51 protein-coding genes and 3 pseudogenes (1 of these 54 only partly in view) are annotated in these 55,947 nt (G+C 65.7%); 22 read left to right on the forward strand and 32 right to left on the reverse strand.

Going from position 1 to position 55,947, the window contains the following annotated elements; all coding sequences use genetic code 11:
* Positions 1-435: 435 nt before the first annotated feature.
* Together AC3FOF_RS29995 and AC3FOF_RS30000 are read left to right on the forward strand one after the other, a co-directional pair.
* Positions 436-1,182 carry an SDR family NAD(P)-dependent oxidoreductase gene (locus AC3FOF_RS29995; protein WP_488728672.1) on the forward strand — a complete coding sequence of 249 codons (747 nt, stop codon included), beginning with the start codon at positions 436-438 and terminating at the stop codon, positions 1,180-1,182.
* 20 nt (positions 1,183-1,202) lie between these two features.
* A pseudogene (locus AC3FOF_RS30000) lies at positions 1,203-1,340 on the forward strand (aldo/keto reductase); the annotation flags it as partial.
* Positions 1,341-1,368: 28 nt separating this feature from the next.
* On the opposite strand, the gene AC3FOF_RS30005 reads toward AC3FOF_RS30000, so the two are convergent.
* From AC3FOF_RS30005 to AC3FOF_RS30015, 3 genes are all read right to left on the reverse strand, one after another.
* A complete protein-coding gene (locus AC3FOF_RS30005) occupies positions 1,369-2,745 on the reverse strand; it encodes an MFS transporter (protein ID WP_488728717.1) in 1,377 nt (458 codons plus the stop codon).
* A 277-nt stretch (positions 2,746-3,022) separates the two neighbouring features.
* Entirely contained in the window at positions 3,023-3,376 is a 354-nt protein-coding gene (locus AC3FOF_RS30010; protein ID WP_017229482.1) for a VOC family protein, read from the reverse strand.
* A gap of 105 nt (positions 3,377-3,481) precedes the next feature.
* The gene (locus tag AC3FOF_RS30015) at positions 3,482-4,264 is read right to left on the reverse strand and encodes a DUF6597 domain-containing transcriptional factor (RefSeq protein WP_488728673.1); all 783 of its coding nucleotides are present in this window, start codon (positions 4,262-4,264) and stop codon (positions 3,482-3,484) included.
* Positions 4,265-5,191: 927 nt separating this feature from the next.
* Between AC3FOF_RS30015 and pcaD the strand changes: the two genes are divergently transcribed.
* The 3 genes from pcaD (at position 5,192) to catC (ending at position 7,914) form a co-directional block, all read left to right on the forward strand.
* Entirely contained in the window at positions 5,192-6,013 is an 822-nt protein-coding gene (gene pcaD / locus AC3FOF_RS30020) for a 3-oxoadipate enol-lactonase (protein ID WP_035815308.1), read from the forward strand.
* Positions 6,014-6,267: 254 nt separating this feature from the next.
* Positions 6,268-7,602: a short-chain fatty acid transporter gene (locus tag AC3FOF_RS30025; RefSeq protein ID WP_017229479.1), complete on the forward strand. Its 1,335-nt coding sequence runs from the start codon at positions 6,268-6,270 to the stop codon at positions 7,600-7,602.
* Positions 7,603-7,638: 36 nt separating this feature from the next.
* Entirely contained in the window at positions 7,639-7,914 is a 276-nt protein-coding gene (gene catC, locus AC3FOF_RS30030) for a muconolactone Delta-isomerase (RefSeq protein WP_017229478.1), read from the forward strand.
* A 147-nt stretch (positions 7,915-8,061) separates the two neighbouring features.
* Here catC and AC3FOF_RS30035 read toward each other — a convergent pair.
* Positions 8,062-8,393, reverse strand: a pseudogene (locus tag AC3FOF_RS30035) (IS6 family transposase); the annotation flags it as partial.
* A gap of 81 nt (positions 8,394-8,474) precedes the next feature.
* Positions 8,475-8,712: pseudogene (locus AC3FOF_RS30040) on the reverse strand (helix-turn-helix domain-containing protein); the annotation flags it as partial.
* A gap of 55 nt (positions 8,713-8,767) precedes the next feature.
* On the opposite strand from AC3FOF_RS30040, the gene AC3FOF_RS30045 reads away from it, so the two are divergent.
* Positions 8,768-8,971 (forward strand): hypothetical protein, encoded by a 204-nt coding sequence (locus tag AC3FOF_RS30045; protein WP_430869677.1) that lies wholly within the window; start codon positions 8,768-8,770, stop codon positions 8,969-8,971.
* 256 nt (positions 8,972-9,227) lie between these two features.
* On the opposite strand, the gene AC3FOF_RS30050 is transcribed toward AC3FOF_RS30045, so the two are convergent.
* The 5 genes from AC3FOF_RS30050 to AC3FOF_RS30070 form a co-directional block, all read right to left on the reverse strand.
* Positions 9,228-9,548, reverse strand: coding sequence for a high-potential iron-sulfur protein (locus tag AC3FOF_RS30050; RefSeq protein ID WP_035815305.1), 321 nt, complete (start codon positions 9,546-9,548; stop codon positions 9,228-9,230).
* Positions 9,549-9,917: 369 nt separating this feature from the next.
* Complete coding sequence (locus AC3FOF_RS30055; RefSeq protein WP_035815303.1) at positions 9,918-10,292, reverse strand: RcnB family protein; 375 nt, start codon at positions 10,290-10,292, stop codon at positions 9,918-9,920.
* Between the two features lie 430 nt (positions 10,293-10,722).
* Complete coding sequence (locus AC3FOF_RS30060; RefSeq protein WP_017229475.1) at positions 10,723-11,919, reverse strand: methyl-accepting chemotaxis protein; 1,197 nt, start codon at positions 11,917-11,919, stop codon at positions 10,723-10,725.
* 103 nt (positions 11,920-12,022) lie between these two features.
* Positions 12,023-12,754: a FadR/GntR family transcriptional regulator gene (locus tag AC3FOF_RS30065; RefSeq protein WP_276268073.1), complete on the reverse strand. Its 732-nt coding sequence runs from the start codon at positions 12,752-12,754 to the stop codon at positions 12,023-12,025.
* A 198-nt stretch (positions 12,755-12,952) separates the two neighbouring features.
* Positions 12,953-14,275: an MFS transporter gene (locus AC3FOF_RS30070; protein WP_488728718.1), complete on the reverse strand. Its 1,323-nt coding sequence runs from the start codon at positions 14,273-14,275 to the stop codon at positions 12,953-12,955.
* A 265-nt stretch (positions 14,276-14,540) separates the two neighbouring features.
* Between AC3FOF_RS30070 and AC3FOF_RS30075 the strand changes: the two genes are divergently transcribed.
* The 3 genes from AC3FOF_RS30075 (at position 14,541) to AC3FOF_RS30085 (ending at position 17,000) form a co-directional block, all read left to right on the forward strand.
* Positions 14,541-15,086, forward strand: a complete 546-nt coding sequence (locus tag AC3FOF_RS30075; RefSeq protein WP_488728674.1) for an ureidoglycolate lyase — start codon at positions 14,541-14,543, stop codon at positions 15,084-15,086.
* 179 nt (positions 15,087-15,265) lie between these two features.
* Complete coding sequence (gene ku / locus AC3FOF_RS30080) at positions 15,266-16,168, forward strand: non-homologous end joining protein Ku (protein ID WP_035815319.1); 903 nt, start codon at positions 15,266-15,268, stop codon at positions 16,166-16,168.
* A 7-nt stretch (positions 16,169-16,175) separates the two neighbouring features.
* Positions 16,176-17,000, forward strand: a complete 825-nt coding sequence (locus AC3FOF_RS30085) for a tetratricopeptide repeat protein (RefSeq protein WP_488728675.1) — start codon at positions 16,176-16,178, stop codon at positions 16,998-17,000.
* Between the two features lie 57 nt (positions 17,001-17,057).
* Here AC3FOF_RS30085 and AC3FOF_RS30090 read toward each other — a convergent pair whose 3' ends face one another.
* Positions 17,058-18,383 carry an MFS transporter gene (locus AC3FOF_RS30090; protein WP_035815317.1) on the reverse strand — a complete coding sequence of 442 codons (1,326 nt, stop codon included), beginning with the start codon at positions 18,381-18,383 and terminating at the stop codon, positions 17,058-17,060.
* A 165-nt stretch (positions 18,384-18,548) separates the two neighbouring features.
* Between AC3FOF_RS30090 and cyoA the strand changes: the two genes are divergently transcribed.
* Genes cyoA through AC3FOF_RS30115 form a run of 5 tightly spaced genes read left to right on the forward strand, consistent with a single transcriptional unit; the run spans position 18,549 to position 23,551 of the window.
* Complete coding sequence (gene cyoA, locus AC3FOF_RS30095) at positions 18,549-19,622, forward strand: ubiquinol oxidase subunit II (RefSeq protein ID WP_276265939.1); 1,074 nt, start codon at positions 18,549-18,551, stop codon at positions 19,620-19,622.
* Positions 19,623-19,679: 57 nt separating this feature from the next.
* Entirely contained in the window at positions 19,680-21,683 is a 2,004-nt protein-coding gene (cyoB, locus tag AC3FOF_RS30100) for a cytochrome o ubiquinol oxidase subunit I (RefSeq protein WP_488728676.1), read from the forward strand.
* Positions 21,676-22,347: a cytochrome o ubiquinol oxidase subunit III gene (gene cyoC, locus AC3FOF_RS30105; protein WP_017229466.1), complete on the forward strand. Its 672-nt coding sequence runs from the start codon at positions 21,676-21,678 to the stop codon at positions 22,345-22,347. Before cyoB ends, cyoC begins: the two co-directional genes overlap by 8 nt.
* Positions 22,344-22,748: a cytochrome o ubiquinol oxidase subunit IV gene (cyoD, locus tag AC3FOF_RS30110; protein WP_017229465.1), complete on the forward strand. Its 405-nt coding sequence runs from the start codon at positions 22,344-22,346 to the stop codon at positions 22,746-22,748. Before cyoC ends, cyoD begins: the two co-directional genes overlap by 4 nt.
* Complete coding sequence (locus AC3FOF_RS30115) at positions 22,745-23,551, forward strand: SURF1 family protein (RefSeq protein WP_488728677.1); 807 nt, start codon at positions 22,745-22,747, stop codon at positions 23,549-23,551. Before cyoD ends, AC3FOF_RS30115 begins: the two co-directional genes overlap by 4 nt.
* A gap of 42 nt (positions 23,552-23,593) precedes the next feature.
* Here the strand turns inward: AC3FOF_RS30115 and ligD are convergent, their stop codons facing one another.
* The 10 genes from ligD to AC3FOF_RS30165 all read right to left on the reverse strand — a co-directional run bounded on the left by ligD (position 23,594) and on the right by AC3FOF_RS30165 (position 33,714).
* A complete protein-coding gene (gene ligD / locus AC3FOF_RS30120; protein ID WP_488728678.1) occupies positions 23,594-26,158 on the reverse strand; it encodes a DNA ligase D in 2,565 nt (854 codons plus the stop codon).
* A 66-nt stretch (positions 26,159-26,224) separates the two neighbouring features.
* Positions 26,225-27,352, reverse strand: a complete 1,128-nt coding sequence (locus tag AC3FOF_RS30125) for an extracellular catalytic domain type 1 short-chain-length polyhydroxyalkanoate depolymerase (RefSeq protein ID WP_488728679.1) — start codon at positions 27,350-27,352, stop codon at positions 26,225-26,227.
* Between the two features lie 47 nt (positions 27,353-27,399).
* Positions 27,400-27,831: a CopG family transcriptional regulator gene (locus tag AC3FOF_RS30130; RefSeq protein ID WP_488728680.1), complete on the reverse strand. Its 432-nt coding sequence runs from the start codon at positions 27,829-27,831 to the stop codon at positions 27,400-27,402.
* 86 nt (positions 27,832-27,917) lie between these two features.
* Positions 27,918-28,379 (reverse strand): RidA family protein, encoded by a 462-nt coding sequence (locus AC3FOF_RS30135; protein ID WP_488728681.1) that lies wholly within the window; start codon positions 28,377-28,379, stop codon positions 27,918-27,920.
* Positions 28,380-28,456: 77 nt separating this feature from the next.
* Positions 28,457-29,122 carry a helix-turn-helix transcriptional regulator gene (locus AC3FOF_RS30140; protein WP_035815178.1) on the reverse strand — a complete coding sequence of 222 codons (666 nt, stop codon included), beginning with the start codon at positions 29,120-29,122 and terminating at the stop codon, positions 28,457-28,459.
* 157 nt (positions 29,123-29,279) lie between these two features.
* On the reverse strand, positions 29,280-30,035 hold the full coding sequence (locus AC3FOF_RS30145; protein WP_488728719.1) for an ABC transporter ATP-binding protein: 756 nt from the start codon (positions 30,033-30,035) through the stop codon (positions 29,280-29,282).
* Between the two features lie 86 nt (positions 30,036-30,121).
* The gene (locus AC3FOF_RS30150; protein ID WP_488728720.1) at positions 30,122-30,838 is read right to left on the reverse strand and encodes an ABC transporter permease; all 717 of its coding nucleotides are present in this window, start codon (positions 30,836-30,838) and stop codon (positions 30,122-30,124) included.
* Complete coding sequence (locus tag AC3FOF_RS30155; protein WP_017229398.1) at positions 30,835-31,521, reverse strand: ABC transporter permease; 687 nt, start codon at positions 31,519-31,521, stop codon at positions 30,835-30,837. The genes AC3FOF_RS30150 and AC3FOF_RS30155 overlap by 4 nt, the downstream gene beginning before the upstream one ends.
* Positions 31,522-31,587: 66 nt before the next feature.
* Positions 31,588-32,832 carry an NAD(P)/FAD-dependent oxidoreductase gene (locus tag AC3FOF_RS30160; protein ID WP_488728682.1) on the reverse strand — a complete coding sequence of 415 codons (1,245 nt, stop codon included), beginning with the start codon at positions 32,830-32,832 and terminating at the stop codon, positions 31,588-31,590.
* A 93-nt stretch (positions 32,833-32,925) separates the two neighbouring features.
* A complete protein-coding gene (locus tag AC3FOF_RS30165; protein WP_488728683.1) occupies positions 32,926-33,714 on the reverse strand; it encodes an ABC transporter substrate-binding protein in 789 nt (262 codons plus the stop codon).
* Between the two features lie 409 nt (positions 33,715-34,123).
* On the opposite strand from AC3FOF_RS30165, the gene AC3FOF_RS30170 reads away from it, so the two are divergent.
* The 5 genes from AC3FOF_RS30170 to alr all read left to right on the forward strand — a co-directional run bounded on the left by AC3FOF_RS30170 (position 34,124) and on the right by alr (position 40,074).
* On the forward strand, positions 34,124-35,086 hold the full coding sequence (locus AC3FOF_RS30170) for a helix-turn-helix domain-containing protein (protein ID WP_276265945.1): 963 nt from the start codon (positions 34,124-34,126) through the stop codon (positions 35,084-35,086).
* Positions 35,087-35,259: 173 nt separating this feature from the next.
* Positions 35,260-36,282, forward strand: a complete 1,023-nt coding sequence (locus tag AC3FOF_RS30175) for an arginine N-succinyltransferase (protein WP_017229402.1) — start codon at positions 35,260-35,262, stop codon at positions 36,280-36,282.
* 49 nt (positions 36,283-36,331) lie between these two features.
* On the forward strand, positions 36,332-37,372 hold the full coding sequence (gene astA / locus AC3FOF_RS30180) for an arginine N-succinyltransferase (protein WP_488728684.1): 1,041 nt from the start codon (positions 36,332-36,334) through the stop codon (positions 37,370-37,372).
* Entirely contained in the window at positions 37,365-38,786 is a 1,422-nt protein-coding gene (gene astB / locus AC3FOF_RS30185) for an N-succinylarginine dihydrolase (protein WP_488728685.1), read from the forward strand. The genes astA and astB overlap by 8 nt, the downstream gene beginning before the upstream one ends.
* 121 nt (positions 38,787-38,907) lie before the next feature.
* Positions 38,908-40,074, forward strand: a complete 1,167-nt coding sequence (gene alr, locus AC3FOF_RS30190; protein ID WP_017229405.1) for an alanine racemase — start codon at positions 38,908-38,910, stop codon at positions 40,072-40,074.
* Between the two features lie 196 nt (positions 40,075-40,270).
* On the opposite strand, the gene AC3FOF_RS30195 is transcribed toward alr, so the two are convergent.
* The 3 genes from AC3FOF_RS30195 to AC3FOF_RS30205 form a co-directional block, all read right to left on the reverse strand.
* On the reverse strand, positions 40,271-41,260 hold the full coding sequence (locus AC3FOF_RS30195; RefSeq protein ID WP_488728686.1) for a Bug family tripartite tricarboxylate transporter substrate binding protein: 990 nt from the start codon (positions 41,258-41,260) through the stop codon (positions 40,271-40,273).
* Between the two features lie 69 nt (positions 41,261-41,329).
* Entirely contained in the window at positions 41,330-42,619 is a 1,290-nt protein-coding gene (locus AC3FOF_RS30200) for a CaiB/BaiF CoA transferase family protein (protein WP_488728687.1), read from the reverse strand.
* A 9-nt stretch (positions 42,620-42,628) separates the two neighbouring features.
* Positions 42,629-43,612, reverse strand: a complete 984-nt coding sequence (locus AC3FOF_RS30205) for a hydroxymethylglutaryl-CoA lyase (RefSeq protein WP_488728688.1) — start codon at positions 43,610-43,612, stop codon at positions 42,629-42,631.
* A 321-nt stretch (positions 43,613-43,933) separates the two neighbouring features.
* Here AC3FOF_RS30205 and AC3FOF_RS30210 point away from each other — a divergent pair, with 321 nt between their 5' ends.
* Positions 43,934-44,836: a LysR family transcriptional regulator gene (locus tag AC3FOF_RS30210; RefSeq protein WP_017225887.1), complete on the forward strand. Its 903-nt coding sequence runs from the start codon at positions 43,934-43,936 to the stop codon at positions 44,834-44,836.
* Between the two features lie 61 nt (positions 44,837-44,897).
* Here AC3FOF_RS30210 and AC3FOF_RS30215 read toward each other — a convergent pair whose 3' ends face one another.
* The 8 genes from AC3FOF_RS30215 to AC3FOF_RS30250 all read right to left on the reverse strand — a co-directional run bounded on the left by AC3FOF_RS30215 (position 44,898) and on the right by AC3FOF_RS30250 (position 54,114).
* Positions 44,898-46,301: an amidase gene (locus tag AC3FOF_RS30215; RefSeq protein WP_276265952.1), complete on the reverse strand. Its 1,404-nt coding sequence runs from the start codon at positions 46,299-46,301 to the stop codon at positions 44,898-44,900.
* Between the two features lie 93 nt (positions 46,302-46,394).
* Positions 46,395-46,889 (reverse strand): MarR family winged helix-turn-helix transcriptional regulator, encoded by a 495-nt coding sequence (locus AC3FOF_RS30220; RefSeq protein WP_017228696.1) that lies wholly within the window; start codon positions 46,887-46,889, stop codon positions 46,395-46,397.
* Between the two features lie 144 nt (positions 46,890-47,033).
* Positions 47,034-47,612 carry a hypothetical protein gene (locus tag AC3FOF_RS30225; RefSeq protein WP_276265953.1) on the reverse strand — a complete coding sequence of 193 codons (579 nt, stop codon included), beginning with the start codon at positions 47,610-47,612 and terminating at the stop codon, positions 47,034-47,036.
* 253 nt (positions 47,613-47,865) lie between these two features.
* Positions 47,866-49,365, reverse strand: a complete 1,500-nt coding sequence (locus tag AC3FOF_RS30230) for an aldehyde dehydrogenase (protein ID WP_488728689.1) — start codon at positions 49,363-49,365, stop codon at positions 47,866-47,868.
* A 34-nt stretch (positions 49,366-49,399) separates the two neighbouring features.
* Positions 49,400-50,641, reverse strand: coding sequence for a Zn-dependent hydrolase (locus AC3FOF_RS30235; RefSeq protein WP_488728690.1), 1,242 nt, complete (start codon positions 50,639-50,641; stop codon positions 49,400-49,402).
* A 2-nt stretch (positions 50,642-50,643) separates the two neighbouring features.
* Positions 50,644-52,419 carry a thiamine pyrophosphate-binding protein gene (locus AC3FOF_RS30240; RefSeq protein WP_276265955.1) on the reverse strand — a complete coding sequence of 592 codons (1,776 nt, stop codon included), beginning with the start codon at positions 52,417-52,419 and terminating at the stop codon, positions 50,644-50,646.
* Positions 52,420-52,529: 110 nt separating this feature from the next.
* Positions 52,530-53,792: a 4-aminobutyrate--2-oxoglutarate transaminase gene (gene gabT, locus AC3FOF_RS30245; RefSeq protein ID WP_017228692.1), complete on the reverse strand. Its 1,263-nt coding sequence runs from the start codon at positions 53,790-53,792 to the stop codon at positions 52,530-52,532.
* Between the two features lie 175 nt (positions 53,793-53,967).
* Positions 53,968-54,114 (reverse strand): hypothetical protein, encoded by a 147-nt coding sequence (locus AC3FOF_RS30250; protein WP_276265957.1) that lies wholly within the window; start codon positions 54,112-54,114, stop codon positions 53,968-53,970.
* A 182-nt stretch (positions 54,115-54,296) separates the two neighbouring features.
* Between AC3FOF_RS30250 and AC3FOF_RS30255 the strand changes: the two genes are divergently transcribed.
* Together AC3FOF_RS30255 and AC3FOF_RS30260 are read left to right on the forward strand one after the other, a co-directional pair.
* The gene (locus AC3FOF_RS30255) at positions 54,297-55,034 is read left to right on the forward strand and encodes a FadR/GntR family transcriptional regulator (RefSeq protein WP_017228691.1); all 738 of its coding nucleotides are present in this window, start codon (positions 54,297-54,299) and stop codon (positions 55,032-55,034) included.
* 476 nt (positions 55,035-55,510) lie between these two features.
* On the forward strand, positions 55,511-55,947 hold the beginning of the coding sequence (locus AC3FOF_RS30260) for an MFS transporter (RefSeq protein ID WP_488728691.1). It continues 916 nt past the right edge of the window; the window shows 437 of its 1,353 coding nt (coding positions 1-437); its start codon is at positions 55,511-55,513; its stop codon lies beyond the right edge, outside the window.

Below are 55,947 nucleotides of genomic sequence, written 5' to 3' on the forward strand. Positions count from 1 at the left end.
CCGATCCTGATAAGCCAGCCCCCCTGCAAGGGGTCGCTTTCTTTTGGTTACTTTTCTTTACGAGTAAAGAAAAGTGACACCTCCATGTGCCCAAGAGCCTGACACCACTCCGCCTTTAGGCCCTGCAATCCTAAATAATTAAGCATAAAAAACCTATAACTACGCAAACTCAAATTCATGAATCTATATTTACCCGCTCGTAAATAAAATTAACCAAAATAAAGCGATCCTTGCTGGATTCGTCGTGGGCGCGGTGGCACCGGATTGGATGGTCTGGGTCTGCGCAATCGTTGCGGCCGTCGGCCTCATCTGCATCCAGCCGTGCGGGCGCGGGTTATTGTGATATTGGCTATCGCATTCTCTTTTTGAAATTAGTTTTCAGTCGGATTTATCAGGCAAGCATCGACCGATGAATACGCAGATCAGAGTTAAAAAATGGAAACGCATCAAACCGGTATAGGAATGGCAGGCAGGACCGCCGTCATCATCGGCGGTACCTCGGGCATCGGCCGCGCCGTGGTGGACCGTTTTGCCGCGGCGGGCGGTGCGGTGATCCTCGGCGGGCGCTCTCAAGAAACGCTCGACGCGGAACTGGCCCGGATCGCCGGAGCCGGCGGCACGGCCACGGGCCACGTGGTCGACATGGCCGCGCGGGAATCGATAGCCGCATTCTTCGCCAGGGTGCCCCACCTGGACTACCTGTTCGCGCCTGGCGCGGCCTATCAGGTCGCCTCCATCCACAGCGATGACCACGACGCGGTGGAAAGCCCCTTCCGCAGCAAGTTCTGGGGCCAGTACTACGCAGTGCACGAGGCCGCGCCAAAACTCTCGCCGGACGGCGCCGTCGTGCTGATGTCCGGCGCGGCGGGCGCACGGCCCGTCAAGGGCGCCTCGGCCTATGCCGCGTGCAACTCCGCCATCGAGGGCCTGGGCCGCTCGCTGGCGATCGACCTGGCACCGGTGCGCGTCAACACCGTTTCGCCCGGCACCATCGACAGCGACCTGTGGCGGCGCCGTCCCGCCAGGCAACGCTCGTCCGCCTTTGACAGCTACAGCCGCGCCACGGCCCTGGGCCGGGTCGGCACCGTGGCAGAAGTGGCCGACGCCGTGCTGTTCCTGTTCGGCAACGGGTACATGACGGGATCGACCTTGTTCGTCGATGGCGGGTACGTGCTGCCTTGACGGCGGCCCTGCAACCGTTTTTCCCGCGCATGCGCCCCGGCCCCAACGGCGCGGGCCTGTCCCGGCGCGCCATCCCGGCCGAGATCGACAACAGCCTGCGCCGGCTCGGCACCGGCCATGTGGACCTGTACCAGATCCACTGCCGGGATCCGCATACGTACCGCACCGGCCCGTCGGGTTTTGACCTCAGGCGGCCGGCCGGTCTCCGGCCGGTTGCAAGACGGCGGCGCCGGCATCGCGCGTGATCAGCCGCAAGCCGCTGGCGATACTGGCCACGCCCGCGAAGCCCGCGCCAAGCCCGAGCGCCAGCGTCGGCCCGTGCCGCCCCGCAATGCCGAAGCTGAGCGCGACCAGGGCCGCGCCGGTCGCCTGGCCGAGCAGGCGCGCGGTCGCGATCACGCCGCTGGCGCCGCCGCTGCGCTCGCGCGGCGCGCTCGACATCAAGGCCTTCAGGTTGGGCGACTGGAAGAAGCCGAAGCCCGCGCCGCAGATCGCCATGCGGATGCCGATATCGAGCGCGCTGGGATGCGCCGGCAGCAAGGCCAGCGACGCCATGCCCGCGCACATCACCGCCAGCCCGACGCCACCGAGCAAACCGGGCGGATAGCGGTCCGACAGCCGGCCGGCAAGCGGCGCCATCAGCGCCACCACCGCCGACCACGGCGTCATCAGGAAGCCAGTCTCGATCGGGCTGCGCCCGAGCACGCTTTCGAAATAAAACGGCAGCGAAACGAAGGCCAGCCCCTGCGCGGCAAACGAGCACACCGCGGTCATGGTCGACAGCGCGAACATGGGCCGCTTCATCAGGTCGATGGGCAGCATCGGCGCGGGATGGCCGCGCTCGCGGCGCAGCAGCAGGACGGCCGCCACCAGGAACACGGCCAGCGCCGCCAGCGACAGGCGCAGCGGCGCGCGCTGCGCGCCCTCCCCCAGCGCAAAGATCAGCGCGGCGAACATCACCACGTTCAAGCCCGCCGCGACGCGGTCGAAGCGGTGCGAGCCGCGTGCGGTCTGCGGCAGCGCAGACCAGGCAATGTAGAGGGCCAGCAGGCCGATCGGCAGGTTCACGGCAAACAGCCATGGCCAGGGTCCGAGCGACAGGATGATCGACGCCACCGTGGGCCCGACCGCGAACGACACGCCGACGATCAGCGCGTTCAGCCCGACGCCCCGCCCGAGCCGGTGCGGCGGATAGATGGCGCTGATCAGCGCCGCGTTCACGCTCATGATGGCGCTCGCGCCGACGCCCTGCAGCAGGCGCGCTGCAGCGAGCGTGGGCAGGGACCAGGATAGCGCGCAGACCAGCGACGCGCCGAGGAACAGCATCAGCCCGCCAAGATAAACGCGCCGGTGCCCGACGATGCCGCCGAGCGCCGCGAACGGCAGCAGCGTGGCCACCATGGCGAGCTGGTAGGCATTGATCACCCACACGGATGCCGCCGGCGTGGCGTGCAGGTCGGCGGCGATGGCCGGTAGGGCGGTATTGGCAATCGCCGTATCGAGCGTGGCGAGAGAGACCGCCAGCAGGATGGCGGCCATGCCGCGGCGTTGCTGCGACGTCAGGGGGGCGTCCGCCGCAAGGGGTGCAAGGTTGGAATCCGCTGTGTTCGACACTGTATCTACCAGTTCCCGCCGGCCGGGCGGCAGCCGGGAAGCGTTGCCGCCCATCCGCTCTTGCGCCCGCCGCTATTGCCCGATTATTGTTTGAGTTGTCTGATACATGAACCGTGGCGCACATCGAAAAAACGGATGCTGCGCACGGTAAGCCGACACAATAAGGGAAAACGCGAAGGTTTGCTGGCGACGGGTTCGAGGCTGGCGGGCGGATGCCGGAAACACCCTATGCCGCCGACCAGACCGCGAGCTCGTATCCGTCCGGATCCTGGAAGTGGAAGCGCCGGCCGCCCGGGAACGAGAACACCGCCCTGACCACCGTAGCGCCGGCTGCCTCCACGCGCCGCTGCGTTTCCGCCAGGTCGTCGGCGTACAGGATGACCAGCGGTCCGCCAGGCCGGACTTCTTCACCGGTCGTAAAGCCGCCGGTCAGCCGGCCATCGCTGAATTCGCAATAGGCGGGCCCATAGTCCGTGAAGGTCCAGCCGAAGACCGCGCCGTAGAATGCCTTGGCACGGGCGATGTCGCTGACGTTGAACTCGATATTGTCGATCTGCCGGTCCTGGCCCCTGGTTCCCATTACCACTCCTTGCTGGTTGACGTTGATTGACGCCGGTTGACGTTGTTTGACGATGGACACCATGTTCGCCCGGCGGCCAACGAAAATCTTGAATAAAACGGCCACTCAGGCGCGTACCTGGCCCAGCAGAACCTTCGCCGTCATGCCGGCGAGCGACTGGATCTCGCGGCTCAGGTGCGCCTGGTCGGCGTAGCCCGCGTCTGCCGCGATGGCGGCCAGGCCGGCTTCCGGCGACGCTCGCGCCAGCGACAGGACGCGCTGGAACCGCAGGATCCGTTCAAGCGTCTTCGCACCGTAGCCGAAATGCTCGTGACTGCGGCGCCTGAGCGTCCGCTCGCTGAGGCCAAGATGGCGCAGCACCAGCGGAATCGCCTCGCCCGCCGTGCCGACGCTGGCCTGCACCAGCGCGAAGATCGCCGCCGCTTCCTGGCTCGGGGGTGCGACGAGCGGAATCCGCTTCGCCAGTTCGCTCTGGAACACCGCCGCCTGCCGGCCGTTTGCCTCCGCCTCGGCCAGTTGCCCGGCCATCGCCTGTGCTCGCGGGCCCCACAGATCGGCCAGGTCGAGTTTCCTGCCGACGAGGTCCGACATCGGCACGCCCAGCCAGTGCAGCGCGGCACCCGGTTGAAACCGCGCGCCCAGCACCGCCGCGCCGGGCGCCAGCTGGGGCCTGGCCGCCGTGATATCCGGCCCGACCACGAGCAACCGGCCAGCGCTCCACAGCAGGTCCACGCAACCATCCGGCACCACGGCCACTTCCGGTACCGGGCCGGCCGGCAGCACGCTGGTCCACATGCACTGGAAATGCTCTCGCAGCTCCTGCCTTGGCCGGGTCTCGCTATACTGCCCGACGGCCCCGGCCAGGGCGGGGTACTCTCTTTCTTGCATGCGTGCCAGTTCAAGAACTGCGTAGTATGTTGCGGGAAGCCGGCCCTGCCGCCAGGGCCGGCGAAGCGGGAAAGGCACACAGGATAACGGAGCGCCCGGCAAACGCCATCGTCGACGCCTTGACGCCATCCCTTATCCGTTCAATTCGAACTGGGAGACACCCGGGCGTTCGCCTTGGGAAACGGCGAATATTGCGCGCGAAGCCTCCGGCCGCGCGATCCCTGCACCAGGCGTGCCCCTTCCTTCCTCCCTGCCGTTCTTGGGGCGCTGGCCAGCGGCCGGCCTTCTTTGCGCGGCGCGGTCGCCCGGCGAACGCGTAAAGGCCTATGCCCGCTCGGCCCCCCCTGCACCTCAACGACTCCGGATATTGGGCAAGCGAGGACTGCTGGAGTCGTCGTGCCGACCGCGTCCTGCCGTATTCCGTTCGTTCCCGCGCGAGTTGCGGGAGCGCGGACGACTACCCGCATGAACCTCGCCGGGAGCTGTGCGGGGGAGCCAGGAATGGGTATTCCTATCGCGATCGGGCACCTGATCTGACTGACCTGATCGTTGAGGGTGGGGTAAACCATTACCAAACGACGCTGGCACGCGCAAAGACATGGAACTAGAATCCGTATCGTTCTTGCAACGAACCATTGTTCGTCTATAGAACATTCCGGTGAATATGCGCTGCGCACCGGGATCGGGGTAATCCCCAGCCGAATCTGCCCAACAGGCATTCAGGGAGCGTCGGCATCCAAGGCTTGGCCGCGTCATTCGCGTCGGGCCCACCCGGTGCCCCAATCCGAACGGCGCACCACCACTCTGGGATACCCGCTGGACGCCCAGCGGCACCTTGCATCCCCAACGGCCTGCGCGCTTGCAACCTGAGCAAAAGCGCGGACCATGAGCCCGCTTCGTAAGCGAACGGGTTTGAGAAAAAGGATCATGTCCGGAAGCATCAAATTCATCGACACCCGCACCGGTTGTTTGCGTGTCGCACTCTCTGGCCCAACCGACGCGCCAGTACTTGTTTTCAGCAACTCTCTTGGCACCACATTGGAAATGTGGGACGTGCAGGCCGAAACGTTCTCGCGAGATTACAGGGTTGTGCGCTATGACACGCGCGGCCACGGCGGCAGCGTCGTGACGCCCGGTCCTTATTCGTTTGATCAACTGGGGGAAGACGTCATCGCACTGCTTGACGCACTAGATGTACCCCGCGCCAGCTTCTGCGGCATTTCGATGGGGGGGCACACGGGCTTGTGGCTCGGCATCAATGCGCCGGCACGCTTTGACGCCATCGCGGTTTGCAATAGCGCGGCAAAGATCGGTACCCGCGACGGGTGGACCAGCCGTGCGGCACAGGTGCGCGAAGGCGGCGGCGCTGCGATGTCGGATCTGGCTGCCTCGTCGCCCTCGCGATGGTTCACTGACGCTTTCGCTCGGCGCGCGCCCGAACTCGTAGCGCGCGCGCAGTCGTGGATTGCAGGGCTCAGCCCCGAAGGTTATGCCGCATGCTGCGAGGCTTTGGCGGTGTCGGATTTGTGGACGCAGATCGACCGTATTTCGGTTCCGACTCTACTGTTGGCAGGCGCGGCGGATCCGGTGACGACAGTGGCCGAAGCTGAGTCCATGCAACGAGCGATTGCGTTTTCGCGCATTGCCACCGTTCCGGCATCGCATTTGTCCAATCTTGAAGCACCCGAGCAGTTCAATGCAGCCATTATTTCATTCTTATCCGGATGTGGCGCGATACCACAGGAATAATCACGGAGCTACCAGACGATTCATCAAATCTGTCCCCGTTCATCGCGCCTGATTGTGCGGGCGCGTATTTATCATCTGCTGGCGAAATACCTGCGTTATGGGACATAGTCTATCTGACGACGAACTCAAAGCATTGGAAAACGAGACCACTGCACGATTTCCCGCAAGTGCGGTTGCTTCCATCCTCTAAACTCAATCCTCTAAACGCGGTCCGACTACGCGATTAATAATCACAGCGCCCAGAGACAAGGTTTATGACAAAGATCACAGGTTTTTTTACGGAACTGATGCGGCGCTATTTGCCTGATCCGTTCGTTTTTGCAATTTTGCTCACCATACTTACTATGGTGCTCGCCATTGCTACTGAAGGACGTATGCCTCTGGTGACAAACGTCGACTGGGGAAAAGGGTTTTGGAGCCTGCTGTCGTTCACGACGCAAATGGCAGTCATTCTTGCCATGGGCTATGTACTTGCCACCGCGCCGATCATGGACCGCCTGCTCGACAGGATCGTGTCTCGGGTCAATCAGCCGCGAACCGCCGTGGTTGTCGCCACGCTGGTCGGCTGTGTCGGTAGCTATCTGAATTGGGGCTTTGGCCTCGTGATCGGCGGTATTGTCGCGAAGAAGTTGGCGCGCAACGTCAAGGGGGTGCACTACCCGTTGATCATCGCCGCCGCCTACAGTGGATTCACGATGTACGGCTTGGGCCTGTCCGCGACGATCCCGGTACTGATCTCGACCAAGGGGCATGCTTTCGAGGGCAAGATGGGGATTGTGCCGTTGACCGAAACCATTTTCTCCGCGCCAATCCTACTGACCAGTCTTGCCGTGCTGATCCTGCTTCCGCTGCTCAATGCCGCGATGCACCCGAAGGCGGGGGAACCGGTTACGGAAATCGACGCACGATTGGACGATGCGGAACAAAAGCACACAGGCGCGGAAAATCTGCTTGGTGACAACACGATTGCATCGAAGCTTAACAATAGCCGCATCTTGAGCTATCTGATCGGTGGGCTGGGTATGTTGTATGTCGCGCAGCACTTCGTGCAAGGCGGAGCGCTCGACCTCAACATGATCAACTTCTTTATCCTATTTCTCGGTATCCTGTTGCTCGGCACGCCGATCAACTACGTCGAGAAGCTCAACGAGGGCGTCAAGACGATCGGCGGCATCATTCTTCAGTTCCCATTCTACGCCGGCATCATGGCAATCATGGCCTCGTCCGGTCTGGTCAAGACGATCGCACACGTTTTCATCGACATTTCCACCCCAATGACGTTGCCGTTTTGGGGGCTGATCAGCTCCTTTATCATCAACTTCTTTGCGCCGTCTGGAGGGGGGCATTGGGTAATCCAGGGGCCGTTCATGATAGATGCTGCGACTGCGATGGGCGCTTCAATGGCCCAAACCTCCATGTCGGTCATGTTGGGCAATGCCTGGAACGATCTTGTGCAACCGTTCTGGATCCTCCCCGCCTTGGCGCTCTCGCGGCTCAAACTGAAGGACATAATGGGCTATACGGTGTTATCAATGTTCCTGGTGGGCGCAATTTACATTACGGTCATTTCTGCATGGCCACATCTGTAATTCGCATGGTCTCATGCGTATATCGAGGAAAATGAAATGTTGTTCATGGTTGAAATGCTTGTCGATATTCCCAACTCGGTCCCTGCCGAGGAAGCGGCGCGGATCAAGGCCGACGAGAAGGCATACTCTCAGGCGCTGCAGCGCTCGGGAAAATGGCCGCACATCTGGCGCGTGGTGGGTCAGTACGCCAACGTGAGCATTTTCGACGTGGAAAGCAATGACGAACTGCATACGCTGTTAAGTCAGTTGCCGTTGTTCCCGTTCATGAAAATCTCGGTCACGCCGCTTGCACGCCATCCGTCTGCGATCTGATAGCGCGGGAAACGCCGCTGTGAAGCGCCCCGGGTGACGATGACGTCGGGCATGCCCGGATCTGTTGCCAGCCGGGGGCGTAGCCACACGAGCGGTCGGGATCGATGGCGAGGGCACGGTCAGCTTGCCAATAGCAAGACAAAGCAAAGGCAGGCGGAAGCCGCGCATGCGCCGCTCGCGCTCCCGCGTCGGCTGGTGGCTGTTCTCAGCACGGTTGTTGACGCGAGTGCCGGCTTTGACTAACACATGCTTGACGTTCGCCAGTTCCGGAATATCGGCTTTCGCGGCCGGATAGCTGCGTAGCTGATTTGTCGCACCAGAGACGGATCGTCTCGTAGCTCACGGCCACGCAGCGCTCGGACAGCAACTCCGCGATGCCGCGCAGGCTCAGGTAGAAGCGAAAATACCAGCGCACCGCGTGGCCAGATAACAGCCGCCGGAAACCGGTGGCCATGATAGAGCGATTTCGTTTTCGTCATCACGTCATCTCGCGCAACCGCCACGCCAGCGTGGTAGAGCCGCCTTCGCGCTCGCGGCGCCTCGTTCCCGCGCATCACGAACGGCTGATTTTCTATCACTCTGCCGGGATGGCGTGCGTACAGACCCGCCAGCCGCTCGGCCAGAAACCGGCGCGACCAACGCGCGATGAAGCGCGAATCGCAACCGAGCCGCTGCATGATCGCGTCGCGCGATTCCCCGTCTTCAAGCATCAGGATCAACCTGGCCCGACGCACATCCGCTGCGCGTGGCTGCCAACAATTGCTCTCGCTCGAGCTCGTCCAAGTTCATTTTTCCCATGCATCCATCATGGATGAATGGGGTGCCATTTCAACGATGCGATGGACTAGGTCAGGTGCTCGGGCCACTCCTGATCGGTGCACTCGTCGGCACGTTCGGCTGGTCGGCCGCGAGCGCGCTGATGCTGACCGCAGGCGTCGCGGGCGCGGCCCTCGGTCTGTCGCTGGCGCGAGATTCGTCGCGCCGGCAAGGTCGCCTCGGCTCTTCAGGAGATAACGTTTCCATTCGTCATGAATTTGCGCGCGCCATCGAGCCCTGAACCGCCCCGACAGCGCCAACCTCAACGCCTGAGCTTGCTGGGCCAGCGCCTCCATCGCCTGCTCGCGCGACCGCGTTCCTGAAGCGCATCAGATCGGCAAAGCGCACGCGCCGATGTTTGCCCGTCTTGCGATAAGGCAGGGCGTCCGTCTCCAGCAACTTGACGAGATGAGATGAGGACGCGAAACCTTCTTGCGGCAGGCGCGGCCAGTGTCCAGACCCCCACGCCCACCGTCTCCTTCACACCATCCGGACGATCAGGCCTTCTTCACCCATGCACTGCACCAGCCCTTGGACGCGACCTGCTTGCCGGCGAAGAGCGGACAGCCGCCGCTGGCATCGGTCGCCTTGCCCTGGAAGAGCTGGCAGTTGCCGCAGTGCTGGCTGGCGTCATGCTTCGGGTACTTGGCCTTATCGACCTTGGCCGAATCCGCCTTGTAGCCCAGGCCGACGGCCTGCGGATCCTTCTCATCCACCATCGGGCCGCTGCCCTGGGCTCGCGATGCCAGGGGAACGCCCAAGGCACCTGCCGCCGCAATGATCGGAATGCCCTTCAAGAAATTACGACGAGTTGACATCTTTAATCCTTTTTGTGGGGGGGGGGACAAGCTGGACGGGTACGCTTATGTTGCGCCGCACCATCCGTCAATCATCGGCGCGCCCATGGAAGCGCGCGCCTGGATACCGGCCCGGACCTTGCTCGCGCAACAGTGCGCAAACAGCGTGCAAGGAAAGGGCAGACACGCCGCCGGTCGATTGGCGCGGGTCCGGATCGAGTTTAGCCGACGGTGCACTCGCGCGGCATTGATATGGGCCAAAGAGGCACGAACGAAAGCCGTGCCTGTCGGCGCTGGCGCCGGCAGGCACGCTGCTGCGCGGGCTCATGCGACTTTACGTCGCACCCTCGTACAGGGAAAGGCGGCCTCGATTCATGGCGCAAGCCGGTGCTAGCGCCGTTCGCCTATCTCGACAATCGCGCCATTGGGTCCGACCAGGTAGAAGTCGGCTCCGATCCCCACCCAATGGCGGCCTCGCGCCGGCGGCGGCAAGCCATACCCACGCCAGTCATCCACCACGTACTGGCGATCGCGGTATTCCGGCGGAAGCCGGTCACCCCGGTTCCAATGGCCGGGCCCGCCCCGCGCGTTGTCGCGGTCGCCATGGTCGCCACGGTCATCCCGATGCTGGGCCCCGTATTGATAACCGCGGTCGGGACCTCGGTCGCGATCTCGGTCCGGCTGCGCGAAACTCGAAGCCGAGACCAGGAATCCGCCGGCAAGCAATGCGCCCAGCAGCAATCTGTTTCCTACGGTTCTTGTCATTGAGCACTCCTTTTGATTGGCCGCCACGGCCCTGGCACCTGAACGGTCGTTCCAACAAAGACAAAGCGCCACGCCGTCAGCAATCCACGCGAATGACTTGTCGCGACAAGCAGGCTCGCAACGTCGACGCCCGACTTAAGGATAGTGGCTGGGATAGCATCTGCGGGCGGCATGGAGTCGGAAAGCGCCGGATCGGGCGCCCGCCAGGATGTTGGCCTCGGCCGGTGAGGACAGAAAGAGACAGCAGGGAGCTGGCCGGCAGGGAAATCTCCGCCGGTCTTGTAAAAACTGGCGCGTCGGGACGGCAGTCAGGAGATGCCGCCGATATCACACCGGAAGCCGTGCTGCGCGATACGCCGATGCCATCGCCGGGCGCCGGCGGGAAACCGCCAAGCCCGCATCGCACGGCATGAGCGCTAGCGGATCGCTTTCAAGCGTGCGCGCCACGGAGCCCGCCGGCGAAGCGGGCCTGCGCCGGGGCATTGGCTGCGGGGACGGCATCCAGCTTGAATTCGCCGACCGCACCCTGCAGCTGGTTTGCCTGTTCCGCCAGGGCCGAAGAAGCGGCAGCAGCCTGCTCCACCAGCGCGGCATTCTGCTGCGTCACGGCATCCATCTGCATTACCGCCTGGTTCACCTGCTCGATCCCGCTGCCCTGCTGCGCCGATGCCACCGCGATCTCGCCCAGGATGGTCGTGACCTGCCGCGAGGCCGTGACGATCTCGCGCATGGTCTGGCCGGCCTGTTCCACCCGTACCGAGCCGTTGCGCACCTGATCCGCCGAGTCGCCGATCAGCCCACGGATTTCCTTGGCCGCCGCGGCGCTGCGTTGCGCCAGGGTACGCACCTCGCCCGCCACCACGGCAAAGCCGCGCCCCTGCTCGCCCGCGCGCGCCGCTTCCACGGCCGCATTCAGGGCCAGGATATTGGTCTGGAATGCAATGCCCTCGATCACATCGATGATATCGACGACCTTTTTCGAACTGGCGCTGATCGCCTGCATGGTCTCCTCGACCTCCCCCACCGCCGTACCGCCGCGCTGCGCGATATGCGAGGCGTTGGCCGCCAGCTCGTTCGCCGCGTGCGCGCGTTCGGTGTTCTGCCTGACCATGGCGGTCAGCTCGCCCATGCTCGAAGCGGTCTGCTGCAGCGCGGCGGCTTGTTCCTCGGTTCGCTGCGACAGGTCGGTATTGCCGGCGGCGATCTGTTTCGACGCATCCGTGATGGAGTCCGTCGATTCCTTGATCCGGCTCACCAGGTCGGTGAGCATGTCTTCCATCTCGCCCATGCCGCGCAGCAGCCGGCCGAACTCGCCCTGCCGCTCGGTTTCGAATTCCTGGCTGAGATCGCCGGATGCAACGGTTTCGGCAATATAGACCGCCTCGCCAAGTGGTTGCTCGACGCCGCGCGCAATGCCATAGGTAAAGGCGGCGCAGGCCAGCAGGGCTACCAGCCAGAGGGCAAACATCAGGGTTCGCGCGGAGTCCGCGGCTTGTTCCGCATTGCCACCCGCCGTGCCCGGCAACTGGCTGAGCCCGACGGCGATGGCTGCGGCCATCAAGAGCAGCACTACCGCGAAACCCGCGCCAAGGCGCGCACGAGTACTCAGGTTGGCAAGTAACGTCATTGCTGCATCTCCCCTTTTTTTGGACTCCGCCTGCTTCGTCATTCGGCTAACGGCAGGTCGCGGAAGAACTTTAGGGAGCTGCCGGATGCAGCCGTGCTTCGCTTCAGACCGATTGCGGATCCCGCGGCGCTGCGCCATCGCCAGCGCGGGCGCCGGCCGGAAAATGCACGCCCGCACGCTGCGCCGCGCGCACGATGTGATCGGACATGGCGCGCTGCGCAAGGCTGGCATCGCCGGCGGCAAGCGCATCGATGATGGCGCAATGCTCGGTATAGGTGGCGTGGCGGCTGCCGCGCTGGTAGAACGGCAGCCGCTGGCTTTCCTGCATCACGTCCGTGCTGTTGCGCAGGATATCGGCGATGGCGCGATTGCCGGCAATGGCGATGATGCGCATATGGAAATCGAAATCCAGCCGGGCCGCCTGCGTGAAGTCGGAGGCATCGATGCAGCCCCGCATCGCCTCGGCGTTCTCGCGCAAGGCCTCGATGTCTTCCGGCAACAGCGCCGCGGCGGCCAGCCCCACGGTGAATCCTTCCAGCGCAAAGCGCAGCTGGTAGATATCGGTCAGCGCATGGGAGGTGGAAAAGCGCCACTGCGGCGCCGCGCCGCTGGCAGCGTCGGCCGCCACGTACACGCCTTTGCCCGGCCGCGAGACAACCAGCCCGAGCCCCTGCAGCGTGGACAGGGCTTCGCGCAGCGAGGTGCGGCTGATGCCTAGCTGCTCCGCCAGGTCCCGTTGCGACGGCAGCAGCGACCCGGCCGGATACTTGCCGCCTTCGATCCACTCGCGGATCAGGGTGGCGGCGTTGGCGGAAATGGCGGTGGCTGTGACCATTGTCTGGCGATGTAGTCCTGCGGTGGGTAAGGCGGGGAAGACCGGAAAAGGCCCGGCTCCAACGGCCGCGAGCGGCAAATGGCAACAAGCGGCAATCCGGGCGCGCCATCGGGCGCAAGCGCTGCCGCAAAAGCAACGGCAAATTGTACTCGACCGCCTGCCGGCGGCGGGCGCGGCCGCCCGCCGCGCCCCCTCCCCTTATTTGTTCACCAGCCGTGCCGGCACCGTATAGGTCAACGCGGCGCCGCAGAGCAGCACACCCGCCAGCACGAACATGGCCATGTTCGTGCTTTGCGTCGCGTCCTTGATCAGGCCGATCATGTACGGGCTGACGAAGCCGGCCAGATTGGCGAACGAGTTGATCATGGCGATGCCGGCCGCGGCGCCGGCGCCGGACAGCAGCGCAGTGGGCAGGCTCCAGAACAGCGGCGAGGTGGCGAGGCTGCCGCCGGCCGCCAGCGCCAGTGCCGCGAGGGACAGCACCACGTTGTCGCTGAATATGGCGCTCAGCGCGAGCCCGGCGGCGCCACAGCAGAACGGCACGATCAGGTGCCAGCGGCGCTCGCGCATACGGTCGGAGCTGCGGCTGACCAGGATCATCGAACACACCGCGACGGAAAACGGAATCGCCGTCAGCAAGCCGATATTCAGCGCGCCGGTCACGCCGGCCTGGCGGATCAGCGAGGGCAGCCAGAACGTCAGCCCGTACTGCCCCATCACCGTGCAGAAGCAAATGCAGGCCATCTTGACGATGCGGCTGTCCGAGACCAGCTGGCGCAGGGACATGTGGCCGTCCTTGGCCGCGTTCTCGCTGGCGATGTTGCGCTCGAGCAGGTCTTTCTCGGCCTGCGTCAGCCAGCGCGCCGAGCGGATGTTGTTGTCGAGATAGGCCAGTACGGCAATGCCGACCAGCAGCGAAGGCAGCGCCTCGATCAGGAACATCCATTGCCAGCCCCGCAGGCCGGCGAGGCCCTGCATCGACTCCATGATGAAACCGGAGAGCGGCCCGCCGAAGATGCCGGAGACCGGGATCGCGCACATGAACAGCGCCACCATGCGGGCGCGGCGATGCGACGGAAACCAGTAGGTGAGATACAGGATCATGCCGGGATAGAAGCCGGCCTCGGCCGCGCCGAGCAGGAAGCGCAGCACATAGAACTGCGTGGTCGTCTGCACGAACACCATCGCCGCGGAGATCACGCTCCACATGATCATGATGCGCGAGATGGTCGCCTTGGCGCCGATCCGGTGCATCAGGACATTGCTCGGCACTTCGAAGAAGAAATACCCGATGAAGAACAGGCCCGCGCCCAGCCCGTAAGCGGACTCGCTGAATTGCAGGTCGGCCAGCATATGCAGCTTGGCGAAGCCCACGTTGACGCGGTCCAGATAGGCCACGACGTAACACAGCATCAGGAACGGCAGCAGCCGCCACGCTACCTTGCGGTAGACGGCGTTCTCCTGTGCCGCGGCGGCACTGGCGGCAGCGGGCTCGGGGGCCAGCGATGGGGCGGTGGTCAGGGACACTGCGGTTTCCTCCTCGGATGGTGTGGCGAGCCACTCTACTGGTATTACCAGTATGATTTGTTAGCGATGAAGGAGAATACGTCCACCAAGAATCTCAGGAAACCGGCGTAAACCCTGTATTTTTGCCGACTTGACGATGTCGGCACGAGACCCGATACTGACATTACTGGTACTACCAGTTGAAATATACAGATCTGCACCAGACCAATAGCCGCCCTTCCGGGCGCCCGTTGAATATCAGGAACCAAGAGGAAATAACGTGTCACCTCCCGACGAAACGGCGATCGATCGCCCAACGCCTTCCAGGCCGCCGGCGGCGCGCCTGCCGGTCGAGCCGCTGAGCGCAGCCGCCTTCGCGGCGTTTGGCGATGTCATCGAAAGCGAGGGGCGTGCGCCGATGGTCATCAATGGCGGCATGACGTTGCGCTACAACGACCTGGCCGGGATCGACGTCGGCGCGGGCGGCGGCCGCGCCTTGATCAGTTTCTTCGATGCGCAGCCCTACGCGCTGCCGCTCGTCATCGCGTCGATGGAAAGGCATCCGCTGGGCAGCCAGGCATTCGTGCCAATGGGAGAAGCGGTATTCCTGGTGGTCGTGGCGCCAGCGGGCGACCAGCTCGACGAGACCGCCATCCGGGCATTCGTCACCAATGGCAGGCAGGGCGTCAACTACGCGCGCGGCATCTGGCACCACTCGCTGATCGTGACTCAGGGCAACGCCCGTTTCGTGGTCGTGGACCGGGGTGGCGAAGGGCACAACTGCGACGTCACCGAACTGCGGGCCGGACTCGAGATTTCGCCATGACCGGCGGGCCGGGGTGAAACCTCCGTGGCCAGTTCCCCGGCGGCGCCTGCGCCTCTTTTTCGGGCCGGGTTTTTCCAGGCACGGACAGGAGTGCTCCCCACGTCATGGCAAGCGGGCTTTCCAAGCCCCGGGCACGGTATAAGCTGGTCAATATCGTTCGTGTTACCAAGGGGACTGCCATGGCCGCGCGCTCCATCGCCTCCCTCTCCCTGAGTTTTGGACTGGTCTCGATCCCGGTAAAGGTGTATTCCGCGACCGAAAGCAAAGCCGGGGTGAGCTTCAACCTGCTGCACAAGGGCTGCGGCTCGCGCCTGAAGCAGCAATACGTCTGCCTGCGCGAAGGCGTGGTTGTCGAGCGCGCCGACATGGTCAAGGGCTACGAGTTCGAGAAGGATCACTACGTAGTCTTCGAGCCGGACGAACTCGACGCGCTCGAAGCGTCGGCACAGCACACCGTCGACATCGTTTCCTTCATGCCCGCCAGCGCCATCGACCCGATCTACTATGAGAAGGCCTACTATCTCGGGCCCGACAAGCGGGGCGCCAAGCCGTACCGCCTGCTGGCCGAGGCGATGAAGCAGACCGGCACCTGCGCGCTGGCCAGGTGGGTATGGAAAGGCAAGCAGGCCATGGTGCAGGTCCGCACCGGCGAGGACGGCCTTGTCCTGCAGCAACTGCTGTACGCCGACGAGGTGCGGCCGATGGCCGAATTGCACGTCGAAAAGGCCGATCTGCAAGCTGCGGAACTGGCACTGGCCCGGCAGCTGATCGAACAGAACGCCGTGGCAGGCTACGACCCCACGGCCTACGCGGACGAAGAGAAGGAACGCATCCTCGCCGCCATCGACAAGAAGATCGCCGGCAAGAAGATCACCGTTACCGAAGAGCACCGGGCCGAAGGCGGCGGCGCCGAGGTCATCGACCTGATGGCAGCCCTTCGCGCGAGCGTGGGACAGAAAAAACGGGCGGCCGGCGCGGCCGCCACGTCGCATCTCGAACCCAAGGAGCGCAAAAGCGCGAAGCGCGCCACGCCGGCGACATCCGCACCGGCCCCCGCACGGCGCGCAGCGTCGAAGAAGTGACCAGCGGATGCCGACCTATACCTATACCCTGAGGGAAATCCAGGCGATGCTTGGCATCTCCCGGGGCATTGCCTCCCGGCTGATTGCGGCGGGGATCGTGACCCCGGCCAGGGGGCCGCGGCGCGAGTTCCTGTTCACGTTCCGCGATGTGGTCATGCTGCGCACGGCCCATTCCCTGCGCGCGGCAAACATACCGGGCCGGCGGATCCTTCGCGCATTGGCCCGGCTGAAAACATCGCAGGGCAGCGAACAGCCGCTGAGCGGAGTACGCATCGTCGCCGTTGGCAATGAGGTGGTGGTGAGAGAAGGCAACCGGCAATGGCACGTGGAATCGGGCCAGCAGCTGATGGATTTCAATGCCCAGGCTGGCAGCACAGCCAGCGCGACTGTGGCCCCGCTGCAACGGCAAGCCCAGACCGACAGCGCGGCAGGCTGGTTCCGTGCGGCCTGCGACCTGGAAAGCGCGTCTCCCGCCGAAGCCGAGGCGGTCTATCGCCAGGCCATCGCCGCCGATCCGGGCTATCTCGATGCCTACCTGAACCTGGGCTGCATGCTATGCGACGCTAAAAGGTACGCCGACGCAGTGGACCTGTACCGCAACGCGCTGGCGCGTTTGCCGGACGAAGTGCTGATCCATTTCAATCTGGCAGTGGCACAAGAGGACGACGGCCGCAGGCAGGAAGCACTGGCCAGCTATGAACGCTGCATTGCCCTGCAGCCTGACTTCGCGGATGCCCACTTCAATGCCGCGCGCCTGCACCAGGAACTGGGCGACACGCGGCGAGCGATCCGGCATTTCAACCGGTACCGCAAACTGCAGCCACGCGCGTGAGCCCGGTTGGCGCCGGTAGCGCCAACCCCATCACTCCATCCTGAATAAAACAGCCCCTCAGTCCCGCGACCCCAGCACCCGATTGATCCGCAGCGCCAACATAGTGCACGCAGTGCCCGAAAGCAGGTAAAGACTGACGGCGACAAGGCCAAACCTGGACGACAATCCAAGCGCCACCAGCGGCGCAAAAGCCGCACCAAAGAGCCACGCAAAATCGGAAGTCAGCGCCGCGCCGGTATAGCGGAAGCGCGTCTCGAAGTTCGACGTGACCGCACCCGCCGCCTGCCCGTACGACAAGCCCAGCAAGCCAAACCCGACCACGATGAAAATGCCTTGCCGGCCAAGGCCGCCGCCCATCAGGAACGGCGCGAACAGGCTGAAGATGCCGATCAGGACCGCCAGCACGCCGAGCGTGGTGCGCCGCCCGATACGATCCGCGATCCGCCCGGAGGCAATGGTGCCGAGGATGGCGACCGCGGCACCGACGATCTGGATCACCAGGATGCTGTTGACATCCTCATTGGTATTCAGCTCCACCCAGGACAGCGGAAACACCGTGACAAGGTGGAACAGCGCATAGCTCGCCAGCCCGGCGAACGCGCCCAGGAAGACGTTGTAACCCTGCCCGCGCACGATCGTCATGGTTTCGATCGGCTCCAGTTCGCCTTCGTCCAGCAAGCGGGTGTACTCTTCGGTCAGCACCAGCCTGAGGCGCGCGAACAAGGCCACCACATTGATGGCGAACGCGACGAAGAACGGATAACGCCAGCCCCAGTCGAGGAAGTCCCGGCCGTCCAGGTTGGTATGCAGGAACAGGAACAGGGCGCTGGCGACCAGGAAGCCGATCGGCGCGCCGAGTTGCCCAAGCGAGGCGAACCAGCCTCGCCGGTTGGGCGGTGCGTTGAGCGCAAGCAGCGAAGGCAGCCCGTCCCACGAGCCGCCGAAGGCGATGCCCTGCAGCACGCGGAAGAACGACAGCAGTACGATCGATGCGCCGCCGAGCGTGGCGTAGGTTGGCAGGAAGGCAATGCCGACGGTGGCGGTGCCAAGCAGGAACAACGCCGCCGTCAGCTTGACGCCGCGCCCCCACCGGCGCTGGATCGTCATGAACAGCGTGGTGCCGAACGGCCGGGCGATAAAGGCGAATGAGAAAATGGCGAAGGCATACAGCAGGCCTTCCAGGCGGTCCGCGAACGGAAAGTAGACGGACGGGAAGACCAGCACCGAGGCAATGCCGTAGACGAAGAAATCGAAGTACTCCGACGCCCGGCCTATGACGACACCGGCGGCGATCTCCGTCGGCGCCACGTGGGCGCGGTGCGAGGCGACTTCAGGCGCCGGGGGTACGGAAGGCGAGTGGTGCTGCTGTGTGACGCTTGGCATCATCGTCCCTGCTCGTGAGTCGTCGGGATCGTGCTTCGTATTGCAACCATAAGAATAGGCGAGAGCGATGCCGATGCGCCATAGGGAAAAGGTCCAATGCACGCAAAAAAATCGGCGGCGTAGAGTCAGCGGTCACCGTGACGGTCACGCTACCCCTTGCCGGCAATGCCCATTCTCCAAGCCAAGCGCGGACTGCTGTTACTTCCCGCCGTTGCACTGTTGACCGGCTGCAACGCCGTCCTCCTCTCCCCTTCCGGCGACCTCGCGGTTCGCCAACGTGATCTGATCATCATTTCAACCGGCCTGATGCTGTTGATCATCGTGCCGGTGATCGTGCTGACCCTGCTGTTCGCGTGGCGCTACCGCGCCTCCAACCAGCAAGCCGAATACGCTCCCGACTGGGATCACTCGACCCTGCTGGAACTGCTGATCTGGGCGGCGCCGCTGCTGATCATCATCGCGCTGGGCGCGCTCACCTGGGTCAGCACGCACAAGCTCGATCCCTACCGGCCACTGGCGCAGCTCGATGCCGAGCGCGAGCTGCCACCGGACAGCCAGCCGCTGACCGTGGAAGTCGTGGCGCTGGACTGGAAGTGGCTGTTCTTCTATCCGGAGCAGGGCATCGCCACCGTCAACGAGCTGGCGGCTCCCGTGGACCGGCCGATCCGTTTCAGGATCACCGCCTCCACCGTGATGAACTCCTTCTTCATCCCGGCCCTGGCGGGCCAGGTCTATGCCATGCCCGGCATGGAGACCAAGCTGCATGCGGTCATCAACCAGCCTGGCATCTACGACGGCTTCTCGGCCAACTACAGCGGCGCGGGCTTCTCCGGCATGCACTTCAAGTTCCACGGCATGAGCACCCGCGAGTTCGAGCAATGGGTGCAGCAGAACAAGGCCGGCGGCACCGCACTGACGCGCGACGCCTACCTGAAACTGGAGCAGCCCAGCGAGCGCGAGCCGGTGCGCCGCTACGCCAGCGTGGCGTCCGGCCTGTACGACGCGATCCTGAATCGCTGCGTGGAAGCCAACCGCATGTGCATGAAGGACATGATGGCCGTGGACGAGCGCAACGGCCGCGGCAGAGCCGGCGCCGACAGCTTCGCCGTGCCCGCGGCCGCCACGCGTACCAGCCTGGGCCTGTCGGACATGCCGGCGCGCACCTACGCCGGCCCCGTCTGCACTGCCAGCGACCCTGCCGGCACGGCCGGCGCGCCCGTCCCAGAGCGGGCGCAATGACGAACCGCAAGACGCCTCCCTGTTCTCCTTAAACGTGCCTAGCCGGTGCGGACCAATATGCCTGAGCGCCTAGACTTCACCAAGCTGATCTTCGGCCGCCTGACATGGGAGGCGATTCCGTTCCACGAACCGATCCTGCTGGCGACCTTCGCGGCCGTCGCGCTGGGCGGCCTGGCGCTGGTCGGCGCACTGACCTATTTCCGCGCCTGGGGCTACCTCTGGCGCGAGTGGTTCACCAGTATCGACCACAAGAAGATCGGCATCATGTACGTCATCCTCGGCATCGTGATGCTGCTGCGCGGCTTCTCCGATGCGATCATGATGCGCTTGCAGCAGGCCGTCTCCTTCGGCGACTCCATGGGCTACCTGCCGCCGCACCACTACGACCAGGTGTTCACCGCGCATGGCGTGATCATGATCTTCTTCGTGGCCATGCCGCTGGTCACCGGCATCATGAACTTCGTGATGCCGCTGCAGATCGGCGCGCGGGACGTGGCCTTTCCGTTTCTCAACAACTTCAGCTTCTGGATGACCGCCGGCGGCGCCGTGCTGGTGATGATGTCGCTGTTCGTCGGCGAGTTCGCCCGCACCGGCTGGCTGGCGTATCCACCGCTGTCCGGCCTGATGCAGAGTCCGGACGTGGGGGTCGACTACTACATCTGGTCGCTGCAGGTGGCGGGGATCGGGACCCTGCTCTCGGGCATCAACCTGCTGGTGACCATCGTGAAGATGCGCGCGCCGGGCATGACCATGATGAAGATGCCGGTGTTCACCTGGACCGCGCTGTGCACCAACGTGCTGATCATCGCGGCTTTCCCGGTCCTGACGGCGGTGCTGGCGCTGCTCTCGCTCGACCGCTACGTCGGCACCAATTTCTTCACCAACGATCTCGGCGGCAACGCCATGATGTATGTGAACCTGATCTGGATCTGGGGCCATCCCGAGGTGTATATCCTGGTGCTGCCCGTGTTCGGCATCTTCTCGGAAGTCGTCTCCACCTTCAGCGGCAAGCGCCTGTTCGGCTACACGTCCATGGTGTACGCGACGGTGGTGATCACGGTGCTGTCCTACCTCGTCTGGCTGCACCACTTCTTCACCATGGGTTCCGGGGCCAGCGTCAACTCCTTCTTCGGCATCACGACCATGATCATCTCGATACCGACCGGGGCCAAGATCTTCAACTGGCTGTTCACCATGTACAAGGGGCGCGTGCGCTTCGAGGTGCCGATGCTGTGGACCGTCGGCTTCATGATCACCTTCGTGATCGGCGGCATGACCGGCGTGCTGCTCGCCGTGCCGCCCGCCGACTTCTCGCTGCATAACAGCCTGTTCCTGATCGCGCACTTCCATAACGTGATCATCGGCGGCGTGCTGTTCGGCCTGATGGCCGGCATCACCTACTGGTTCCCCAAGGCCTTCGGCTACAAGCTCGACCCGTTCTGGGGCAAATGCTCGTTCTGGTTCTGGCTGGTCGGCTTCTATCTCGCCTTCATGCCGCTGTATGTGCTCGGCCTGATGGGCGTGACGCGCCGCCTGAGCCATTTCACGGACACGTCGCTGCAGATCTGGTTCCAGCTGGCGGCGGTCGGCGCCTTCCTGATCGCGCTGGGCATCGGCAGCTTCCTGATCCAGCTGGTGGTGAGCTACCGCCGGCGGGAATCGCTGCGCGACCTGAGCGGCGACCCGTGGGGAGGCCGCACGCTGGAGTGGTCGACCTCCTCGCCGCCGCCCCAGTACAACTTCGCCTTCACTCCGCTGATTCACGACAACGATGCATGGTGGCAGATGAAACAACGCGGATATGTCCGTCCCCGGGAGGGCTTCGTGCCCATCCACATGCCGAAGAACACCAGCGCCGGCATCATCCTGGCCGGTCTCAGCACGCTCTGCGGCTTTGCCCTGATCTGGCACATGTGGCTGCTCGCCGGCCTGTCGTTCTTCTCCGTCCTGGCCGTGGCCATCGGGCATACCTTCAATTACAAGCGGGAGTACTACATCCCGGCCGACGATGTGGTCCGCACCGAGGCAGAGCGCACGCGCCTGCTTGCCGGCCATGCATGACGCCATCGCGCCAGCCGGCCCAGGCGACTTCGACGCCGGCATCACCAGCACGCCGGGCAGCACCCGCCCCGAAGAACTGAGCTTCCACGTCGCCGGCGACTACCACCCGCCCAATGGCACCCTGCTCGGCTTCTGGCTCTACCTGATGAGCGACTGCCTGGTCTTCGCCTGCCTCTTCGCCACCTATGGCGTGGTGGGCCGCCGCTACGCGGCCGGCCCGTCGGGCGCCGACCTGTTCGACCTGCCGCTGGTCGCACTCAACACCACGTTCCTGCTGCTGTCCTCGATCACCTATGGCTTCGCCATGCTGGAGATGCAGAACAACCAGGTACGCAGGACCATGTCCTGGCTCACCGTTACCGGCCTGCTGGGCGCCGCCTTCATCGGCGTGGAACTCTTCGAGTTCGGGCACTTCATCCACGACGGAGCCGGGCCGCAGCGCAGCGCCTTCCTGTCCTCGTTCTTCGCCCTGGTGGGCACGCACGGGCTGCACGTGACCTTCGGCATTGTCTGGCTGATCACCCTGATGACCCAGCTTCGGCAGCACGGCCTGATCCCGGCGAACAAGCGCCGCCTGATGTGCCTGTCCATGTTCTGGCACTTTCTGGATGTGGTGTGGATCGGCGTGTTCACCTTCGTCTACCTGATGGGAGTGTTGCCATGAGCGCGCACGACAGTACCCTCCCGGCCCACGGCCAGGACGGACACCATGGCCACGAGGGCCATGACGACGGCGCCAGCCACAGCACCTTCAAGGGCTATATGACGGGCTTCGTGCTGTCGGTGATCCTGACGGCGATCCCCTTCACGCTGGTGATCGGCAAGGTGTTCGACAAATCCAGCACCACCGCCCTGATCCTGCTGAGCTGTGCCGCCGTGCAGATCGTGGTGCACATGATCTATTTCCTGCATATGAATTTCAGGTCGGAGGGCGGCTGGAACATGCTGGCGCTGATCTTTACGATCGTGCTGGTGGTCATCGCGCTTAGCGGCTCGCTCTGGGTGATGTTTCACCTGAATGAGAATATGATGCCGTCTTTGCACGACATGAAAAACCTGCCTTGACCACCCGACATCCGCACCAAGCACACGACGCCGCCAGTCCGGACCGCCCTTCCCGTTCCCGTGGCACCGCCACGCTGGTGGTGTTTGCACTGATCGCCGCCCTGGTTTTCGCCGGCTTCTTCGCGCTCGGCACCTGGCAAGTCCAGCGCCGGGCCTGGAAACTGGACCTGATCGCCCGCGTGGACCAGCGCATCCACGCGCCCGCCATCGCCGCGCCGGGCCGCGACCAATGGCCGCAGATCAACGCGGCCAACGATGAATACCGGCGCGTGCGCGCCACCGGCACCTTCCTGAACGATCGGGAAACCCTGATCCAGGCCAGCACCGAACTCGGCACCGGCTTCTGGGTGCTGACGCCGCTGCGCATGGCCGATGGCGCCGTTGTGCTGGTCAACCGGGGCTTCGTGCCGCCCGAGCAGCGCGACCGCGCGGCGCGCGGCGCGACCGAAGCCAGCGGCGAGACCACCGTCTCCGGCCTGCTGCGAATCAGCGAGCCCAGCATGGCCTTCCTGCGCAAGAACGATCCCGCCACCAACCTCTGGTACTCGCGCGATGTGCCGGCGATTGCCGCCGCCCGTGGCCTGACCAATGTCGCGCCCTATTTCATCGATGCCGATGGCCCCGGCTTCCAGCCGCCGGCCGAAGGCGCCCAGCGCGCCTGGCCGGTTGGCGGCCTGACGGTGGTCTCCTTCTACAACAACCATCTCGTCTACGCGATCACCTGGTATGCGCTGGCCATCATGGTGGCCTGGGCCGCCTGGTACGTGGGCAGGGATATGTGGCGGAACCGCCGGAAACCATAGGCGCAGTGAAGACAAGCCCGCTTGCCGCCGGACGAGCGGGACTCACGCCCCCAGCATTCTGATCGCTGCCGCCAGCCGCTGGCCGGCCCGGATGCGGGGATACCCGGCCCACGGATCCGCCCGGGAGAAGGCCTCGGCACGCGCCGGGGCGCTCAGGATGGTCCACTGGTTGCCCGCCTTCAACTCCCCCAGTTCGTCCCACGACACCGGCATCGAGACGCCCAGCCCGGGACGCGCCCGGGCTGAGAATGCGGACACCGTGGTGGCGCCGCGGCCATTGCGCAGGTAGTCCACAAAGATCTTGCCGACGCGATTGCGCGGGCCGCTCCTGGAAACGAAGCGTTGCGGGATCGTGCCCGCCATATGGATCACGACGCTGCGCGCAAACGCCTTCACGTCTTCCCAGGGCAGCCGGGGCGCGATCGGCACCACCACGTGCAGGCCCTTGCCCCCGCTCGTCTTGAGAAATCCCTGCAGCCCCAGTTCGTCCAGCATCGTTTTCGTCAGCGCGGCGGCGTCCAGCACGTGTTGCCATGGCACGCCCTCGCCGGGGTCGAGATCGAAGACGAGGCGATCGGGCTTGCCGATGCTGCGCCTGGTTGCGTTCCAGGTATGGAACTCCACCACATTGAGCTGGGCCGCGGCGGCGATCGCCGCTTCGCCGTCGATCTCGAGCAAGGCCGGATGCCCGGGCCACAACGCGGGGTCCAGCAGCCTGATGCCGGGAATCCTGAGGGTATCGGCATGCTTCTGGAAAAACAGTTCACCCTGGATGCCGGCCGGCGCGCGCACCAGCGACACGGGACGGCCGCGCAGGTGCGGCAACAGCCAGGGGGCGATGCCCTCGTAGAAACGTACCAGGTCGCCCTTGGTCAGGCCGGTGGCGGGATCGATCACGCGGTCCGCGTGGCTGACCACGGTCTTGCGGCGTGCCGGCCGGCTTTCCGGCACGACCGCGACGGCCTTCTCGACCGTCACGGATTGCGGCGGCTTGTCGCTGCGCAAGCCGTGGTAGACGGCCTGGCGCACCCGCCGCTCCCTGGTCCAGTCGGCGAAGGAAACCTCCGCCACCAGCCTGGGCTCGACCCAGTGCGCCTTGAGCGCGGGCGGCCGCCCGAACGGGCACGCATCGGTGCGCAGCTTGCCGAGGCGCGCGCCCAGGTCTGCCAGCGTTCGCTCGTCAAACCCGCTGCCCACATTGCCCGCATAGGCCAGCCGCCCCTGCTCGTCATGCACGCCCAGCAGCAGCGAACCGAACCCGTGCCGGCCCCCCTTGGGATCGGTGAAGCCGCCGATCACGAACGCCTGCCCTTGCGTGCATTTGAGCTTGATCCAGCTCTCGGTACGCGCCGACACATAGGGCGCATCGGCACGCTTGCCGATCACGCCCTCCAGCCCCAGCCTGCACGCGGCGTCCAGCAGCTCGCCGGGCTCCGCGTCGAAGCTCTCGCTGAAATGCAGGCTGCCTGCCTTTGTGCCGTCCAGCAGGCGGCGCAATACGTCGCGCCGTTCGGCCAACGGCACCGCCCGAAGATCATGCCCCTGGCAATACGGGATGTCGAAGAGGAAGTACTGGATCGCCTCCACGTGCGCGCTCTCGAAGGCGTTCTGCAGCGCCTGGAAATCGGTTGCGCCACGCGGGTCCAGCATCACGATCTCGCCGTCCAGCCAGGCGGAATCCAGCCCCAGGCCGGCGATCTGCGAGGCCAGCCCCTTCAGCCTGGATGTCCAGTCGTGGCCATTGCGCGTAAAGAGGCGCACCTGGGCGCCGTCGATGCGCGCCAGTATGCGGTAGCCGTCGAACTTGATCTCATAGCTCCACCGGCGCCCGCGCGGCGCGGCGGTGGCGAAGGTCGCTAGCTGGGGAGCGAGGGTCAGCGGCAAGGCCGCGGGGCTGGCCCCGCCTGGCAGGGACCGGCCGGCCCTCTCGCTTGACCCGGAGCGCCCGGCGGTGGCCGGCCGCGCCGTGCTACGGCCGGCGGCGGGCGCGGCCATCGCCCCCGACAGCACGCTGTCCGGCAAGGCCGCGGTAATGTCATATTCCGCCGCCGGCCGCGCGAATGCATCGCGCTCCTTGATCAGCAGCCACGGCGGCTGCCGCTCGTCCTGGCGGCCATGCATGCGCACCAGCGTCCAGTGGCCCTGCAGCTTGCGCCCGCGCAATTCGAACTTGAGCTTGCCATCGCGATAGCCGGCCACGGGATCGCCCAGCGGGATCCACAGGCCGCGGTCCCAGACGATGACCGTGCCGGCGCCATACTGCTTTTCCGGGATCACGCCCTCGAAGCCGGCGTACGCCAGCGGATGGTCCTCGACCTGCACGGCCATCCGCTTGTCCGCCGGATCCAGGCTCGGGCCCTTGGGCACGGCCCAGCTCTTGAGCGTGCCGTCCAGTTCCAGCCGGAAGTCGTAATGCAGGCGCCGCGCCGCGTGCCTTTGCACGACGAAGGACAGGGCCGGCGCCTCGGCTTCGCGCCCGCGCTGCCGGCCGCCGGGCTCCGCGCTGATGCCGAAGTCGCGCCTGGCCCGGTATGCATCGAGCGGATCGAGGGGATCCGGGGGATGCGCAGGCGGCTGCTCCGCCTTGCCCTGCTTCGTCTTCGCCATGTCGCCTCCGGCCGCCGGCGCGTGCCTTGCGCTATCCGCAAGGATAGCGGCAGCCCTTGCGCCGGGCTACTTCCGCATCGGGTGCGCGAGAAAGAAGCGCACCATCTCCGCACTGGCGTCGGGGCCGCTGGCATCGGTGTAAGACCCGCGCGCGCTGCCCCCCGCCCATGCGTGCGGCGCCCCGTGAATCAGCCAGTACTCCGCATCGATACCGTCGGGCGAAGTCAGGTGCCGCAAGGTAAAGGTGCGCCCGCCGCGGCTGCGTTGCGGCTTGCCGTCCAGGGAAACCCCGCCCTCGAACGCGAGCAGCAAGCGGCCGGCATTGGACACGTGCACCGTGGTGTCCGCATCGCCATGGAAGACGATAAGGGGCCGCCGCGGCCCGGCCTCCGCCGCTCCCGCACCGGCGCCCATCTTCCCGCCATGCATCGCGGCGAGCGCCGACGGCAGATCATGCGCGCTGCCGCAGGGCAGGCCGGAATGAACTCCCGCGGCGGCATACAGTTCGGGATAGGCCTGGATCATCACGGCGGCCATGGCGCCGCCGGCGGACAAGCCAGCCACGTACACGCGATCGGCATCGACCTGGTGGCTGGCCATCACCTCGCGGGTAATGCCCGCGATCAGCGCGGGCTCGCCAAGGGCGCGCTGCTGATCGGCCGGGTTGAACCAGTTCCAGCATCGGGATGGATTGGCCGTCATCGGCTGGACGGGATAGGCAACCAGGAAGCCATGCCGCTCGGCCAGCGCGTTCATGCGGGTGCCCACGGCAAAATCGTCGGCGTCCTGGGTGCATCCGTGCAGCATCACGACCAGCGGCATGGGCCGGCCCTTGTCGCCGCCGGGCACATAGAGCTTGTAGCCGCGCTGCCCGGCGTGGTTCGCATAGGTCCTGGCACTGAAATGACCCGCGCCGTGGCTGTCGCCATGCGGCGCGTGCTCCGCCTTGTCGGGCCGGACGTGCGTCTCCTCCCTTGCGGCGGGACGTTCTGCCCCGGCCGGGCGCGGCAGCAGCGCCTCGACCACCTGCGCCGGCTGCACCCTGGTCTCGGGCTGCGCCCGGGGCTGGGCACCGGCATCGATACCGCGCAGCGCGCGCTGGATAAACCCGGTGGCCTCCAGAGGACCCGCTGTACGCAGCAGTTCCATGGCTTCCCGCATCGAGGCCAGGAATTCTTCATTCATTTTCGTCATCGGGGTCCGCCGGTGGAGCTTCGGTTGCAGTCAGGTTGCAGTGCGGCTCAACGGATCCGCCCGGCCAGCGCGGCCTTGACGGCGGCGGGGGCATGAAAAGCGCCCAGCACCGCGACCGACTGGATCGTGGCAAGGGCAAGCTCGGGGGTCACGTCGGAGGCGATGCTGGCCAGGCCAAGCACGTGGATATCGAGACGCTGGCGGGCGGCCTGCGCGGCCTCCAGGTCCTGGCGGGAAAAGTGCTGCAGGCCGAGCACCAGCGCGCGGCGCGTCACGGTCTCGCTGACGGCCTGGGCATGCACGGCCAGCTGGTTGCGGATTGCCGTGCGGATCAGGTCCGTGCGGTTGGAGTAAAAGCCCTCCTCGACCAGCAGGTCGATCTGGCCGAGGTCGACGGGGCCGAGATTGATGGTGATCTTCTCGGTCTCGCCGCCTTTAGGCCTGGAAGCCGAAAAAAGCGCCTCTTGCTGCTCCAGCATGATCAGATTCCATCCAAATCCCATCCAGTGGGATGGTTATAGGATGGATGGGGCTGCGGGTCAAGCAGGATGGGGCTTTGTTCGGCCTAGGCCACTTCCACCACAAGCTCGATCTCCACGCATGCCCCCATCGGCAACTGCGCCACGCCAAAAGCGCTGCGCGCATGGCGGCCCTTGTCGCCAAAGACCTGCCTCAACAGCGCGGAGGCGCCGTTCGTGACGATATGCTGCTCGGTGTAGTCCGGCGCGGAATTCACCAGGCTCATCACCTTGACGATGCGCGCGACGCGGTTCAGATCGCCAAGCGCTGCGTGCAATGTACCGATCAGGTCGATGGCCGCCGCTCTTGCTGCCAGGCCGCCCTCTTCCGTGCCCATGTCCTGCCCGAGCTTGCCGACCCACGGGGCACCGTTCCTGCGCGCGATGTGGCCGGAGACAAAGACGGTCTTGCCCGTCTGGGCCGTCATTTCAAACAGGGCGCCCGGCGCCGATACCGGTTCCAGCGTGATTTCCAGCTCGGCCAGCTTGTCATATACCGATTCACTCATGTTTCTCTCCGTCAGGTGATTGCGTTGATAAAACTGATTCGTCTAACTTCCGTGCGAGCGGATCCACCGCAGCCGCGCTAGCCAATCGCATCCAGCGCCGCGTCGGCATCCTCGCGCATCCCCTTGAGGTGCTTGTAGACGGTAGCCCGCCCCATGCCCAGAATCGTCGCCACATAGTTCGCGGCGCTCTTGCCGTTGAACGCGCCCTCCGCGTACAGGGCCTCCACCAGTTCGCGCTTGTGGTCGCGGGTCAGCGTGTTCAGCGCCAGCTGGCGCTTCTGCAGCCATTCGTGCAGGAAGATATTGATGCGCTCCTGCCAGTCGTCCTTGAACAGGTCGACCGGACGGGACGCCACGCCAACCCCCTTTACAAACAGTTCCAGCGCGGCACCGATATCCTCGAACACGGCGATATTGAAATTCACGCACATGACGCCTGCCGGCTTGCCGTCTTCCCCATCGATCGTGACGCTGATCGACCGCATGCGCCGGCCGTCCCAGTTCAGCTTTTCATAGGGCCCGTAGATCTTCTTGCTGGCGTTGATATCCAGTTCATCGATCGACGAATCGTCGCCCACCTCGCGCCGCGACAGATTGTTTGCGATATGGATGACCTTACGGTCCGTCGTGTCGTGGATGACCACCTCGGCATATGGAAAAAACAGCGTGGAAATGCTGTCCGCAATGGGCGCATAGCGCTTCAGCAGCATCGCTCTCCTTGTCGTATCCCTGGCTTTCCTCATTGTCGTTCCCCGTTGGTATCTCTGGCCCGGCCCCGAGGGGCGCGCTGCGCGCCCCTCTCCATGTCCGCATCGTGCTGCATGGGTGCCAAAACCTCGAACGATACCTGATGATGGCGCCGCTGCCTGCCGAGCGGTAGCCCCCGGAGGAACGCCTGCGCTACTTGAGGTTGCTCGACAGGAATTGCTGCAGCCGCGGCGACTGCGGATTGGAGAACAGCGTCTCGCCGGCGCCCGTCTCCTCGACCTTGCCCTTGTGCAGGAACATCACCTGCGTCGACACCGAGCGCGCGAAGCCCATTTCATGGGTCACCACCACCATGGTGCGCCCTTCCGCGGCCAGTTGCTGCATCACCTTCAGCACTTCGCCCACCAGTTCCGGGTCCAGCGCGGAGGTCGGCTCGTCGAACAGCAGCACGTCGGGACGCATGGCCAGGGCGCGGGCAATGGCGACGCGCTGCTGCTGCCCGCCCGAGAGGTGCGCCGGGTAGGCGCTCATGGCCTGCTGGGTCAGGCCGACCTTGCTCAGGCAATGGGCCGCCCACTCCTGCGCTTCCTTCTTCTTCACCCCAAGCACGTGCTGCGGCGCTTCCGTGACGTTCTGCAGCACCGTCATATGGGACCAGAGATTGAAATGCTGGAAGACCATCGCCAGCCTGGTGCGAATCTGGCGCAACTGCCTGGCGTCCGTGACGCGGCGCTTGCCGTCCTTGCCAGTGTGCATCCGGACCTGCTCGCCATTCACCACGATCTGCCCGGCATCCGGCTGCTCGAGGAAGTTCATGCAGCGCAGGAAGGTGCTCTTGCCGGAGCCGCTCGAGCCGATGATGGAGATCACGTCGCCCGGCACGGCACGCAGCGAGACGCCGGTGAGCACCTGATGGCTGCCATAGCTCTTATGGATATCGCTTGCCATCAGCGCGGCGCGCGCCTGGGAATCCTGTGCGGCAGGCGCGTGGCGCGCCGATTCTTCCACCTTTGACTTCATGGCCAATGAGGGCATTATTTTTTCTCCACGGGCCGCAGGAAAGCGAGCCATTTGTGCTCCGCGCGGCGGAACAGGTGAACGATTGCGAGCGAGACGATCAGGTACAGCACGGCGGCAAAGCCAAAGGACTCGAACGAACAGTAAGTCGCGGCATTGGCGTCACGCGCCACCTTGAGCAGATCGGGAACGGTGGCGACGAAGGCAACCGTCGTGGCGTGCAGCATCAGGATGACCTCGTTGCCATAGTTGGGCAGCGAGCGGCGCAGCGCCGAGGGCAGGATCACGCGCAGGTAGAGCGTCAGGCGCGACATGCCGTAGGCCTTCGCCGCCTCCACCTCGCCATAGGCCGTGCTCGCAATCGCCCCCGCGAAGATCTCCGTCGTATAGGCGCAGGTATTCAGGCCGAATGCCAGCACCGTGCAATTGAAGCCGTTGCGGAAGAATTGGTTGAGCAGGTCCGCGTCCCTGACCACGGACAGCCCGTACACTCCCGAGTAGATCAGCAGCAGCTGCACGTACAGCGGCGTACCGCGAAAGAGGTAGGTATAGAGGCGGACCGGCATCGACAACGCACGGCACGACGAGGTACGCGCGACGGCCAGCGGCACGGCGGCCGCGAGGCCGATGGCGAGCGACAGGACCAGCAGCCACAGCGTCATGGCCAGGCCGGTCATCCTGGCGCCGTCCGAGTAGAGGTAAGCCTTCCAGTATTCGAGTAGCAGGTCCATCAGATTCTTGCCTCCCTTACGCCGAGCGAATAGCGCTTGCCCAGCCACACCAGCACCAGGTTGGAGACGGACGTCAGCGCCAGGTAAATGACCGCCGCGATCAGGATGAAGTTGAACATGCTGAACGTGCTCTTGCCGGCATCCAGCGCGACCTTCACCAGATCGGTCAGCCCGATCAGCGAGACCAGCGCCGTGGCCTTGACCAGCACCTGCCAGTTGTTCGCGATGCCCGGCAGGGCAAAGCGCATCATCTGCGGAAACAGGATGCGCCGGAACACCTGCAGCCCGCTCATGCCGGTGGACACACCGGCCTCGATCTGGCCCGCCGGCACCGACATGAACGCGCCGCGGAACGTCTCGGTGAAGTAGGCGCCGTAGATGAAGCCGATCGTCATCACACCGGCCACGAAGGGATCGATATCGACCTGGTCGATCTGCATATAGTCCGTCATCCGGTTCAGCCACATCTGGATGCTGTAGAACAGCAACAGCATCAGCACCAGGTCGGGCACGCCGCGTATCAGCGTCGTATAGACCGACGCAACCTTGTTCAGGGCGGCGACCCTGGACACCTTGGCGCTCGCGCCAAGCAAGCCCAGCACGACCGCCAGCAAGAGGGAAAGCAGCGCCAGCTTGACGGTCTGCCAAGTCCCTAGCGCTATCACCCAGCCATATCCATGCAGCATTGGTAACTCCTGTCATCCTGTGTCTGTGGCCGGCGCCCCGGCCAACACCCGGCTCTTCTGCTTCCGCTATGCAAAGCGCCCGGGGCTGTACGGCGCCGGGTCCGTAAAGGGCTTGCCGTCCGTCATCATTTCCGCCAGCAGCCGCCCCGTGACCGGACCCAGCGTCAGGCCGTGGTGGTTATGCCCGAACGCAAACCAAAGCCCCTTGTGCCGCCCTGCCGCGCCAATCACGGGCCGCATGTCCGGCGTGCAAGGCCGGCGCCCCATCCACGGCTGCGCGTCCAGCCGCTCGCCCAGCCTGAAGATCCCCTTCGCCTTGCGCTCCGCCCGCTCCAGCTGGACCGGGGTCGGTGGGCACGAATCCGACGAAAGCTCGACCCCGGTCGTCAGCCGCAGGCCTCTTTCCATTGGCGCGATCACATAGCCGACTTCGCAGTCGGCGATCGGGAACCGTTGGGCGGTACCGGCTTCGGATCGATAGTGCATGTGATACCCCCGCTTGCCCACAAGCGGAATGCGGTAGCCCAGTGGCGCGATCAGTTGGGTTGACCACGGCCCCTGCGCGATGACCACTTCGCTGGCCGCGATCTCCCCGCTGTCCGTATGCACACGCCAGGCGCCCCCGCTTTGCGCGAGCTGCGAGACAGCCGCCCGGACGATCGTCCCGCCCATGGACTGCAGCAGCGAGGCATAGCCCTTTGTCAGCTCGCCCGGGTCCGTCACACACTTCGGATCCACCCAGTGAATCGCACCGATGAAGCCAGGTGCGAGACCGGGCTCGGTCTGTTCCAGCGCCGCCTTGTCCAGCAGTTTCATGTCCAGCCGGTAGCGCAAGGCCAGCGGTTCGCAAACGGCCCGGCGCCGCGCAAAGGCTTCCGGGGTGCGGAACGCCTCGATCCATCCGCCGGATCTGACCAGGGGCTGCACGCCGGCAAGCGCGATCAGCTTGTCATGCTCGGAAACGCTGTGCGCTATCAGGGGCAGCATGTCATGGCTCGCACGCGCCAGCCGCTTTGGCGCGGACTGATGCCAATAGCGCGCCAGCCACGGCAGGAACGACGGCAACGCCCGCGCGTCGTAGCGCAGGGCAGTCTGCCGGTTGCCCGCGTAGCGGACCAGCGTCGCCAGGTCCCGCGGAAAACCGTAGGGAACCACCGACGCCCGCTCGATCAGCCCCGCGTTGCCAAAGCTGGTTTCTTCCCCGGGAGCCCGCTTGTCCACCAGGATCACCTTGCGGCCACGCTGCGCCAGGTGAACCGCAACACTGACGCCGACGATCCCGGCTCCGATAACAACGACATCTGCATCCACGCCAACACTCCGAAAATCAACGCCTTCCGCCGTACTCCGCCGCACCGGTCCCGAGCGGCGGCAATGCCCGGCCTGCAGCCGGGCCCGCCCCGCTTACTCTTTGACGATGATGTCGCGCTTGAAGTACTTGTTGGACAGCGCCGACAGCGTCCCGTCCTTTTTCAGCGCGGCGATGGCACCGAGCAGCCTCTCCCGCAACGCGTCGTCGCCCTTGCGAGTGCCAAGGCCGGTGCCCACGCCAAGCGTGGCGGGGTCGACCAGGGCCGGGCCGGCGAAGTCGAAATCGCGTCCCTCGGGCTTCCCCAGCAGGCCGTCCAGCGCGGTCTGGGACTCCTGGACCGCGCCATCGATACGCCCGGCGATCAGGTCGGCGAACACTTGTGCCTGGTCCTGGTACGAGACGACCTCGACGCCGGCCTTGGCCCAGTGCTTCTGCAGATAGGCTTCCTGGGTCGTGCCGCGCATCACGCCAACCGTCTTGCCCTTCATGCTCTCCACGGTCGGCTGGAGTTTCGCCGAGCGCCTTGCCACCAGCTGGATCGGCACGATATAGAGCGGCGGCGTGAAATCGATGATCTGCCTGCGCTTCTCGGTGATGTTCATGGCCGAGTTCACGACATCGAACTTGCGCGCCTGCAGCGCGGGAATCAGTCCGTCGAAGTCGTTCTCCACCCACACGCATTTGACGTTCAGCTTCTTGCAGATGGCGTTGCCCACATCGATGTCGAAACCCTGCAGATCGCCCGACGGCGACTTGCTCTCGAACGGCGGGTAGGTCGGGTTCAGGCCCATGCGCAGGACCTGGGGCGGCTGGGCACTGGCGGACGACAGCATCGCACCCGATACGATCAGTCCAAGGAAGAGCTTCATATTCCACTTCATAGCGTTTGCATCTCCGATGTCTTGCGAGCCTCGCGGCTCCCTGGAAGCACCTGACACCCAAGGGCGCCGCAGGCCTGTCAGGCTGTGGATCGACGTTCGCCGCGATTTCTCCTGGCGGATGGAATCGGCCGAACCCGGTATTGCGCGGCTTGGCGATATGCTGGCCTGACGCGGAAACGAAATATAGACACAATTTCCATTATGGACAATCGGGTATACGCTAGCATCCGGTACCGGCTCACGCCGTCGCCGGTCCCGCGCAAGGCGTGGCCTTATACCGGACCGGGAAATTGGCCCTTACCCGCGGCCGGGACTTTGATTAGGATGGATTGCGGGTGCGTCGCCGACATCGGCCCATGCATGGCCCGGGCACGCCCACCGGCACAAAGAAGCAAAGGAACAAGGAACCATGAGCGCGAGGATAGAAGCCGCTGTTGGCGGCCCCCCCTGGCGCAAGCTGCTCGGGGCAACCGGCATGGACGTGCTGCTTTACGGATGGAGCGCCCCCTTGCCCGCGGAGATCGCGTTCCTGCACCGCATCCTGCAGCTTGCCCAGGCACTCGGCAGCAATCACGGCATGCGTGTTTCCACGGCGATCGCTTCGGAAACCGGGGCTTGCCCGCCCTGCGATGTGCTCATCCTGTGGGAGCAGCCGCAGCCGTACAGCCCGGGCGCGCCCTCCGGCCGGCTCGACGAACTGATCGAGAAAGCCACCTACGTATGCGTGATCGGCAAGGCGGTGCTGTGGCTGCTGCAGACCCGCTGGTCAGCCGGCATGCGCGTCGCACTGCACTGGCATGACGCCATGGTGCTGGACGCGCCGGCGGACGATGCCATCCTGTCGCCGGCCATCATCGAGCACACGGGCAAATGGACAACCTGCTGCGGGGGCACGGCTGCCATCGACCTGGCCCTGGGTCTTGTGCGCGATACGCTCGGCACGCAACTGGCCAGCACCATCCAGGACATGCTGTGCATCGAGCGCATCCGCGAACCAGCCGAGCGCCAGCGTGTTGCGCTGCAGACGCAGTTCAGCGGCCTGACGCCCAAGCTGTCCGAGGCGGTCGCGCTGATGGAAGCCAATATCGAGGAGCCGCTGCAGGCGGAGGAAATCGCACGCCTGGTCGGCGTGTCGCGGCGCCAGCTGGAGCGGCTGTTCAAGCAGCACCTCAATGCCGTGCCGTCGCGCTATTACCTGGACATCCGCCTGGCCAGGGCGCGCCGGCTGCTGCGGGAATCCCGCCATTCCCTGCTGCAGATCGGCCTGATGTGCGGCTTCTCGTCGGGTCCGCACTTTTCCACGACCTACCGGACGGTCTTTGGGCTGACCCCGCGCGAGGAGAGGCAGCGGATTCTCCGCCCGGAGGCCTGAGCCGTTCGGCGAAGCCGGTTTCAGCCATGACGGCGCAGATCTGAAATGCGACGTCGCATCCGTGGATTGAGCGGCGTCCCGCAGCACGTACAGTTCGGGACGCTGCCAGGCCAGCCACACAGGCAGATTCACCGCGACCGATCGCGGCTCATCGTGACTTATGCAGGAACACCATGTGGATAGCCCGCCCCGCCGTTGAAAAGGATGCGTCCGCGCTGTTTGCACTTGCACAGCGCGCGACCCCGCACGTCCACACGCTGCCCCGCACGCGCGAGCGTATCGACGATGCCGTCTCGCGCTGCGCCGAAGCCCTGGCACGATCCGTCGACATGCCGGGAGACGAACGCTACCAGATGGTGCTGGAGCGCCCTGACGGCACGCTGGCCGGTGCCGCGTCCATCTCGGCCACCGCCGGCGCGGCGGGCGCCTATTTCTCCTACCGGAACGACGTCATCCACCATGTGTCGCGCGATCTTGGCATCAGCAACAACGTGCATGTGCTGACGCTGAGTTCGGATCTCACCGCGCATTCGCAACTGTCCGGCTTCCTGGTGGATGCGCCCGGGGAAGACGCCTGGGCGGGCCCCCTGCTGTCGCGCTCGCGCCTGATGCTGGCGGCGGCCGACCGGCGGCGCTTCGCCGACGAGTTCTTCGTCTGCCTGGCTGGCCAGACCCGCGCGGATCATTCATCGCCTTTCTGGGATGCGATCGGGCGAAAGTTCTTCAACATGGATTACCTGTCGGCCGAACGCGTGGTGCAGGGTGCCCGCAACGGCACGCTTTTCGTGGAACTGATGCCGCACTACCCCGTCTACGTTTCCCTCCTGCCCGACGAGGCCCGGGAGGTGATCGGCCAATTGCACCCGGCTGCCACCTATCCGTTCGACATCCTGAGCGCGGAAGGCTTCGAGGCGGAGCGCTATGTCGACATCTTCGACGGCGGCCCGGTGCTGGAAGCCCACGCATCCCGCCTGCAGACCCTCGCCACCGCCCGCACGCTGACCGCCGGGCTTGACGCCGGGAACCAGCCCGCCGAGACCTGCCTGGTGGCTTCCACCGGCCCGCTGGCCACGTTCCGCTGCACCATCGCCAGCGGCGTGGTCGAGCTGGACCGGGGCAGGATCTCCCTTGCCGCCCGAACGCTGGAATCATTGCGCGTTTCGCCCGGCGATGCCGTCATCGTGGCGGCCGCATGACCCGGCCAGACACAGCGCGACACACTGTGATGCCCCCCCAGGAGCCCGCATGATCGTTCTACGCGCAATCCATGCCACCCACCTTCCCGCCCTGCTCTCGCTGGCGCAGAAGGTTGGCCCCGGCATGACCACCCTCAAGGCGGATGCCGCCGTACTGGGCAAGCGCATCGCCACCGCCGAGGCGTCGTTCAGCGGCGAACTGCCGCCCGAGCAATGCGACTATGTCTTCGTCCTCGAAGACACGGCAACCCGCCAGGTCTGCGGCGTCAGCGCCCTGAAGGCCGCGGTGGGCCTGGAAGATGCGTTCTACAGCTTCCGCCTCGGCCAACTGGTGCATTCCTGCCGCGAGATCGGCGTCTACTCCAACAAGAAGACGCTCTTCCTGTCGAACGACCTCACCGGCTGCGCCGAGCTTTGCACCCTGTTCCTCGACCCCGCCTACCGCAGCGGCAACAACGGAAAACTGCTGTCGAAAGGCCGCCTGCTGTTCGCCGCCAGCTTTATCGACCTGCTTCCCGAGGTGATCTGCGCCGAGCTCAGGGGATTCCTCCGCCCGGACGGCACTGCGCCGTTCTGGGAGAGTCTCGGCAAGCACTTCTTCAAGATGGATTTCTCCGTGGCCGACGACAAGAGCGGCGGCGGCGCCAAGTCGTTTATCGCGGAGCTGATGCCGCGCTTTCCCATCTACACCGACTTCCTGAGCGACGAAGCGCGCGCGGTGATCGGCCGCGCGCACGCCGATACCGAGCCCGCGCGGCGCATGCTGGAACAGGAGGGCCTGGACTACGAAGGCCTGGTGGATATCTTCGATGCCGGCCCGGTGGTCCAGGGGCACGTCAAGCATCTGCGCATCACCAAGGACAGCATGCTCGCGATCGCCCGCCCGGCAGCGGGCAGCGAACCCGCCGGCGCGCACCCGGTGCTGGTCGGCAATACCAGGCGCGGCGACTTCCGCGCCATCGTCAGCCATTCGGCGCCCGCCTTTGGCAGCCTGCCGCTGACCGGCGAAGAGCGCGAGGCGCTCGCCGTCAACGCCGGCGACCCCGTCCGCGTCGTCACGCTCAAGCCGGGAGAGAAGCTCAATGGATAACCATCGCGATCCGCAAGGCCAGCTACCGGACGATCCGTTCACGCTGGCAGGGAGCTTTGGCGCAGGAGGCAGACCGCGCGCGCAAGAGTTCAACTTCGACGGACTCGTGGGGCCCAGCCACCACCACGCGGGCCTCGCCACCGGCAATGTCGCCTCCATGCGCAATCGCGGCACTGCCGCGAATCCGCGCAAGGCGGCGCTGCAGGGCCTGGAGAAGATGCTGGCCCTGCACCGCCGGGGCATTCCCCAGGCCGTGCTGCCACCGCTCGCCAGGCCGAACCTGCGGCTGCTGCGGGCGCTCGGCTTCAACGGCAGCGACGCGGCGGTGCTTGCCAAGGCTGCACAGCTGGAGCCGCAACTGCTGTCGGCGGCCTACTCCGCTTCGTCGATGTGGACCGCCAACGCCGCCACGGTCTGCCCTGCGGCGGACTCCGCCGACGGCAAGGTCCATTTCACCCCGGCCAATCTCAGCGCCAAGCTGCACCGGTCGCTCGAGCATCCGGACACGGCGCGGCTGCTCCGTCAGATCTTCAGCAACGAGCAGCATTTCGCCGTGCACGACGCCCTTCCCGGCGTTGCCGCCCTCGGCGACGAAGGCGCGGCGAACCATACGCGCTTTGCCCGCGCCCATGGAGAGCCCGGCGTCCAGTTCTTCGTCCACGGCGAAGACGCTTTCGCCGCCGCGGACGCGGCCCCGCGCAGGTTCGCTCCCCGCCAGTACGCCGAAGCCAGCCGCGCCGTGGCCCGGCTGCACCGGCTCGACCCGGCACGGACGGTCCATGCGCGGCAATCGGCGGTGGCAATCGATGCCGGCGTCTTTCACAGCGACGTGATCGCCGTCGGGCACCTGGATACCTTGTTCTATCACCAGGCCGCCTTCGATGACGAGCCCGGCACAATCGCTGCGCTGACCAGGGCCTGCGACACAAGCGGCCTGGCGCTCAATTGCATCCGCGTAGCCGAAGACCAGCTCTCGCTGCAGGACGCCGTTGCCACCTACCTGTTCAACAGCCAGCTGCTCTGCGCTCCCGACGGCGGCAAGCTGATGGTCGTGCCCGCCGAGTGCCAGGATAATGCCGCGTGCCGGACCTATCTGGAGCAACTGTCGGCACCCGGGGCGCCGATTGCCGAAGTCCTGTCCTTCGACTTGCGCGAAAGCATGCGCAATGGCGGCGGCCCGGCCTGCCTGCGCCTGCGGGTGGTGCTGGACGCCGCGCAAGCGGCCTCCATTGGCAGCCATGTGTTCTTCAGCGAAGCGCTGCACGACACGCTGGTTGCGTGGGTCGCCCGCCACTACCGCGACCGCCTGCTGCCCGACGACCTGCGCGACCCGCAACTGCTGGATGAAATCCGGGTGGCGCTGCACGAGCTGGAACACATCCTGAATCTGCCGGGGTTCTACACCGTGGACTGACAGCGCGCCCGCACACGGCCACCCGGCCATTCCAACCATTTCCACTCCATCACCGCCCGATGCGGTGCGGCTTCGTACGCGCCGCATCCGGCCATCGCCACATCAGGAAACAAGAGTTCATATGGAAAGCAACGCGTGGTTTGAAGTCGATCTCGACAAGTTCGAAGCGAATGTTCGCGGCATCCAGGCGCTGATCGGCCCCCGGACCGAGATGTGCGCGGTCATGAAGGCCGATGCATGCGGGCATGGCATGGCCCTGCTGGTAGCCTCGGCGATAGCGCTCGGCGTTGCATCGATCGGCATCGCCAGCAACGAAGAGGCGGAAATTGTCCGCCATGCAGGCTTTCGTGGCCGGCTGCTGCGCGTGCGCGCGGCCACGCCGGTGGAAATCGAGGATGGCCTGCAATACCGGCTGGAGGAAATCGCCGGCAATCTCGAGTACGCGCACAAGATGAACGAGATCGCCGGGCGCCGCGGGCGTTCGGTGCGGGTGCATCTCGAGCTGAACTCCGGCGGGATGAGCCGGAACGGCTTCGACCTCAAGGCCCCCGAGGAACGCCGCAAGGCGCTCGCGGCGGCGGCGCTCGCCAAGCTGGAAGTGGTTGGCATCATGACGCATTTCCCGGTCTGCGATGTCGCGGACGTGGAGCGCGGGCTGGCCAGCTTCCGCGAGGAAGCCGGCTGGATCGTCGAGAACGCGGGGCTGGACCGCGCCCGCGTGCAACTGCACTGCGCCAACTCCTTCGCCACCCTGGAAGTGCCTGGCAGCCACCTGGACATGGTGCGAACGGGCGCCATCCTGTACGGCTGCATGCCCGCCTACCCGGCGTTCCAGGCCATCGCCAGCCTGAAGTCCCGCGTGGCTTCGGTGAACGCCTACCCCGCCGGCAACACCGTGGCCTACGACCGCACCCTCACCCTGGAGCGCGACTCCCGGCTCGCCAATATCCCGATCGGCTACGCGGACGGGTACCGACGGGCCTTCTCCAACAAGGGATTCGCCCTGATCCGGGGCAAGCGGTTTCCGGTGGTCGGGCGGGTGACGATGAATACCCTGATGGTCGACGTGACCGCGTGCGAAGCGGTCTTTCCCGGCGACGAGGTTGTCCTCTGCGGCCGGCAAGGCGACGGCCGGATCGATGTGGCGGACATCGAAGCCATCTCCGGCACGATTTACCCAGACCTCTGCGTTGGCTGGGGCAATTCCGTCAGCAAGATTGCGACGCGCTCCGGGCAGCCAGGCACGGGAGACGCGCTCCCGGCATCTTTCCAGTCACCCGGCCGATAGCAGCGGGTCCCGGCTCAGCCGCTGCGCTGCCTCCGATGCGCAGATCGGTTCTCCGCCGGCGGCCCCAACACCTCTCGCAAGGGGTTCATGCCTGGCCTGCGCGGCCTCCTTCGGCGTGCGTGCCCGATGACGTCGAGGCGGCGCACGCCGCAGCCCGAACACCGCGGCACCACCGCCCCTCGCCCGGACGTGGCGCCTACTCGAGGCTCACATTGGCCTTCCTGACCAAGGCCGCATAGCGCGCCGCTTCGCTCTGGAAGAACCTGGCGGCCGCCTCCGGCGTTCCCGGATTGATCGTATTGCCTTGCTTCTTCATGGCGTCCAGGACATCCGGACTGGTGAACGCCTTCGCGAATGCGGCCTGAAGGCGCTTGACTTCGGCCGGCGCAAGCCCGGCGGGGCCCACCACCGCGAACCAGCCCTCGACGGCATAAGCCGGCAACCCTTGCTCGGCGATGGTGGGAATCTCGGGCGCGGCGGGCGAGCGCGTCGCGCCGCACAGTCCGATCGCGCGCAGGGTGCCGTTCTTCAGATGCGGCGCAACGGCATTCAGCGCCACCACGCCCATCTCGACCTGACCGGCGATCAGGTCGGTGATCATTGGCCCGGTCCCCTTATAGGGAACGTGCCGGGCCTTGACGTGCGCCTCGTCGAGGAACATTTCGGCTGCAAGCTGGAGAATGGTGCCGTTGCCCGACGATGCATAGTTGAATGCATCTGGCCTGGCCTTGAGGAGCGCAACCAGTTCCTGCACGTTCTTCGCCGGGACCCTGGCGTTGACCACCAGCACCAGCGGCGTCGAACCGATCACGCTGATGGGCGTGAAGTCCCTGATCGCGTCGAACGGCAACTTCCTGTACACGCTGGGATTGATGACGTGGTTGTTGGAGAACAGCCCCAGCGTCGTGCCGTCGGGCGAGGCCCTGGCTACGGCCGTGGCGCCGGTAATGCCGCCGGCGCCGGGCAGATTCTCGATCACCACCGGCTGGCCCAGGCTCCTGCCCAGCGCAGGCCCGGCGGCGCGTGCGATCGCGTCCACGCCGGAGCCGGCGCTGATCGGCAGGATCAGGCGCAGCGGCCGGCCCGAGCCCTGGGCCAGCGCGGTGCCGGCCGGCCAGGCGAGCGTGAGTGCCCCGGCCGAGACGGCCATGCCGAGTGCTGCCCGGCGCGAAAGGGGGAATGCCATGTCTGTCTCCGTATCGTTATCGTCCTGGTCCGCGTGGCCGTCCAGGGCCACGCGGCAAGGCGGCAATATTCAGCCCTGGGCCCGCGTGCCCAGGGCTGACAGGATTTCGTCGTTGTGCTCGCCGATGCCCGGCAGCGGCATGCGCACGCCGGGCCTGCGCCCACCCATCAGCAGCGGCAGCAGCACCACATCCGTCGTTCCGCCGTCGTCGATCTGCATCGGAACCAGGCCGCCGCTGGCTCTCAGGTGGGGATCCTCCAGCAACTGCTCCGGGCGCATGATGGGCGCGTAGGGAATGCCGGCGGCTTCGAGTTTTGGCGAGAGGGTCTCCACCCGATGCGCCTTGAGAATCGCGCCCAGCCGCTCCAGCAATGCCGGCCGTACCGCAACACGCACGGCGTTGGTCGCGAGTTCGGGATCGGCAGCCAGGTCTGGGCGCTGCAGCACGTCGCACAAGGTGTTGAACTGCTTGTCGCTGACGGCGCCGATAAACAGTTGCTCGCCGTCGGCCAGCGTGAACACGTCGTAGACGCTCCAGGCGGAGACGCGGGACGGCATCGGCGGCGGCGGCTCGCCGGTCATCGAAAACTGCTGCATATGCTGGGACGACAGGAAGACGCAATTCTCGAACAGCGCGCTCTGCACTTCCTGCCCCTTGCCGGTACGGTCGCGTTCGCGCAAGGCGGCCATCACGCCGATGGCGCCGAACATGCCGCCCATGATGTCGTTCACCGAGGTGCCCGCGCGCAGCGGGCGGCCCTTCGGGCCGGTCATGTAGGACAGCCCCCCCATCATCTGCACGACTTCGTCGAGCGCCAGGCGGTTTTCATAAGGGCCGGGAAGGAAGCCCTTGTGCGACACGTAGATCAGCCCCGGGAACCTGGCGGACAAGGTGGCATAGTCGAGCCCGCATTTCTCCATCAGCCCCGGACGGAAGTTCTCCAGCAACACATCGCACTGGCCAACCAGTTCCGCCGCCGTGGCTTGTCCCTGCGGCGAGGTGATATCGATGACAACGCTCTTCTTGTTGCGGTTGAACGAGCGAAAGAAGCCAATGCCAAGGCCGGGCAGGTTGCGGGTCTTGTCGCCGCCAGGCGGCTCGACCTTGATGACTTCAGCGCCCAGGTCCGCCAGGACCATGCCGCAGGTCGGGCCCATCACCATATGGGTGAACTCGACGACGCGAACGCCGGCGAGCGGCAAGGCGGCATGCTCGGCGTGTGCAGTTTGTTCGGTGTGTTCGGTGTGTTCGGTGTGTTCGGTGTGTTCGGTGTGTTCGGTGTGTTCGGTGTGTTCGGTGTGTTCGGTGTGTTCGGTGTGTTCGGTGTGTTCGGTGTGTTCGGTGTGTTCCGTGCTCATGGTTCGCTCTCAGGCGCTGGCGCCGGTGGTCTCGGTGGCGGTGGCCGCATCGGCAAGCGACGCAGGGAATGTCTTGGGCAGGCCGGCGCGCCACAGCGTGCCATGCAGGGTTTCATCCGTCAGCCAGCCGGCCACGCGCGCGCGCAATGCCAGCAGGCGGCCGATATCGATGCCGGTCTCGAAACCCATGCTCTCCAACAGGAAGGCCAGGTCCTCGGTAGCGACGTTGCCGCTGGCGCCGGGGGCGTGCGGGCAGCCGCCGATCCCCGCGAGGCAGGCATCGAAGCGGGTCACCCCGGCCTCCAGCGCGGCATAGACGTTGGCCAGGCCAAGCCCGCGCGTGTCGTGGAAATGGCCGCACCAGAAGCGCTCGCCGGCAATCGCCGAGGCACGTTCGAACAGGCTGCGCACCATGGCGGGGTCGGCGTAGCCCACCGTGTCCGCCAGGCTGACGCGATCGGCACCCGCATCCAGCAAGGCCTGCATCAGGCGCAGCACCTCGTCCGGATCCACATAGCCCTGGATGGTGCAGCCGAAGGCCGTGCCCACGCCGCCTTCGATCAGGGTCCGGGAGCCGGCCGCATCGCGGGCGGCACGGATCCTGGCCACTTCGGCCACCACCTCGCCGGGGGTCTTGCGCAGATTGGCCAGGCTGTGCGCGTGGCTGGCGGACAGCGGCACCAGCATCAGGTCAGCGCCGCTGGCAATGGCGTTCTCCGCGCCCCGCAGGTTCGGCACCAGCACCGAGACCAACAGTCCCGGCAGCGACCTGGCAAAGTCCACTAGTTCCGCGGTATCCGCAAGCTGCGGCAACCGCTTCGCCGGGACAAACGAGCCGACTTCGATTTCGCGCTGGCCCGCCGCATAGGCCGCCTGGATCCACTCGCGCTTGGCGGCAGTCGGCAGGATGGTGGCGATGCTCTGCAGCCCGTCGCGCAATCCAACCTCGCGGATCACGGCGCGGCGCGGCGCCAGCTCAGTGAGCCTTGTCATTTTGTCTGTGTCCCCTCGGATGCCCGTGTTTCGGCCTGGCATAGGCACGCATCGCGCTCATGGCGCTCATTGGCACTCTATGCCGTTCCAACCCAAGCCTGAAGCGGTAAAGAGGAAGCGCTAGCATTCCAGATCGGAAAGCCTGTGCAGTCGCCCCGGACCTGTTGGCGGTATTCGGCGCAGCGGACGCCGGATAGCGTCTTGCCACCCCGTCTGGGCCCACTTCAGGGATTCCGGGACCAGTAAGGAAGCGCTAAGATGGCGGCACCAAGTTTCCAGATCGGAAACCCTGACCACGCCCCTCAACGTTGAAAGATCTCGATGCGCGATCTTGACCTGACCTCACTGCGCCTGTTCGTCGCGGTTTGCGAGACACGCAATATGGCGCGTGCCGGCGAGCAGCAGCACATCGTCGCTTCGGCCATCAGCAAGCGGCTGGCGCAACTGGAAGACACCGTAGGCGCCACGCTGTTCGAGCGGCGCCGGCGCGGGGTGATCCCGACCGCGGCTGGCGAGATCCTGCTTGAGCACGCGCGCGCCATGCTGGCCGCGGCCGACCGCGTGGAGCGCGACATGGCCGACTACGGCACCGGCATCAAGGGGCAGGTCCGCCTGCTGGCCACCGTCTCGTGCATGGCCGAATCGCTGCCCGACGATATCGCGAGCTTCCTGCAGGTGCCCGAGCATCGGGATATCCGCGTCACCGTCGAGGAGAGCCTCAGCCGCGACCTCGTCCGCTCATTGCGCGAAGGATCCGCGCCGCTGGGTATCTGCTGGGATGCCGCGGATCTCGAAGGATTCCAGACCCGCCCCTACCGCGGCGATGCCCTGGCAGCCATCGTGCACCCTTCGCATCCGCTCGCGCGCCAGGCGGGCTGTTCCTTCGAGCAGACCCTTGCGTTCGACCACATCGGTCTGCCCGGGCAGACCGCGGTGCACACCATGCTGGCGCGCGCCGCGGCCATCATCGGCAAGCCGATGTCCTACCGGGTCGTGGTCTCCTCCTTCGATGCGTCCCTGCGCTGCGTGCGCGCCAATCTCGGCCTGGCGATCATGCCCCGCGAGGTGGTTGAACCGATTTCCGCCGGTCTTGGCGTACAGGCGATCCCGCTCACGGAGGTGTGGGCACAGCGCCGCTTCGCGATCTGCTTGCGCGACGAGGCGAGCCTGTCGCCGGCGGCAAGACTGCTGGTGGATTATCTGGTACGGAAGGCAGCGGCCTGACGGCCGCTCGGATTCAGCGGCGGAGCAATCCGCGCGGAATCAACCCGCCGCCCCGGCACGCTCAGGCTGTCGCCGCCGGCAGCTGCGGCCAGGGCCGTTGCGCGGGACGCATCTGCTCCCAGGCCCTCGCCATCTGCAGAACGCCAAGATCGTCGAAGCGCCGTCCGGCAATCTGCAGGCCGATCGGCAGGCCATCTGCCGCGTACCCGCAGTTGACGGACGCCGCGGGCTGCTCGGAGAAGTTGTAGACGACGGTGAAGCTTGCCTGGTGAATGGGCTCGACGCCCTCGTAAGCCACATGCGTCTGTTCCGCCCCGAACGCGGGCTGGGGAAACACAGGGGAAAGCACATAATCGAAATCGCGCGTGGCGGCCACGGTCGCCGCGCGTAGCGCCAGGCCCTGCGCCTGTGCCTTGTAGACCTGCTCGGCGGTAAAGTCCCCGCTCCTTTGCGCCGCCCACTGGATGAAGGCAGACGCCTTGGCGCGCCGTGCCTCGGGCAGCGAAGCCAGGTCCATGCGCGTGCGCATGGACCAGAAGGCGCCGACGCCCTCGAGCATGCCCGGCTCGATCCACGAGCGGATGGGTTCGACCACCGCGCCGGCCGCTTCGAATGCCCTGGCGGCCTGCGCCACCGCTTCGCGCACTGCCGGATCGACCGGGATGCCGCAGTCGAGTTCGAGCCACAGGCCAATGCGCAGGCCCTTGAGGCTGCGCTCCAGCCGGCTCCACCCGATGGGCTGGTAGGGCAGGCTCATATGGTCGCGCGCGTCAGGCAGGGACAGCACGTTCATCATCAGCGCGGCATCCGCCACGGTACGCGTCATGGGGCCGGCAGCGCGCCCCGTATAAGGCGGATCGATCGGAATACGGCCAAGACTGGGCTTGAAACCGAAGATGCCGCAGAAATTGGCCGGCCCGCGCACCGAACCGCCGATGTCCGTGCCGACATGCAGCGGGCCATAGCCGGCCGCCGCCGCCGCCGCCGCGCCCGAGCTGGAGCCGCCCGGATTGCGCCCGAGGTTCCATGGATTGCGCGTCAGCGGGTGAAAACTGGACATGGCGGCGCCAAGCATGCCGAGGTCCGGCATCGTGGTCTTGCAGACGAACACGGCGCCGGCTTCGCGCAGGCGCGCAGCCGGGGGAGCATCCTTCGCAGCCGGAATCAGCTCGGTCGCGGCGCAGCCCAGCGGCGTCGGCACGCCTTGCGTGGCAAGGTTTTCCTTGATGGTCACCGGCACGCCGTCGAGCGCCCCCTGCGGCGCGCCGCGCAGCCATCGCGCCTCGGACTCGCGCGCCATCGCCAGCGCGCGCTCCGCGTCGAGCGCGTAGGTCGCATGGATATGCGGCTCCCATGCATCGATGCGGGCCAGCACGGCTTGCGTCACCTCCACCGGCGATAACGCCTTGCTGGCGTAGAGGTCAAGCAGCGTCGTGGCGCTCAGTTCATTAAGGGCAGTTGTCATGGTGTCATCCCTGGGTGAAGGTGCGTCAGCCGGCACCGGATTGGCAGCCCCGGCCGGATAGCGCATGGGTGGCTATCCAGGGGCATGAAGAAACTAGGCAGCCCGCTTCCGCCCGACCCTGCCCGGCTCGCCGGCGGCGCCCTGCGCGCGGCGCTCGAGCGTCTCCGTCAGCTTGTCGATGCAGCGGTTGAAGGTCTTGAGCTCGGCTTCGGTCAGCGTGGCAAGCAGTGCTTTCTCGAGCGTGTTGCCACGCTCGTAGGTCCGCTTCACCATGCGCTCGCCTTCGGCGCTAAGGAAGAGATTGATCTGCCGGGCGTCGAGTTCGCCGATCTGCCGGCACAGGAGCCCTTGCCGCACCAGCGCGCTGACGAGCTTCGACACCTGCGTCTTCTCGAGCAAGGAGAGTTCGATGAGCCGGCTCAGGGTCAGCCCCGGCTCCAGCGCAACCAGCCGCAGCACGCGCAGATCACGCACCGTGACGCCAAACTCGTCTTCGTAGTATTTCGAACCCGCCGCTTTGCTCAGCTCGCTCAGCCGATCGAGTCGGAACGACAGGTATTCGAGGATGGGGTGATCGGAGGCGGACATGGCGGGCTTCGAGAATTTAGTCGATATCGACAATAAATTCTCTTAGCAATAGTTGATCGTTGCAACTAAGTACAAACACCTAGCCCGAGATGGGCCGGAGGATGCCGGGGATGCCTCAGCCCTTTGCCGGCCGCTCCACCCCGCCTATTCCACCCGATCCGCCGCCTGCCACAAGCCGGCATCCCCCCGTGCAGCGTTCCATGCTTCGAACCGGCTTCGCCAATCTTCAAACGGCTGGGTCAACGGCCGGCGGGGATCATCGCTCAGCGAATAGGCCATGCCTTCGATCAGCCACTTCGGCTTGCGCAACAGGGCAATGTTCCCGAGTTCCTCCGCTTGCCGGAAATGAATCAGCTCGTGGACAACGAAATAGGGCTTCCAGCCCCGGGGCGCAATGGCGACACCCCAGTCGGCCACGGCGGCCGCGGCCCTGTTGCCCAGGCCAAAATCCTCGCGGCATGCGTTCGTCGCGCAGAAGACAACGCTTGGCGGCTTGTGGAAAGGGCCAACCTTGCGAGAGGTGGCATCGACCGCCGCCGAGTAGAGGGTACGCGCCTGCTCGAGGCGGCTCATGTCATCGATGCAGATCCCGCTGTCGACACAGTGCACGCCCGGCACGAACTGAGGCGCCGCCGCCCGCAATGGCTTGACGAACGCCAATATCGACGCTGGCACGAAGACCGCCGCCGCCAGCACGCCCAGCACCATATTCCGCCTCTTCATCCTTCTCTCCTCTGCCGTTCAGGAATGCGCGTGGGAACAAAGCCCGGCATGATAGCGGATGGGTCCCTGTAGATTCTCCCTGGCGAGAGCCGGCGATACGCAATGCGCCGGAAACCGGTGAATAAAAAAGCCGGAGCAAGCTGCGTTGCGGCAGCGTCGCTTCCGGCCGGTGGCGGCAACGCTTCGCATGAAGGCTGCCGGCTCTCGGTTGTAGCCTGCTACGGCGATGTTCGCCGATCCTCGTCGTGGATCGTCACGCCAGGCTGATCCAGGTCGTCTTCAGGTCCGTGTACTTGTCCAGCGCGTGCAAGGACTTGTCCCGTCCCGAACCGGACTGCTTGACGCCGCCAAACGGCACCGTCACGTCGCTGTCCATATAGCAGTTGACCCATACCAGCCCCGCCTGCAGCTTGCGCGAAACGCGATGCGCGCGCGCCAGGCTGGCGGTCCACAGCCCCGAACCCAGGCCATAGGGCGAATCGTTGGCCATGCGGATGGCCTCGTCTTCCGTCTCGAAGCGGGTCACCGCCAGCACCGGGCCGAAGATTTCCTCGCGCACGATGGTAAGCGACTGCGTCGGGCACTCGAAGATGGTCGGCTGCATATAGAAGCCGCCGCTGTCCGCGTGCGCGCGCCTGCCGCCCGCGCGCAGGCGGGCGCCTTCGTCCTCGCCGCTTTTCACGTAGGACATCACGCGCTGCAGCTGCGCGCCGTCGACGATGGCGCCCATGGCGGTGGCGGGGTCCAGCGGGTCGCCCGGCTGCATCCGTGCGGCATGCGCTTCCAGCTTCTCCATGAACGCGTCATAGATGCCGCTCTGCACGTAGAGCCGCGAGCCGGCAATGCAGATCTCGCCCTGGTTGCTGAAGATGCCGATGGCCGCCGCCTGCGCGGCACGGTCCAGGTCGGGGCAATCGTCGAAGACGATATGCGGCGACTTGCCGCCGCACTCCAGCCAGACCCGCTTGAGGTTGGACTGGCCGGAATACTCCATGAACCGCTTGCCGGTCGCGGTGGACCCGGTAAAGGCAATGCAGTCCACGTCCGGATGGCGGCCCAGCGCCTGCCCGGCGGCAGCGCCCAGGCCCGGCACCACGTTGAGGACGCCCGCCGGAATGCCGGCCTGCTCGGCAAGTTCCGCCAGCCGCAGCGCGGTGAGCGGCGCTTGCTCGGCAGGCTTCAGCACCACGCTGTTGCCCGCCGCCAGCGCCGGCGCCACCTTCCAGCTGGCCATCAGCAGCGGATAGTTCCAGGGCACCACCGCGGCCACCACGCCCAGCGGCTCGCGCGTGATCGTTGCCAGCACACCGGGGCCGGTCGGCGCGATCTCGTCATAGATCTTGTCGATGGCTTCGCCGTACCAGGCGTAGGTGCGGCCGGCCTCGGGAATGTCGTATTGCAGCGTTTCGGCGATCGGCTTGCCCATGTCGAGCGTTTCCAGCAGCGCCAGTTCCTCGCGGTGCGCGTCGATCAGTTGCGACAGCCTGACCAGCACGGCCTTGCGGGCGCTGCGCGGCATTTCCGACCAGACGCCCGACTGGAACGCCTTGCGCGCCGCGGCCACGGCACGGTCGACGTCGGCGGCGCCGCAAGCCGCCACGCTCGCCAGCACCTTACCCGTTGCCGGGTTGACGGTCTCGAAGGTGGCGCCGTCGGCGGCGTCGGTCCAGCGGCCATCGATATATGCCTGCGCACGAACCGGCACGACTTCCGCCTGCCTGCGCCAGTAGGCGAGATCTCGTAAATCGCTCATCGTAGTTTCCTGGTTTTCATTGTGTCCGGCACGCTCAGGCGTTGGCCTGCGCAACCATGGCGCCCAGCAGCACGTTGGCACCAGCCTCGAGGTGCTCCGGTTTGGCGTCTTCGATCTCGTTGTGGCTGATGCCGTCCTTGCACGGCACGAAGATCATCGCGGTCCGTGCGATGCCCGCGATATAGACGGCATCATGGCCCGCGCCGGTCACGATGTCCTGGTGCGTATAGCCGCGCGCCATGGCTTCCTCGCGCACGTGGCGGATCAGTTCGGGCGCAAACGGCGTCGGCGCGAAGTACTGCACATCCTCCACGACGACATCCAGCGCCGTGCCGGTGGTCGTGCCGCCGGCCAGCGCCGCGCAGGCGGCGTGCAGGCGCGCGTCCATTTCCGCCAACCGCTCCGGATCCAGGTGGCGCAGGTCGACCGTGAACTTGACCGCCCCCGGGATGACATTGCGCGACGACGGATGCACATTGACCACCCCCACGGTGCCGCGTCCGTGCGGCGCGAAGTCATGGGCGATCCGGATGACTTCCTGCATCAGGAAGGTGGCGCCGTAGAGGGCATCCTTGCGCAGCGGCATCGGCGTAGGGCCGGCATGCGCCTCCATGCCCGTCACGGTGACGTCATACCAGCGCAGGCCGAGCGACCCGGTCACCACGCCGATCACGTTGTCCTGCGCTTCGAGCACCGGCCCCTGTTCGATATGGGCCTCGAAGTACGCGCCGATCCCGCGGCCGACCTCGGCATCGCCGGCATAGCCGATGGCCGCCAGTTCATCCGCCACGCGCTTGCCCTCGGTGTCGGTGGCGGACAGCGCAGTCTCCAGCGGGAAGACCCCGGCAAACACGCCGGAACCCATCATCACCGGGACGAAGCGCGAGCCTTCTTCATTGGTCCAGATCGCCACTTCCAGCGGCGCTTCGGTGGTAACGCCGTGGTCATTGAGGGTACGCATGACCTCGAGCCCCGCCAGCACGCCATAGCAGCCGTCGAACTTGCCGCCGGTGGGCTGCGTGTCGATATGGCTGCCGGTCATGACCGGCGCGAGCGCGTCGTTGCGCCCTGCCCTGCGGCCAAAGATGTTACCGACCTTGTCGACGGTCACGCTCAGCCCGGCTTCCCGCATCCAGCCGGTGACCAGGTCGCGGCCCTGGCCATCCAGCGCGGTCAGCGCCAGGCGCGCGTTGCCGCCCTTGGGCGTGGCGCCGATCGCCGCGAGATCCATCAACGATTGCCACAGCCGGTCGCCATTGATTGCCAGCGTATTCATCTCTAATCTCCTTGCGCATGCGGAACCGGCGCAGCGGTTGCGCCGTGTGGTGACTTTGCCCCGGCTTGCCGGGCGAATGCTTCGGAACGGATCTGCGACAGGGTCATGCCCGGCGCGATGCCGTCGGCGTCGTAGCGCAGCTCCAGCAAGGCCGGCAGTTGCCGGCTGTCGGCGAACGCAAGCGCCCGCGCAAACGCGGGGCCGAATTCGGCATCGCTGGAAACGACTTCGCCGTAGCCGCGATAGGCGCGGATCAACTCGCTGAATTCCGGATTGTCGAAGCCGAGGGCAACGGTGCGGCCGGGGAACTCGCGCTCCTGGTGCGCGCGGATGGTGCCCCAGATGCCGTTGTTGAATACCAGCACGACGATGCCGGCCCGGTACTGCATGGCCACGCCAAGCTCTTGCAGGTTCATCTGGAAGCAGCCGTCGCCCGCATAGCAGATCACGGTGCGCCCGGGATTCTCCAGCTTGGCGGCAATCGCCGCGGGCAGGCCGTAGCCCATCGACCCGACGGTGGGCGCCAGGCTGGTGCCGACGCCCTTGAAGCGGTAGTAGGCATGCGGGTACAGCGCGTAGTTGCCGGCACCCACGGTGATGCAGGTGTCCTCGGGCACGTTGTCGCGGACGTGGCACGCGGCCACATTCAGGTTCAGCGCGCCCGGCGCTGCCTTGGGCTCCTGCTCGGACAGGTACGCCTGGTGGGCTTCGTGGCCGGCGTTGCGCGCGCCCCGGGAGCCGGAGGGCGAAAGCGTGCTGACGGCGGCGGCGAACGAAACGACATCGGCGGCGATGGGCAGCGTCGGGTGGAACACGCGGCCAAGCTCGTTCGCATCGGGGTACACGTGGACCAGGCGCTGCCTGGGCAGCGGGCTTTCCACGACCGTGTAGCCCTCGCTGGTTGCCTCGCCCATGCGCGTACCGACCGCGATCAGCAGGTCGCTCTCCTGCACGCGCCTGCGCAGGGAGTCCGGCATGGCCCAGCCCACATGGCCGGCAAAATTGGGATGATGGTTGTCGAAGCACTCCAGGCGGCGCCAGGCCACCCCGACCGGCAGCGCGAAGCGCTCGGCGAAGCCTTCCATCTGCCGGGTGGCTTCCGGCGTCCAGCCGGAGCCGCCGATCAGCAGGAACGGACGCTCGGCGCCCTCGATCAACTGGGCCAGCGCATCCATGGCGCCCGGCGTCGGCGCGCTGTACGCGCGGCGGTAGCGCGGCACGTCGGCCACCCTGGCCTTGCCCCACAGCGTGTCCTCGGGCAGCGCCAGCACGACCGGGCCGGGCCGGCCGCTGGCGGCCACCGCGAACGCGCGCGCGATGAACTCGGGGATGCGCTCGGTGCGATCGATCTGCGCCACCCATTTGGTCATCTCGCCGAACATGCGGCGGTAGTCGACCTCCTGGAATGCTTCGCGCTCGTAGAAGTCGTTGCCGACCTGGCCGACGAACAGGATCATGGGCGTGGAATCCTGGTACGCGGTATGCACGGCGATGCTGGCGTTGGTCGCACCTGGGCCGCGCGTGACGAAGCAGATGCCGGGCTCGCCGGTCAGCTTGCCCTGCGCTTCGGCCATATAGCCGGCGCCGCTCTCCTGCCGGCATACGATGGGCTGGATCTTGTCCTGGTGATCGTACAGCGCATCGATGCAAGGCAGGTAGCTCTCGCCGGGCACCAGGAAGACGCGCTTCACGCCCTGGATAATCAGTTGGTCGATCAGGATCTGACCGCCGTTGCGCTCTGGCGGCGCGGGCAATGCGCGGGGCGATTGATTGCTCATGTCGTGGGTTCCGTTGCTTGATTCGTTTGCTGGCCAGGCCGCCGCGATGATCGCGGCAGCCTGGCGGCGGATGGGGTTGTCTGCAGGCGATTCTCTATGTCGCGATCCGGCTACCGAAGCAATGCGCCTGCCAGGATGCCGAGGCCCTCGTCCATCACCGCGTCGGAGATGGTCAGCGGGAACAGGAAACGAATGACGTTGCCGTACACGCCGCAGGAAAGCAGCAGCAAACCCTTCTCCAGGGCACGGGATTGCACTTGTTTCGTAAAGTCCGGGTCGGGACTGCCGTCGGCCTTGCGGAACTCCACGGCAATCATCGCGCCCACGCCGCGCACTTCGCCGATCTCCGGCACGCGCGACCTCAATCCATCGAGCTTGTCCTGCAGCCGGCGGCCGAGCGCGGCGCCGCGCTCGATCAGCTTTTCGCTTTCCAGCACATCCAGGACAGCCAGCGCGCTGGCCACAGCCAGCGGGTTGCCGGCATAGGTACCGCCCAGACCGCCGGGGGCCGGGGCGTCCATGACCTCGGCGCGCCCGCAAACCGCCGATAGCGGCATGCCCCCGGCCAGGCTCTTGGCCATGGTGGTCAGGTCGGGCACCACGTCATAGTGCTCCATGGCGAACAGCTTGCCGGTGCGGCCGAAGCCGGTCTGCACCTCGTCGGCGATCAGCAGGATGCCGTGCTCGTCGCAGATGGCGCGCAGGGCGCGCACGAACTCCGCGGGCGCCACGTTGAAACCGCCCTCGCCCTGCACCGGCTCGAAGATGATGGCGGCAACGCGCTTCGGATCGATCTCCGTCTTGAACAACTGCTGCAGCGCGTCGATCGAATCCTGCACGCTCACGCCATGCAGGCCGTACGGATACGGCGCGTGGAACACGTCGGAGGGGAACGGCCCGAACCCGACCTTGTATGGCACGACCTTGCCGGTCAGTGCCATGCCCATCATGGTGCGGCCATGGAAGCCGCCGGCGAAGGCGATCACGCCGGGGCGGCCGGTCGCGGCACGGGCGATCTTGACGGCGTTCTCGACGGCCTCGGCGCCAGTGGTGAAGAAGGCCGTCTTCTTGGCGAACGCGCCCGGCGCGCGGACATTGATCTTCTCGGCCAGCTCGATATAGCTGGCGTAGGGGACGATCTGGTAGGCGGTATGGGTAAAGCGCGCCATCTGTTCCTGCATGGCCTGCACCAGGCGCGGATGGCGGTGACCGGTATTGAGCACGGCAATGCCAGCGGCGAAGTCGATATAGCGGTTGCCTTCGACATCCCACAACTCCGCGTTCTCGGCGCGCTCGGCATAGAAGTTGCACATCACGCCAACGCCACGGGGGGTGGCGGCATCTTTGCGGCGTACCAGGTCTGCGTTCTTCATGTCTTGCTCCATTGAATCCGGGTTGTGGTTGTCTGTCGGGGTCTTGGCCCCTTGCTGCCGTGTCGTGCCGTAGCCGGATGGCCAGCGTGTTCACGGCCCGCCCGGCATCGCCATGGCTTTGCTCGGCCCCCAGGCCGGCTCGCATCGGCTCGCCGTCCGGGAAGGCGCACCTCACTCAAAGCGCCCTTACATTGGCTTTTCCTGCCATGATGCTGACCAAACAACTGGTGGCCGGACCAATTCTATGGGTTTTGCCGAAAAACTGCCAAATATTTTTGCTTATTTGACTGGTGGTCAGTCCAATTTTGGCGACATCCTCCACGTTCCCTCTCAAATCCGCGCCCCGAAGCGCTGCCAACGGCACCGCGTAGCCGCATGGAATCGGCCGGACCATCCGTCCCATATCCCATCCAAATGACGAAACGCCCGGCCAGGCCCTTGAATTGCGACGGGGTTTTGCTGTATTGATCTGACCACCAGTCAATTTGCAGCAGCCTCCATCCCATGTCGTCACTTCAAGCAGTATCGGCGCAACGCCTCTACCGGCTGATCGCGGACCAGATCGCCAACAAGATCCGCGCCGGCGAATTTGCGCCGGGCGAGCGCCTGCCGGCCGAACGCGAGCTCGCCGAGCAGCTCAACGTGGCGCGCTCGACGCTGCGCGAAGCCCTGATCGCCCTTGAGATCGGCGGCTACATAGAAGTGCGCGTCGGCAGCGGCGTGTTCGTGGTGGAGCCCAGGGAAAACGGCCGCGCCGACGAGAGCGAGCCAGAAGCCCCCGCCGACAGCACCCTTGCCGCCGCGCTCGAAGCCAGCCCCTTTGAACTGCTGGAGACAAGAACGCTCTTCGAGCCGGAATGCGCTGCCCTGGCGGCACGGCACGGCACGCCGGAGCAGATCGGCGCCATCGAGGAAGCGCACCGGCGGATGAAGCCGGATCATTCGCCCCAGGCTGGCGATTTCTCCAGCGACCGCGCGCTCCATGAGGCCATCGCCGCCGCCTGCGGCAATGCCGCCCTGGCGTCGGTGGTCACCCATGTATGGGATCTGTGCGAGGCCAGCCCGCTGTACAAGCGCCTGGACAAGCACTTCGTCGATGCGTCGGCCTGGCGCTCCGCGGTGGGCGAGCACGACCGCATCGTTGCCGCCATCGTGGCCCGGGATCCCATCCGGGCGCGCCACGCCATGGCTTTCCACCTGCTGGCCATCGTGGCGCGGCTGTCCGAAGACATCTCCCAGTAGCCAGGAAACCAGGCACACTGGCCCGCGCTGCCTGCGGCGCCAGGCCTGCCGCGTCGTCAACGTGCGCAGCCCGGCCATTCATGGCGCGCGGGATCGCCCGCGCGATTCGCGGCCATCGCCATCCATGGCCCCGCCGCGCACCATCCAGGTGCAGGAACGGCGGCACTCCAACCGCCACAGCCACGCACATCCGCACCGCTCCGGCGCATTGCCCCGCGCAAGACGTGCCGATATATTCCCTTTTCGATGGCATGAGGTTTGCTCAAGGCATTGTGGTGCGCCAAATGTTGCCATATTTGGCCGGACCACCCATCCATCAGACCTAGAATAACTACCAATTTCCTTTAGAATTCGCATCTCGTACCATTTATTGGCCGGACCACCCGAACTCTGATTTGCAAACTGGCCGCCACGATGGCCTGACCGCCCCTGTTTTAACCCCCGATCCGGTATCCGGATCGCGCCCTGGAAAGCCCATGAATCCCGATCACACCCCCGCCAATACGCCGGAAACAGGCCAGCCGCCCCGCAGCATGCGGAAGATTGCCGCCGCCAGTGTCATCGGCACTACGGTTGAGTGGTATGACCTGTTTATCTTCGCCACGGCTTCGGCCCTGGTGTTCAACAAGGTGTTCTTCCCGTCCTTCGATCCCCTGACCGGGACCCTGCTAGCCTTCGGCACCTTTGCCTCCGCCTATCTCGCCCGCATGGTCGGCGCCGCGCTGTTCGGCCACTTCGGCGACAAGGTCGGCCGCAAATCCATGCTGCTGGTGTCGCTCATCATGATGGGCTCGGCCACCTTCGCCATCGGCCTGCTGCCGAACTATGCGTCGATCGGCATCTGGGCTCCTATCCTGCTGCTGACCCTGCGCGTCATTCAGGGCCTCGCGCTTGGCGGGGAATGGGGCGGCGC

Source organism: Cupriavidus sp. 96C5-1, assembly GCF_057798855.1.

What these genes read in the sequence shown, in the direction of transcription:
- AC3FOF_RS30215 (WP_276265952.1), bottom strand. Translation starts at nt 46,301, where the DNA reads ATGACAACTGCCCTTAATGAACTGAGCGCCACGACGCTGCTTGACCTC.
- AC3FOF_RS30010 (WP_017229482.1), bottom strand. Translation starts at nt 3,376, where the DNA reads ATGGGAACCAGGGGCCAGGACCGGCAGATCGACAATATCGAGTTCAAC.
- AC3FOF_RS30135 (WP_488728681.1), bottom strand. Translation starts at nt 28,379, where the DNA reads ATGAGTGAATCGGTATATGACAAGCTGGCCGAGCTGGAAATCACGCTG.
- AC3FOF_RS30165 (WP_488728683.1), bottom strand. Translation starts at nt 33,714, where the DNA reads ATGAAGTGGAATATGAAGCTCTTCCTTGGACTGATCGTATCGGGTGCG.
- AC3FOF_RS30125 (WP_488728679.1), bottom strand. Translation starts at nt 27,352, where the DNA reads ATGACGAAAATGAATGAAGAATTCCTGGCCTCGATGCGGGAAGCCATG.
- AC3FOF_RS30140 (WP_035815178.1), bottom strand. Translation starts at nt 29,122, where the DNA reads ATGAGGAAAGCCAGGGATACGACAAGGAGAGCGATGCTGCTGAAGCGC.
- AC3FOF_RS30175 (WP_017229402.1), top strand. Translation starts at nt 35,260, where the DNA reads ATGTGGATAGCCCGCCCCGCCGTTGAAAAGGATGCGTCCGCGCTGTTT.
- AC3FOF_RS30145 (WP_488728719.1), bottom strand. Translation starts at nt 30,035, where the DNA reads ATGGCAAGCGATATCCATAAGAGCTATGGCAGCCATCAGGTGCTCACC.
- AC3FOF_RS30170 (WP_276265945.1), top strand. Translation starts at nt 34,124, where the DNA reads ATGAGCGCGAGGATAGAAGCCGCTGTTGGCGGCCCCCCCTGGCGCAAG.
- AC3FOF_RS30025 (WP_017229479.1), top strand. Translation starts at nt 6,268, where the DNA reads ATGACAAAGATCACAGGTTTTTTTACGGAACTGATGCGGCGCTATTTG.
- AC3FOF_RS30220 (WP_017228696.1), bottom strand. Translation starts at nt 46,889, where the DNA reads ATGTCCGCCTCCGATCACCCCATCCTCGAATACCTGTCGTTCCGACTC.
- AC3FOF_RS30065 (WP_276268073.1), bottom strand. Translation starts at nt 12,754, where the DNA reads ATGGTCACAGCCACCGCCATTTCCGCCAACGCCGCCACCCTGATCCGC.
- alr (WP_017229405.1), top strand. Translation starts at nt 38,908, where the DNA reads ATGGAAAGCAACGCGTGGTTTGAAGTCGATCTCGACAAGTTCGAAGCG.
- AC3FOF_RS30085 (WP_488728675.1), top strand. Translation starts at nt 16,176, where the DNA reads ATGCCGACCTATACCTATACCCTGAGGGAAATCCAGGCGATGCTTGGC.
- AC3FOF_RS30050 (WP_035815305.1), bottom strand. Translation starts at nt 9,548, where the DNA reads ATGTCAACTCGTCGTAATTTCTTGAAGGGCATTCCGATCATTGCGGCG.
- AC3FOF_RS30130 (WP_488728680.1), bottom strand. Translation starts at nt 27,831, where the DNA reads ATGCTGGAGCAGCAAGAGGCGCTTTTTTCGGCTTCCAGGCCTAAAGGC.
- cyoC (WP_017229466.1), top strand. Translation starts at nt 21,676, where the DNA reads ATGCATGACGCCATCGCGCCAGCCGGCCCAGGCGACTTCGACGCCGGC.
- AC3FOF_RS30255 (WP_017228691.1), top strand. Translation starts at nt 54,297, where the DNA reads ATGTCGTCACTTCAAGCAGTATCGGCGCAACGCCTCTACCGGCTGATC.
- ku (WP_035815319.1), top strand. Translation starts at nt 15,266, where the DNA reads ATGGCCGCGCGCTCCATCGCCTCCCTCTCCCTGAGTTTTGGACTGGTC.
- cyoA (WP_276265939.1), top strand. Translation starts at nt 18,549, where the DNA reads ATGCCCATTCTCCAAGCCAAGCGCGGACTGCTGTTACTTCCCGCCGTT.
- cyoB (WP_488728676.1), top strand. Translation starts at nt 19,680, where the DNA reads ATGCCTGAGCGCCTAGACTTCACCAAGCTGATCTTCGGCCGCCTGACA.
- pcaD (WP_035815308.1), top strand. Translation starts at nt 5,192, where the DNA reads ATGTCCGGAAGCATCAAATTCATCGACACCCGCACCGGTTGTTTGCGT.
- AC3FOF_RS30235 (WP_488728690.1), bottom strand. Translation starts at nt 50,641, where the DNA reads ATGAATACGCTGGCAATCAATGGCGACCGGCTGTGGCAATCGTTGATG.
- AC3FOF_RS30155 (WP_017229398.1), bottom strand. Translation starts at nt 31,521, where the DNA reads ATGCTGCATGGATATGGCTGGGTGATAGCGCTAGGGACTTGGCAGACC.
- cyoD (WP_017229465.1), top strand. Translation starts at nt 22,344, where the DNA reads ATGAGCGCGCACGACAGTACCCTCCCGGCCCACGGCCAGGACGGACAC.
- AC3FOF_RS30195 (WP_488728686.1), bottom strand. Translation starts at nt 41,260, where the DNA reads ATGGCATTCCCCCTTTCGCGCCGGGCAGCACTCGGCATGGCCGTCTCG.
- AC3FOF_RS30230 (WP_488728689.1), bottom strand. Translation starts at nt 49,365, where the DNA reads ATGAGCGATTTACGAGATCTCGCCTACTGGCGCAGGCAGGCGGAAGTC.
- AC3FOF_RS29995 (WP_488728672.1), top strand. Translation starts at nt 436, where the DNA reads ATGGAAACGCATCAAACCGGTATAGGAATGGCAGGCAGGACCGCCGTC.
- AC3FOF_RS30200 (WP_488728687.1), bottom strand. Translation starts at nt 42,619, where the DNA reads ATGAGCACGGAACACACCGAACACACCGAACACACCGAACACACCGAA.
- AC3FOF_RS30205 (WP_488728688.1), bottom strand. Translation starts at nt 43,612, where the DNA reads ATGACAAGGCTCACTGAGCTGGCGCCGCGCCGCGCCGTGATCCGCGAG.
- AC3FOF_RS30060 (WP_017229475.1), bottom strand. Translation starts at nt 11,919, where the DNA reads ATGACGTTACTTGCCAACCTGAGTACTCGTGCGCGCCTTGGCGCGGGT.
- catC (WP_017229478.1), top strand. Translation starts at nt 7,639, where the DNA reads ATGTTGTTCATGGTTGAAATGCTTGTCGATATTCCCAACTCGGTCCCT.
- gabT (WP_017228692.1), bottom strand. Translation starts at nt 53,792, where the DNA reads ATGAAGAACGCAGACCTGGTACGCCGCAAAGATGCCGCCACCCCCCGT.
- AC3FOF_RS30055 (WP_035815303.1), bottom strand. Translation starts at nt 10,292, where the DNA reads ATGACAAGAACCGTAGGAAACAGATTGCTGCTGGGCGCATTGCTTGCC.
- astA (WP_488728684.1), top strand. Translation starts at nt 36,332, where the DNA reads ATGATCGTTCTACGCGCAATCCATGCCACCCACCTTCCCGCCCTGCTC.
- astB (WP_488728685.1), top strand. Translation starts at nt 37,365, where the DNA reads ATGGATAACCATCGCGATCCGCAAGGCCAGCTACCGGACGATCCGTTC.
- AC3FOF_RS30210 (WP_017225887.1), top strand. Translation starts at nt 43,934, where the DNA reads ATGCGCGATCTTGACCTGACCTCACTGCGCCTGTTCGTCGCGGTTTGC.
- AC3FOF_RS30015 (WP_488728673.1), bottom strand. Translation starts at nt 4,264, where the DNA reads ATGCAAGAAAGAGAGTACCCCGCCCTGGCCGGGGCCGTCGGGCAGTAT.
- AC3FOF_RS30225 (WP_276265953.1), bottom strand. Translation starts at nt 47,612, where the DNA reads ATGAAGAGGCGGAATATGGTGCTGGGCGTGCTGGCGGCGGCGGTCTTC.
- ligD (WP_488728678.1), bottom strand. Translation starts at nt 26,158, where the DNA reads ATGGCGAAGACGAAGCAGGGCAAGGCGGAGCAGCCGCCTGCGCATCCC.
- AC3FOF_RS30090 (WP_035815317.1), bottom strand. Translation starts at nt 18,383, where the DNA reads ATGCCAAGCGTCACACAGCAGCACCACTCGCCTTCCGTACCCCCGGCG.
- AC3FOF_RS30240 (WP_276265955.1), bottom strand. Translation starts at nt 52,419, where the DNA reads ATGAGCAATCAATCGCCCCGCGCATTGCCCGCGCCGCCAGAGCGCAAC.